This is a genomic window from Cryobacterium glaciale (assembly GCF_004402535.1).
GTDB classification, from domain to species: domain Bacteria; phylum Actinomycetota; class Actinomycetes; order Actinomycetales; family Microbacteriaceae; genus Cryobacterium; species Cryobacterium glaciale.
Window position 1 is genome coordinate 55,365 of the sequence record NZ_SOEY01000018.1, and the last position, 57,671, is coordinate 113,035.

Annotated in this window: 49 protein-coding genes, 1 pseudogene and 1 riboswitch (1 of these 51 only partly in view); of the genes and pseudogenes, 20 read left to right on the forward strand and 30 right to left on the reverse strand. The window is 66.6% G+C overall.

The features are described 5' to 3' along the window. Positions 1 to 110: 110 nt before the first annotated feature. Positions 111 to 944, reverse strand: a complete 834-nt coding sequence (locus E3O06_RS08410) for an aldo/keto reductase (RefSeq protein ID WP_134502700.1) — start codon at positions 942 to 944, stop codon at positions 111 to 113. 100 nt (positions 945 to 1,044) lie between these two features. On the opposite strand from E3O06_RS08410, the gene hrpA reads away from it, so the two are divergent. Next, positions 1,045 to 5,055, forward strand: a complete 4,011-nt coding sequence (gene hrpA, locus E3O06_RS17990; protein ID WP_241979996.1) for an ATP-dependent RNA helicase HrpA — start codon at positions 1,045 to 1,047, stop codon at positions 5,053 to 5,055. Between the two features lie 110 nt (positions 5,056 to 5,165). Here hrpA and E3O06_RS08425 read toward each other — a convergent pair whose 3' ends face one another. From E3O06_RS08425 to E3O06_RS08435, 3 genes are read right to left on the reverse strand one after another with little or no spacing between them, the layout of a single operon-like run. Further along, positions 5,166 to 5,933 (reverse strand): amino acid ABC transporter ATP-binding protein, encoded by a 768-nt coding sequence (locus tag E3O06_RS08425; protein ID WP_134502704.1) that lies wholly within the window; start codon positions 5,931 to 5,933, stop codon positions 5,166 to 5,168. Further along, complete coding sequence (locus E3O06_RS08430; protein ID WP_134502706.1) at positions 5,933 to 6,940, reverse strand: amino acid ABC transporter permease; 1,008 nt, start codon at positions 6,938 to 6,940, stop codon at positions 5,933 to 5,935. The genes E3O06_RS08425 and E3O06_RS08430 overlap by 1 nt, the downstream gene beginning before the upstream one ends. A 19-nt stretch (positions 6,941 to 6,959) precedes the next feature. After that, complete coding sequence (locus E3O06_RS08435; RefSeq protein WP_134502708.1) at positions 6,960 to 7,853, reverse strand: ABC transporter substrate-binding protein; 894 nt, start codon at positions 7,851 to 7,853, stop codon at positions 6,960 to 6,962. A gap of 162 nt (positions 7,854 to 8,015) precedes the next feature. On the opposite strand from E3O06_RS08435, the gene E3O06_RS08440 reads away from it, so the two are divergent. Further along, on the forward strand, positions 8,016 to 8,555 hold the full coding sequence (locus E3O06_RS08440) for a GNAT family N-acetyltransferase (RefSeq protein WP_241979998.1): 540 nt from the start codon (positions 8,016 to 8,018) through the stop codon (positions 8,553 to 8,555). A gap of 12 nt (positions 8,556 to 8,567) precedes the next feature. On the opposite strand, the gene E3O06_RS08445 is transcribed toward E3O06_RS08440, so the two are convergent. The 8 genes from E3O06_RS08445 to E3O06_RS08480 form a co-directional block, all read right to left on the reverse strand. Next, positions 8,568 to 10,022 (reverse strand): aromatic amino acid ammonia-lyase, encoded by a 1,455-nt coding sequence (locus E3O06_RS08445; protein ID WP_134502712.1) that lies wholly within the window; start codon positions 10,020 to 10,022, stop codon positions 8,568 to 8,570. Continuing rightward, the gene (locus E3O06_RS08450) at positions 10,022 to 11,323 is read right to left on the reverse strand and encodes an NtaA/DmoA family FMN-dependent monooxygenase (RefSeq protein WP_134502714.1); all 1,302 of its coding nucleotides are present in this window, start codon (positions 11,321 to 11,323) and stop codon (positions 10,022 to 10,024) included. Before E3O06_RS08450 ends, E3O06_RS08445 begins: the two co-directional genes overlap by 1 nt. Further along, on the reverse strand, positions 11,320 to 12,363 hold the full coding sequence (locus E3O06_RS08455) for a PLP-dependent cysteine synthase family protein (protein WP_134502716.1): 1,044 nt from the start codon (positions 12,361 to 12,363) through the stop codon (positions 11,320 to 11,322). The genes E3O06_RS08450 and E3O06_RS08455 overlap by 4 nt, the downstream gene beginning before the upstream one ends. Positions 12,364 to 12,478: 115 nt before the next feature. Continuing rightward, positions 12,479 to 13,480: an iron-siderophore ABC transporter substrate-binding protein gene (locus E3O06_RS08460; RefSeq protein WP_134502718.1), complete on the reverse strand. Its 1,002-nt coding sequence runs from the start codon at positions 13,478 to 13,480 to the stop codon at positions 12,479 to 12,481. A 44-nt stretch (positions 13,481 to 13,524) separates the two neighbouring features. After that, on the reverse strand, positions 13,525 to 14,328 hold the full coding sequence (locus E3O06_RS08465; protein ID WP_134502720.1) for an ABC transporter ATP-binding protein: 804 nt from the start codon (positions 14,326 to 14,328) through the stop codon (positions 13,525 to 13,527). Next, a complete protein-coding gene (locus E3O06_RS08470; RefSeq protein ID WP_134502722.1) occupies positions 14,328 to 15,383 on the reverse strand; it encodes a FecCD family ABC transporter permease in 1,056 nt (351 codons plus the stop codon). The genes E3O06_RS08465 and E3O06_RS08470 overlap by 1 nt, the downstream gene beginning before the upstream one ends. Then, positions 15,383 to 16,441 (reverse strand): FecCD family ABC transporter permease, encoded by a 1,059-nt coding sequence (locus E3O06_RS08475; RefSeq protein WP_134502724.1) that lies wholly within the window; start codon positions 16,439 to 16,441, stop codon positions 15,383 to 15,385. The genes E3O06_RS08470 and E3O06_RS08475 overlap by 1 nt, the downstream gene beginning before the upstream one ends. Then, positions 16,438 to 17,430, reverse strand: a complete 993-nt coding sequence (locus E3O06_RS08480) for a siderophore-interacting protein (RefSeq protein ID WP_134502726.1) — start codon at positions 17,428 to 17,430, stop codon at positions 16,438 to 16,440. The genes E3O06_RS08475 and E3O06_RS08480 overlap by 4 nt, the downstream gene beginning before the upstream one ends. Before the next feature lie 89 nt (positions 17,431 to 17,519). On the opposite strand from E3O06_RS08480, the gene E3O06_RS08485 reads away from it, so the two are divergent. After that, complete coding sequence (locus E3O06_RS08485) at positions 17,520 to 18,728, forward strand: MFS transporter (protein WP_134502727.1); 1,209 nt, start codon at positions 17,520 to 17,522, stop codon at positions 18,726 to 18,728. Between the two features lie 29 nt (positions 18,729 to 18,757). Further along, positions 18,758 to 19,573 (forward strand): aldo/keto reductase, encoded by an 816-nt coding sequence (locus tag E3O06_RS08490; RefSeq protein WP_134502729.1) that lies wholly within the window; start codon positions 18,758 to 18,760, stop codon positions 19,571 to 19,573. A gap of 79 nt (positions 19,574 to 19,652) precedes the next feature. On the opposite strand, the gene E3O06_RS08495 is transcribed toward E3O06_RS08490, so the two are convergent. From E3O06_RS08495 to E3O06_RS08545, 11 genes are all read right to left on the reverse strand, one after another. Next, positions 19,653 to 21,116: a putative Ig domain-containing protein gene (locus E3O06_RS08495; protein ID WP_134502731.1), complete on the reverse strand. Its 1,464-nt coding sequence runs from the start codon at positions 21,114 to 21,116 to the stop codon at positions 19,653 to 19,655. A 281-nt stretch (positions 21,117 to 21,397) separates the two neighbouring features. Then, complete coding sequence (locus E3O06_RS08500) at positions 21,398 to 22,384, reverse strand: aldo/keto reductase (protein WP_134502733.1); 987 nt, start codon at positions 22,382 to 22,384, stop codon at positions 21,398 to 21,400. Positions 22,385 to 22,417: 33 nt separating this feature from the next. Beyond that, positions 22,418 to 23,347, reverse strand: coding sequence for a carbohydrate kinase family protein (locus tag E3O06_RS08505; RefSeq protein ID WP_206751368.1), 930 nt, complete (start codon positions 23,345 to 23,347; stop codon positions 22,418 to 22,420). Between the two features lie 115 nt (positions 23,348 to 23,462). Next, complete coding sequence (locus E3O06_RS08510) at positions 23,463 to 24,767, reverse strand: thymidine phosphorylase (RefSeq protein WP_134502737.1); 1,305 nt, start codon at positions 24,765 to 24,767, stop codon at positions 23,463 to 23,465. 12 nt (positions 24,768 to 24,779) lie between these two features. After that, positions 24,780 to 25,193 (reverse strand): cytidine deaminase, encoded by a 414-nt coding sequence (locus E3O06_RS08515; protein ID WP_134502739.1) that lies wholly within the window; start codon positions 25,191 to 25,193, stop codon positions 24,780 to 24,782. Further along, positions 25,190 to 26,488, reverse strand: a complete 1,299-nt coding sequence (locus tag E3O06_RS08520) for an ABC transporter permease (protein ID WP_134502741.1) — start codon at positions 26,486 to 26,488, stop codon at positions 25,190 to 25,192. The genes E3O06_RS08515 and E3O06_RS08520 overlap by 4 nt, the downstream gene beginning before the upstream one ends. After that, a complete protein-coding gene (locus tag E3O06_RS08525) occupies positions 26,485 to 27,762 on the reverse strand; it encodes an ABC transporter permease (protein ID WP_241979999.1) in 1,278 nt (425 codons plus the stop codon). The genes E3O06_RS08520 and E3O06_RS08525 overlap by 4 nt, the downstream gene beginning before the upstream one ends. Beyond that, on the reverse strand, positions 27,759 to 29,279 hold the full coding sequence (locus E3O06_RS08530) for an ABC transporter ATP-binding protein (protein WP_134502743.1): 1,521 nt from the start codon (positions 29,277 to 29,279) through the stop codon (positions 27,759 to 27,761). The genes E3O06_RS08525 and E3O06_RS08530 overlap by 4 nt, the downstream gene beginning before the upstream one ends. Before the next feature lie 97 nt (positions 29,280 to 29,376). Then, positions 29,377 to 30,483: a BMP family lipoprotein gene (locus tag E3O06_RS08535; RefSeq protein ID WP_134502744.1), complete on the reverse strand. Its 1,107-nt coding sequence runs from the start codon at positions 30,481 to 30,483 to the stop codon at positions 29,377 to 29,379. Positions 30,484 to 30,625: 142 nt separating this feature from the next. Next, positions 30,626 to 31,687, reverse strand: a complete 1,062-nt coding sequence (locus E3O06_RS08540) for a BMP family lipoprotein (RefSeq protein WP_134502746.1) — start codon at positions 31,685 to 31,687, stop codon at positions 30,626 to 30,628. A gap of 59 nt (positions 31,688 to 31,746) precedes the next feature. Further along, a complete protein-coding gene (locus E3O06_RS08545) occupies positions 31,747 to 32,868 on the reverse strand; it encodes a mannose-1-phosphate guanylyltransferase (RefSeq protein WP_134502748.1) in 1,122 nt (373 codons plus the stop codon). 90 nt (positions 32,869 to 32,958) lie between these two features. On the opposite strand from E3O06_RS08545, the gene E3O06_RS08550 reads away from it, so the two are divergent. The 8 genes from E3O06_RS08550 (at position 32,959) to trpS (ending at position 40,722) form a co-directional block, all read left to right on the forward strand. Next, a complete protein-coding gene (locus E3O06_RS08550; protein ID WP_134502750.1) occupies positions 32,959 to 34,131 on the forward strand; it encodes a glycosyltransferase family 4 protein in 1,173 nt (390 codons plus the stop codon). Positions 34,132 to 34,241: 110 nt separating this feature from the next. After that, the gene (sdhC, locus tag E3O06_RS08555) at positions 34,242 to 34,655 is read left to right on the forward strand and encodes a succinate dehydrogenase, cytochrome b556 subunit (protein ID WP_134502752.1); all 414 of its coding nucleotides are present in this window, start codon (positions 34,242 to 34,244) and stop codon (positions 34,653 to 34,655) included. Between the two features lie 12 nt (positions 34,656 to 34,667). Then, positions 34,668 to 35,120, forward strand: coding sequence for a succinate dehydrogenase hydrophobic membrane anchor subunit (locus tag E3O06_RS08560; protein WP_134502754.1), 453 nt, complete (start codon positions 34,668 to 34,670; stop codon positions 35,118 to 35,120). Positions 35,121 to 35,138: 18 nt separating this feature from the next. Continuing rightward, positions 35,139 to 36,947 (forward strand): succinate dehydrogenase flavoprotein subunit, encoded by a 1,809-nt coding sequence (gene sdhA, locus E3O06_RS08565; protein ID WP_134502756.1) that lies wholly within the window; start codon positions 35,139 to 35,141, stop codon positions 36,945 to 36,947. Further along, the gene (locus tag E3O06_RS08570; protein ID WP_134502758.1) at positions 36,947 to 37,708 is read left to right on the forward strand and encodes a succinate dehydrogenase iron-sulfur subunit; all 762 of its coding nucleotides are present in this window, start codon (positions 36,947 to 36,949) and stop codon (positions 37,706 to 37,708) included. The genes sdhA and E3O06_RS08570 overlap by 1 nt, the downstream gene beginning before the upstream one ends. A gap of 71 nt (positions 37,709 to 37,779) precedes the next feature. Continuing rightward, entirely contained in the window at positions 37,780 to 38,850 is a 1,071-nt protein-coding gene (locus E3O06_RS08575; RefSeq protein WP_134502760.1) for a YihY/virulence factor BrkB family protein, read from the forward strand. A gap of 13 nt (positions 38,851 to 38,863) precedes the next feature. Continuing rightward, positions 38,864 to 39,721 carry an exodeoxyribonuclease III gene (locus E3O06_RS08580; RefSeq protein ID WP_134502762.1) on the forward strand — a complete coding sequence of 286 codons (858 nt, stop codon included), beginning with the start codon at positions 38,864 to 38,866 and terminating at the stop codon, positions 39,719 to 39,721. Continuing rightward, on the forward strand, positions 39,718 to 40,722 hold the full coding sequence (gene trpS / locus E3O06_RS08585) for a tryptophan--tRNA ligase (RefSeq protein ID WP_134502764.1): 1,005 nt from the start codon (positions 39,718 to 39,720) through the stop codon (positions 40,720 to 40,722). The genes E3O06_RS08580 and trpS overlap by 4 nt, the downstream gene beginning before the upstream one ends. Positions 40,723 to 40,888: 166 nt before the next feature. On the opposite strand, the gene glpK is transcribed toward trpS, so the two are convergent. From glpK to E3O06_RS08600, 3 genes are all read right to left on the reverse strand, one after another. Beyond that, a complete protein-coding gene (glpK, locus tag E3O06_RS08590) occupies positions 40,889 to 42,403 on the reverse strand; it encodes a glycerol kinase GlpK (RefSeq protein WP_134502766.1) in 1,515 nt (504 codons plus the stop codon). A gap of 70 nt (positions 42,404 to 42,473) precedes the next feature. Continuing rightward, on the reverse strand, positions 42,474 to 43,208 hold the full coding sequence (locus tag E3O06_RS08595; protein WP_134502768.1) for an MIP/aquaporin family protein: 735 nt from the start codon (positions 43,206 to 43,208) through the stop codon (positions 42,474 to 42,476). A 177-nt stretch (positions 43,209 to 43,385) separates the two neighbouring features. Continuing rightward, on the reverse strand, positions 43,386 to 45,128 hold the full coding sequence (locus tag E3O06_RS08600) for a glycerol-3-phosphate dehydrogenase/oxidase (RefSeq protein ID WP_134502770.1): 1,743 nt from the start codon (positions 45,126 to 45,128) through the stop codon (positions 43,386 to 43,388). A gap of 123 nt (positions 45,129 to 45,251) precedes the next feature. Here E3O06_RS08600 and E3O06_RS08605 point away from each other — a divergent pair, with 123 nt between their 5' ends. From E3O06_RS08605 to E3O06_RS08635, 7 genes are all read left to right on the forward strand, one after another. Continuing rightward, positions 45,252 to 46,226 carry a sugar-binding transcriptional regulator gene (locus tag E3O06_RS08605; RefSeq protein ID WP_338144832.1) on the forward strand — a complete coding sequence of 325 codons (975 nt, stop codon included), beginning with the start codon at positions 45,252 to 45,254 and terminating at the stop codon, positions 46,224 to 46,226. A gap of 59 nt (positions 46,227 to 46,285) precedes the next feature. Beyond that, a riboswitch (FMN riboswitch) is annotated at positions 46,286 to 46,428 on the forward strand. 88 nt (positions 46,429 to 46,516) lie between these two features. Then, positions 46,517 to 47,560 carry a bifunctional diaminohydroxyphosphoribosylaminopyrimidine deaminase/5-amino-6-(5-phosphoribosylamino)uracil reductase RibD gene (ribD, locus tag E3O06_RS08610; RefSeq protein WP_241980000.1) on the forward strand — a complete coding sequence of 348 codons (1,044 nt, stop codon included), beginning with the start codon at positions 46,517 to 46,519 and terminating at the stop codon, positions 47,558 to 47,560. Positions 47,561 to 47,568: 8 nt separating this feature from the next. Beyond that, positions 47,569 to 48,213, forward strand: coding sequence for a riboflavin synthase (locus E3O06_RS08615; protein ID WP_134502772.1), 645 nt, complete (start codon positions 47,569 to 47,571; stop codon positions 48,211 to 48,213). Beyond that, positions 48,210 to 49,469, forward strand: coding sequence for a GTP cyclohydrolase II (gene ribA / locus E3O06_RS08620; protein ID WP_134502774.1), 1,260 nt, complete (start codon positions 48,210 to 48,212; stop codon positions 49,467 to 49,469). The genes E3O06_RS08615 and ribA overlap by 4 nt, the downstream gene beginning before the upstream one ends. Then, positions 49,469 to 49,945: a 6,7-dimethyl-8-ribityllumazine synthase gene (gene ribH, locus E3O06_RS08625; RefSeq protein ID WP_134502776.1), complete on the forward strand. Its 477-nt coding sequence runs from the start codon at positions 49,469 to 49,471 to the stop codon at positions 49,943 to 49,945. Before ribA ends, ribH begins: the two co-directional genes overlap by 1 nt. A gap of 34 nt (positions 49,946 to 49,979) precedes the next feature. Beyond that, positions 49,980 to 50,336 carry a hypothetical protein gene (locus E3O06_RS08630; protein WP_134502778.1) on the forward strand — a complete coding sequence of 119 codons (357 nt, stop codon included), beginning with the start codon at positions 49,980 to 49,982 and terminating at the stop codon, positions 50,334 to 50,336. Positions 50,337 to 50,489: 153 nt separating this feature from the next. After that, the gene (locus E3O06_RS08635) at positions 50,490 to 51,842 is read left to right on the forward strand and encodes an MFS transporter (RefSeq protein WP_198415798.1); all 1,353 of its coding nucleotides are present in this window, start codon (positions 50,490 to 50,492) and stop codon (positions 51,840 to 51,842) included. 70 nt (positions 51,843 to 51,912) lie between these two features. Here the strand turns inward: E3O06_RS08635 and E3O06_RS08640 are convergent. From E3O06_RS08640 to E3O06_RS08650, 3 genes and pseudogenes are all read right to left on the reverse strand, one after another. Further along, positions 51,913 to 52,329, reverse strand: a pseudogene (locus E3O06_RS08640) (hypothetical protein); the annotation flags it as partial. Next, a complete protein-coding gene (locus E3O06_RS08645) occupies positions 52,326 to 52,649 on the reverse strand; it encodes an ABC transporter permease (RefSeq protein ID WP_134502780.1) in 324 nt (107 codons plus the stop codon). The pseudogene E3O06_RS08640 and the gene E3O06_RS08645, both read right to left, overlap by 4 nt. 106 nt (positions 52,650 to 52,755) lie before the next feature. Next, the gene (locus E3O06_RS08650; RefSeq protein WP_134502782.1) at positions 52,756 to 53,682 is read right to left on the reverse strand and encodes an ABC transporter ATP-binding protein; all 927 of its coding nucleotides are present in this window, start codon (positions 53,680 to 53,682) and stop codon (positions 52,756 to 52,758) included. Between the two features lie 87 nt (positions 53,683 to 53,769). Between E3O06_RS08650 and E3O06_RS08655 the strand changes: the two genes are divergently transcribed. Further along, positions 53,770 to 55,707, forward strand: coding sequence for an ABC transporter ATP-binding protein (locus tag E3O06_RS08655; RefSeq protein WP_134503014.1), 1,938 nt, complete (start codon positions 53,770 to 53,772; stop codon positions 55,705 to 55,707). 89 nt (positions 55,708 to 55,796) lie between these two features. Here E3O06_RS08655 and E3O06_RS08660 read toward each other — a convergent pair whose 3' ends face one another. Further along, positions 55,797 to 57,671, reverse strand: partial view of an alpha-mannosidase gene (locus E3O06_RS08660; protein ID WP_134502784.1) — the 3' portion only. 1,164 nt of this gene lie beyond the right edge of the window; 1,875 of the gene's 3,039 nt are visible here — the last part of the coding sequence; the start codon falls outside the window, past its right edge; the stop codon is at positions 55,797 to 55,799.

A 57,671-nucleotide genomic window follows, 5' to 3' on the forward strand; every position in this document is an offset into this window, starting at 1 on the left:
GGAGGCCAGCCGGTGCAGCTCCCAATGTACGCCGCTCGCAGTGCCCGCTGATCCAACAGTGGCCCCGCCGCTATCGGTCTGCGGGGCCACCCTCACACGGATGCTGCGCGCTAGTTCACCTCGTTGGGGTGCGCCGAGACGCGCCCGGCACGCTCGAGCGCGGAGATCATGGTGACCTCGGTACGGGTGAGTTCGAAGTCGAACACGTCGAAGTTCTCGGCCATGCGCTCCACCCGGTTCGATTTCGGGAACAGGATGTTGCCCACTTGCAGGTGCCAGCGGATGACGACCTGCGCGGGCGACTTGCCGTGCGCGTCGGCAGCATCCGCTATCACCTGCTCGTCGAAGAGGGGGTACTTGCCCTGGCCGAGGGGCCCCCAGGCCTCGATGTTGATTCCGTTCTCGCGGGCGAACGCGGTGACCTCGGGCTGCTGGTGCGCCGGGTGCAGCTCGATCTGGTTGACGGCGGGCACGATGCTCGTCTCGTGCAGTAGGCGGTCGAGGTGCGGCACCAGAAAGTTGGAGACGCCGATGGAGCGGGCGCGATTAGACTCCTGGATCTTTTCGAGGGCTCTCCAGCTCTCGACGAACTTGTCGTTGGCCGGGGCGGGCCAGTGGATCAGGTAGAGGTCGACGTAGTCGAGACCGAGCTTCTCGAGGCTCTCGTCGAAGGCGTCGAAGGCCGACTGGGTGCCCTGGCGGTCGTTCCAGAGCTTGGTCGTGATGAAGAGCTCGGAGCGGGTGATGTTCGAGGCGGCGAGCGCCTTGCCCACGCCCTCTTCGTTGCCGTAGATAGCTGCGGTGTCGATGTGGCGGTAGCCGACCGAGAGCGCGTCGGACACGATGCGGGTGGTTTCGTCGGGTTCGACCTTGAATACGCCGAAACCGAGCTGCGGAATCGTGTGGCCGTCGTTAAGGGTGATGGTAGGTACAGATTTCGTCATGCCCCAACCCTATTGGCCGCAGTTCTTCAGCCACCCCCCGAACACCCGATGTTCACTGTCCGCGAAAGCAGTGATATGTCCGACGTAATATTGAGACTTCATGGAAACGCTGAATATCACCTTCCCGCCCGAACTGCCGGTCAGCCAGCGTCGGGAGGACATCGCCCGCGCGATTCGCGACCACCAGGTCGTGATCGTCGCCGGGTCGACCGGGTCGGGCAAGACCACCCAGCTGCCCAAGATCTGCCTCGAACTCGGCCGCCAGAACATTGGCCACACCCAGCCGCGCCGGCTCGCCGCGCGCACCATCGCCGAACGCATCGCCGAGGAGCTCGGCCAGGAGGTCGGGCAGCTGGTCGGCTACCAGGTGCGGTTCACCGACAAGGTCGGCTCCGACACGCGTATTAAGTTGATGACCGACGGCATCCTGTTGAATGAGATCCACCGCGACCGGATGCTGCGCAAGTACGACACGATCATCATCGACGAGGCGCACGAGCGCAGCCTCAACATCGACTTTCTGCTCGGCTACCTGCGGCAGCTGCTGCCCAAGCGCCCCGATCTCAAGCTCATCATCACCTCGGCCACGATCGACCCCGCCAGTTTCGCGAAGCATTTCGCGGCCGCCGATGGCACTCCGGCGCCGGTCGTCGAGGTCTCCGGCCGTACTTTTCCGGTGGAGATCCGCTACCGTCCACTTGTCGCTGAGCCCGGAATCGCAGACGACGACACGACGGATGCCGCTCCCCCGGTCGACCGCGACTATATCGACGGCATCACCACCGCCCTTGACGAGCTCGAACGCGAGTCGAACGGCGACGTACTCGTCTTTCTCTCCGGTGAGACCGAGATTCGCGACGCCGCCGACGCCCTGCAGGGCAAGTACGCCTCCTCGGCCAGCCGCAATCCCACCGAGGTGCTGCCGCTCTACGGCCGGCTGTCATCGGCCGACCAGCACCGGGTGTTCCAGCCGTCGACCGTCGCCGGGGTCAAACGGCGCATCGTGCTCGCGACCAACGTGGCCGAGACCAGCCTGACGGTACCGGGCATCCGCTATGTCATCGACGCGGGAACCGCGCGCATCAGCCGGTACAGCGTGCGCTCCAAGGTGCAACGCCTGCCGATCGAAGCGATCTCGCAGGCTTCCGGCAACCAGCGCAGCGGCCGCAGCGGCCGCACCAGCGACGGTATTGCGATTCGGTTATATTCCGAAGAAGACTATCTGCGCCGCCCGGACTATACCGAGCCGGAAATTCTGCGCACCAACCTCGCCGCGGTCATTCTGCAGATGATCTCGCTCGGCCTCGGCGACATCGCGTCGTTCCCGTTTTTGACCCCGCCGGACAGCCGCAATATCAAGGACGGTCTCGACCTGCTCGCCGAACTTGGCGCCATCGAGGCTGTAGATAAAACGACCCCGCGCCTCACTCGAATCGGCCAGCAGCTCGCGCAGCTGCCGATCGACCCGCGCTTTGGCCGCATGGTGATCGAGTCGAAGACGCAGGGCACCAGCCGGGAGGTCATGGCGATCGTCGCCGGGCTGACCATTCAAGATCCGCGGGAACGCCCGCTCGAGCGACGCGCCCAGGCGGACCAGTTCCATGCCCGGTTCGCCGACCCGACGAGCGACTTCCTCAGCTTGCTGAACCTCTGGAACTACCTCGAGAAGCAGCAGTCCGAGCTGGGCTCGAGCGCCTTTCGTCGCCTATGCAAGAACGAATACCTCAACTATCTGCGGGTGCGCGAGTGGCAAGACGTGCTGCGGCAGTTGCGCCAGCTGGCCAAACCACTCGGACTGCCGCGAGGTGAGCCGAGCTCGAACCCCGACGGCGTGCACCGGTCGCTGCTGGCCGGCCTGCTCTCGCATATCGGGCTGAAGGACGTCGCCAAGAAGGACTACGTCGGCGCCCGCCAGCAGCGCTTCGTGCTGTTTCCCGGTTCGACCCTGGCCAAGAAGCAGCCGAACGCGGTGATGAGCGCCGAACTGGTCGAAACCAGCCGGCTGTTCGCCCGCATGAACGCCGTCGTCGACCCGGCGTGGGCCGAACCGCTCGCCGGCAACCTGTGCAAGCGCAGCTATTCCGAACCGCACTGGGAGATGAAGCAGGGCGCCGCCGTCGTGTACGAACGGGTGACGCTGTACGGCGTGCCGATCGTGGCCCGCCGCCGGGTGCAGTTCTCCCGGATCGACCCGGCGTATGCCAGGGAGCTGTTCATTCGCCACGCCCTCGTCGAGGGCGAGTGGGACCGCGCGTCGGGGCCGCAGTCTGTATCGGTCGAGAAGGAAGCGGATCGCGGCGGACGCGGGCCGTCGCGCAACGAACGCGTGAGCATCTCGAGCGACGGCGGCGACGCCAGCAGTGGGCGCGGTTCCGGCCGCGCCCCCGCCGTCGGCTCGAGCGCGAGCCGGGGCGGAAGACCGGGCCAGACCGGCGACCCGGGCATGTGGGCGTTCGAACGGGCCAATGCGCGGCTGCGGGAGGAACTCGCCGAGTTGGAGGAGCGCACCCGGCGCCGGGACATCCTCTTTGACGACGAAGCCGTCTTCGACTTCTACCAGCGCCGCATTCCGGCCGAGGTGTCGTCGACCAAGAGCTTCGAGGGCTGGTGGCGCACGGCCCGGTTTGACACCCCCGATCTGCTCACCATGACCGCCGACGCGCTCGTCGCCGAGGACTCCCCCGAGATCGACGAGGGGCTGTTTCCGCCGAGCTGGCAGCAGGGCGACCAGCGCCTGACGCTCGGTTACCGCTTCGAGCCCGGCGAGGAAGACGACGGCGTGACCGTGCGTATTCCGCTCGCCCTGCTGGCCCGTCTCTCGCCCCACGGTTTCGACTGGCAGGTGCCTGGCCTCCGTGCCGAGCTGGTGACCGCCATGATCAAGTCGCTGCCGAAGAGCATCCGCCGTAATGTCGTTCCCGCCGCGGACTGGGCCGCCCGCCTGCTCAGCGAGCTGCCAGCCGAGCCCGGCGTGGTGCAGACTTTGCCGACTGCCGTTCCAGAGGCGACGTTCGCCGAGACCCTCGCCGCCCTGATTCAGAAGCTCACCTATGTGCCGGTTTCCGCGCGCGACTTCGAGCTCGGTCGCGTGCCTTCGCACCTGCGCATGACCTTCGTCGTCACCGACGAGCGCGGACGCACCGTCGCCGCCGACAAGGACCTCGCCGACCTGCAACGTCGGCTCGGCACCCGGGTACGGGAGAGCGTCGCGAAGGCGACGAGTGCGGCAGCGCCCAGCAACGCGATCGAGCGTGGTGGCCTCGTGACCTGGGACCTCGGCGAACTCCCGCGCTTCCTGGACACGAAGCAGGGCGACAACACGATTCGCGGGTATCCGACGCTGGTCGATGATGGGGCATCCGTTTCTATTCGCATGATGAGTACCGAGCTGGAGCAGGCCCGCGCGCTGCCTCGCGGGGTGCGCCGGCTGCTGCTGCTTGCGACGCCGTCGCCGGCCGCGTACGTGCAGCAGCACCTGACCGCTGCCGAGAAGCTCAGCTTGGCGACGAGCCCGTACAAGACCACGCAGGCCCTGTTCGAGGATTGCCTCGCCGCCGCGGTCGACGACGTATTGTTTCGGGTGCGTCCCGACGGGCAGGTGTTCATGAAGGCGGAGTTCGATACCATTCGTGACCGGGTGTCGGGGGTCGTGATGGACTCCATGTTCGAAACGGTGGGGCTGGTGGCCCGCATTCTGACCGCTCACCGACTGGCCGATAAGGCGCTCAAGGCCGCGACCAGCATGGCGCTGCTGCCCGGAATCAGCGATGCCCGCCAGCAGCTGACGGCCCTGGTCTACCCGGGCTTCGTCAGCGAGACCGGCCTGGCCCAGCTGCGGCACCTGCCGCGCTACCTCGGCGGCATCAGCGTGCGCGTGCCGAAACTGGTCGACAACCCGAGCCGCGACCGAGTCTGGATGAACGAGACCCAGGCCGCGACCACCCGGTTCGAGAACGCCGGCGGCACCATGCCGCTCCAAGCGGATGCCGCGGCGCCGGTCCTCCGCGCCCGCTGGATGATCGAGGAGCTGCGCATCAGCCTGTTCGCGCAGGAGCTCAAGGCTGCGGAGTCGGTATCGTTGCAGCGGATCCAGAAGGTGCTCGCCGGGTAAAGGGGCTCCGTGGGGGTGTTTTCCCGCCCGGGCCCACCTTCGGGAACTGGGCCCATGATCTATCCTGGGCCCGGTTTCCGGGCCCGGGCCCGGAAAGTAGGGGGCGGGGGCTAGAGCACCTTGGAGAGGAACGCCTGGGTGCGGTGGTGCTGGGGGTTGGCGAGCACCTCGGTGGGCACGCCGCTCTCGACGACGACGCCGCCGTCCATGAAGACGAGCGAATCGGCGACCTCGCGAGCGAAACCCATCTCGTGGGTGACCACGATCATGGTCATTCCGTCGCGGGCCAGGCCCTGCATGACGTCGAGCACCTCACCGACGAGTTCGGGGTCGAGCGCGCTCGTGGGCTCGTCGAAGAGCATGAGCTTGGGCTCCATGGCGAGGGCACGGGCGATCGCAACACGCTGCTGCTGACCGCCGGACAGGTGCGCCGGATAGTAGTCGGCGCGATCGGCGAGGCCGACTCGGGCCAGCAAGGCACGGGCATTGGCCTCAACCCCGGCCCTCGACAGGCCTTTGACCCGGATGGGCGCTTCCATCACGTTCTGCAGCGCGGTCATGTGCGGGAACAGGTTGAACCGCTGGAACACCATGCCGATATCGCGGCGCTGCCGAGCCGCCTCTTTGGGGCGCATCTCGTAGAGCTTGTGGTTAGCCTCGCGGTAGCCGATGAGTTCACCGTCGACGCTGAGGCGTCCGGACGAGACCACCTCGAGGTGGTTGATGCAGCGCAGAAAGGTGGACTTGCCGGAGCCGCTGGGCCCGACCAGGCACATGACCTCGCCGCGCTTGACTTCGAGCGAGATGCTCTTGAGCACCTCATTGGAGCCGAAGCTCTTCGATACGCGGTCAGCGACCACCATGGGGATGTCGGGCATCAGCGGTCTCCCTTCGGTGAGTCAGCACGTGGGTCCGTCGGCGGCAGCACGACGGTGGGCTGGCCGCTGCCGACGACCGGGGTGACGCCGGTCATGGCGCCCGCGATCGACGCGGTGGCGTCATCGGCTTTCTTGTCTGGACGGCGGTCACCGATGCCGCGGGCGAACCGCTTCTCGAGAAAGTACTGGCCGACCATGAGAATAGAGGTGAAGAACAGGTACCAGATCGACGCGACGATGAGCATCGGCACGGTGTCAAAAGTCACGGCCGCGATATCGCGAGAGCGCGTGTAGAGCTCGAGCGTGAACGGAATGGCCGTCACGAGCGAGGTGGTCTTGAGCATCGAGATGACCTCGTTGCCGGCCGGCGGAATGATCACCCGCATCGACTGCGGCACGACCACGCGCACCATGGTCTGGAACCAGCTCATGCCGAGCGCGGTCGCGGCCTCTTCCTGACCGCTGTCGACCGACAATAGCCCGGCGCGAACGATCTCGGCCATGTACGCGGCCTCGTTGAGTGCGAGCCCGATGATCGCCAGCACGAACGCGCTCAGCGCCACCCGGGTCGGGAACGACACCAACGGTTCGGTGAACGGCAGCCCCATGTCGATGGACTGGTAGATCGTGCCGATCAGGCCCCAGAACACCAGCTGCACGTACACCGGGGTGCCGCGGAACACCCACAGGTACACCCAGGCAATGCTGTTCACGACCGGGTTGGGTGACAGCCGCATGATGGCGAGGGTCACTCCGAGGATGATCGCGATGATCATCGAGTACACCGTGAGCTGCAGGGTGACGAACGCCGCCTGGGAGATACGCTGGTCGAATAGATATTTTCCGACCGCCGGCCAGTCGTAGGCCGGGCGCATCGCCGCGTCGGCGATGAACAGGGCGACGATGAGCAGTAACACGACCGCGAAGGTGTTGCGCCACGGATGGCGCAGGCGAATCGCCTTGATTCCAGGCTCAGTCTTTTCGCCGTTCGCGGCCGTGTTCGTCATGATGCGGGTCGCTTATTCTCTAGCCGTTGGAGGCAGCGTTGATGGTGATGGTGTCGATGCCGCCGTCGGTGACTCCCCAGGCTTCGAGGATCTTGCCGTAGGAACCGTCATCGACCATGGACTGCAGGGCAGCCTGCACGGCTGCCGTCAGCTCAGAACCCTTGTCGACCGTGATGCCGTAGGGCGCCACGTCGAAGCTCTCGCCGGCCGCCTCCAGCTTGCCCTCAGCCTTGCTGATGGCATACAGGGTGACGGGCGAGTCGGCGCTGAGCGCGTCGGCCTTGCCGAGAACGACCGCGTTGGTCGCTTCGTCCTGTGAACCGTAGGTGAGAACTTCGATCTTCTCCAGGCCGGCGGCGGCGCAGGCCGCGTTCTTGGCGGGGAGTTCATCGGTGTCTTCGACCGTGTTGTCCTGCACGGCGACGGTCAGGCCGCAGGCGTTGTCGGGGTCGACGGTTGATCCGGTCGGCGCGGCCCAGAGAATTCCGGCGTTGTAGTAGTTGACGAAGTCGACCTGCTTCTCACGCTCGAGGTTGTCGGTGAACGAGGATTCGCCGATGTCGACGGTGCCGCCGGTGATGCTCGGAATGATGTTGTCGAACGATGCGATCTGGTACTTGGTCGTGAGGCCGAGCTTGGCGGCGATGCCGTTGGAGAGTTCGATGCCCCAGCCGATCGGTGCGCCCGACTCATCCTTGAACTCGTTCGGCGGGTACGCCGCATCGGTGCCGATCACGAGCACGCCGGCGCTCTTGATGTCCTCGGGGAGCAACGCGACCGCGGCGGCATCCGCTTCAATGGTGCTTGTCTCGCCGGAGGGCGTCGTGGCGGCCGGGGTGGAGTTGTCGACACAGCCGGTCAGCAGCAGAACGGCGGCGGCGGCGAATGCCGGAACAATGTAGCGTGCGCGCATGGCACTTCCTTCTTTATTTGGTCGAAAATGCGCGGATTCGCCGGTGAACCCACACGCGGGTAAGACCTAACGAGCCTAGTACAACCGTCGACGCCTGATTTCGAGCTCCGGGAGCACGAAGACGGTTTTGACGAGCGGATGCTGCGGATCTATCGTCGAGGGGTGCCCACCACCAGCCCGAACATTTTGTACACGTCGCCGACCGACCCGCTCGCCCTCCCGCTGGTGGCCGAGCTGTCGCGGGAGTACGACGAGCGGTACGGCCTGAACGACGGCATTCCGTCGTCGGCGGAGCTCAGCCGGTATCCGGCGAGGCGCTTTCAACCGATCGACGGCGGCGCCTTCCTGCTGCTCGTGGAGAACGGCCGGGCGGTCGCCGGCGGCGCGTTCATGCGGGCCGAAGACAACGACGCTTGTCCTGACACCGCGGTCGAGGTCAAACGGGTGTGGACGCATTCCGCCCATCGGCGGCGCGGCCTGGCCCGCCAGGTGATGGCCGAGCTGGAGGCCGAAGCCGGCCGCCGCGGCATCCGTTCCATAGTGCTGACCACGGGAGCACGCCAACCCGAAGCGGTCGCCCTGTACCGCTCGCTCGGCTACGAGCCGCAGTTCGACCTCGACGGCGACTGGGAAGCAGTCGGCTATCTGGAGTTTCGCAAAGCACTCGACGCGGTCGATGAGTCGGGCGAGACGCCGCTGTAAGTACGTCGCAATTTAGCTGGCAAGCAGTTGCACCGCCCCGGAAACGAGGTCGGCCGACGGCAGGCCCCGGCCCCAGAGGGCGTACAGCGCGGGCAGGAGCCCGGCCGCTGACCCGCCGAGCGTGCCCGCCGGATTCGTCGGCTCGAGCAACTGCGCGGCGTGCAGGGCTTCAATCGCCAGAATCTCGAGGGTGAGCGCGCGGCTGCGCTGCAGCAGCTGCAGGGCCAGCGGGGCGAAGGTGGCCTGGTCCTCGACGCCAGACAGCGCGGCACCGGCCATACTCGCCGGGGTGGCCAGCTGGCGAATCTCGGCCAGGTTCGCCGCGGCCGAATACCAGAGCAGCCCGGGAATCGAACTCGTGCCGGTCGCGCGATCGGGCCGGGCCAGCTCGGACAGCGCGCTGATGCGCCGCTCACTCGCCGACGCCAGGTGCGCGAGCGCCACCCGCAGCGCGTCGAATTGCAGGGCCAGGGCGAGCACCTGAAAATTACCGCCCGACACGATGCGACCGGTGTCGACGTCGACGAGCGGGTTGTCGGAGCGGGCGTTGAGTTCAGTCGTAAGCTCGGTGCCGGCCGCCGCGAGCTGGTCGCGCAGTGCGCCGTGGAGTTGCGGCACGGTGCGCAGGGACAGCGGATCCTGCACGGTGCTCGCCGTCTCGAATGCCGCGCTGCCAGCGAGGTGTGCCAGAACGGATGCTGCCGCCTGCGCCTGCCCGCGGCGCCCGGTCGCGCGCGCCACGGCCTCGTCGAAGGGACTGAGGTTGCCGCCGCCGCCGCGCATCGCGATCGCCTCGAGGGAGAGGGCGACGGCCAGGTCGGCGGCGAGCGCGAGACGGTCGAGCCTGGCCAGCTCGAGCGCGCCGACGCCGACGCTGTAGGCATTGCTGCTGAGACAGGCGAGGGCCTCGCCGGGAGCCAGATCGAACGGTTCGAGGCCGGCCGTTGTCAGCGCCTGGCGGCCGGGAACGACGGCGCCCCCGACGACCGCATGGCCGGTTCCGGTGAGCAGGGCGGCCACGGCCGCGAGGTGGGTGAGGTCGGCCGCGCCGACCGAGCCGCGCGCCGGCACGAGCGGCACGACCTGCGCGTTCAGCAGGGCGGCCCAGGCGTCGGCCAGGGCGGGGCGCACGCCGGATCCGCCGCGGGTGAACCCGGCCAGACGAACGAAGGCGAGGGCACGCACCTCGTCAGCCGGCAGGGCTGGACCGATACCGCCGCAGTGATTGGCGATGATGCGCCGCTGGAACGCGGCGAGGTCGCGCGGGTCGACGGTGGTGTCGCGTCCGGCACCGAGTTCGGTGTTAAGCCCGTAGACCGGGGCAGCTGCGGCGAGCGCGGCCGCGACGACGGCGTGGGAGCGGGCCAGAAGCTCGGCGGCCCCGCTGTCGATGGCGACCGAGGCTCCGGCGGCGACTGCCGCGACCTGCACGCGCGTGACCCGGTCGGTGCCGAGAACGACGGGCACTAGAAGTCCCGGAGGTTGGCGCGCAGGCCGCCTCGCCCAAGCTCGGTGCGCAGCAGGCCGCGGCGGCGAAGGGCCGGCACGAGCGGATCGAGGGTGCGGTGCACGTGCGCCGGATGTACCTGCCCGGTGAACAGAAAGCCGTCGCCGCCGACAGCATCCGCGAGCTCGGCGAGATGCTCGGCCACTTCGTCGCCGGTGCCGATGATCGCCAGGCCGTCCTTGTTCGCCCTGGCCTGCAGAATGTCGCGCAGCGTCGAACCGGACGGCGCCGACTTCACGAAATTGTCGAGGGTGCCCTGGTTGCTGTTGGTCGTCAGCTCGGGCAGCGGCTCGTCGAGGTCGAAGGCCTTGAAGTCGACCCCGGAGAGGTAGGAGACGCCCTGCAACGCTTCGTCGATCGCGGCCTGGGTGAGTTCGGCCCGGTGCGCGCGCACCGAGGCGGATTCTTCGGCATTCGCGGTGAGGATCGGGTTCACCACGAACAGCACGCGGATGTCGTCGGGATTACGACCGTGGGCGGCGGCGACGGCGCGCACCGACTCGCGGAAGTCTCGCATCCGCTCTGGGGTGGAGGCGAGGGCGAGCACGACGTCGGAATTCTTGCCGGCGAAGTCCTGACCGCGGCCGCTCGCGCCGGCCTGCACCATGACCGGCTCTTCGGTCGGCGGCACCGTGTTGAGCGGGCCGCGTACCTGGAAGAACCGACCGTGGTGGTTGATCGGGTGCACCTTGGTGTGGTCGGCGAAGACGCCGTTCACGGTGTCTTCGAGTACCGCACCCGGCTCCCAGCTGCGCCAGAGCTGACGCACCACGTCGACCCACTCGTCGGCGCGGTCGTAGCGCAGATCGTGTTCGACCTGCTGATCGAGCCCATAGTTCTGCGCGGCGAGGTCGCTGCCGCTCGTGACGACGTTGAAGCCGAGGCGCCCGCCGGCGAAGTGCTGCAGGGTCGCGAGCAGCCGGGCCGCGGTGAACGGGTCGTAGAAGCTCGCGCTGAGCGTGGGCACGATGCCGATTCTGCTCGTCGCGGCGAGGAGGTAGGGCACGAGCGGCAGCGGATCGTGCTTGGGAACGAAGCGGGCATTCTTCAGGTTGACCTCGGCGGTGCCGCCGTAGGTGTCGGGCACAGCCACCCCGTCTTCGATGATCAGCAGGTCAAGGCCGCTCGCCTCGAACAGGCGGGCGGCATCCTGGTAGACCGGCGGCTGTTTCCAGTCATAGCCGATGCCGTAGCTGGGGTCGTTCCAGCCCTGCACGCCGAAGCCCGCGCCGAGAAACCAACCGAAATGCTGCAGGGTCATGAGGGGTCCTTCGGAGTTGGGGCGCTGATGGTCGGGGTCAGCAGGCCCTGGCTCGCCAGCCAGGCCTGGTCGAAGGCCTTGGTGAGGTAGTTGGTGCCCGCGTCGGGCGAGATCACGACGATCACCGAACCCGGCGCGGCGGTGCGGGCGACCTGCAGCGCGACGGCGACCGCCAGGCCGGAGGACGGCCCGAGCAGCAGGGCCTCCTCCCTGGCCAGGGCGCGCACGGTGGCGTAGACGGTGTAGTTGTCGATCGTGATGACGTCGTCGAGCACCGAGCGATGAAAGTTGTGCGGCCACCAGTCCCGCGGCCAGCGTGAGCCGACGCCGTCGACGAGGATCTCGGCCTCCGCTCCCCCGTCGTAGGTCGACCCGGCGGGGTTGGCGCCGATCACGCGCACCCGGCCGTCGGAGGCCTCCTTGAGAAAACGGCCGGCGCCGCTCACGGTGCCTCCGGTGCCGATCGCGGCGACGAAGTGGGTCACCCGGTGGGCGCTCTGCCGCCAGATTTCGGGGCCGGTGCTCGCGTAGTGCGCGCCCGGATTGTCGTCGTTCTCGAACTGCTGCGACTGCCAGGCGCCGGGTATCTCGCTCGCGATGCGTTCGGAGACCGCGCGGGTGTTGCGCGGGCTGTCCGGCCGCGCGGTGCCGTCGGCTTCGACCAGGGTCGCGCCGTAAGCGGTGAGTAAGGCGAGTTTCTCGGCTGAGATCTGGTCGGTGTGCACGATGACGACCGGATGCCCGGTGAGTCGCCCGACCAGCGCGAGGCCGATTCCTGTGTTGCCAGAGGACGATTCCACGATCGTCGCGCCCGGCGCGAGCGCACCGCTGGCTTCGGCCTGCCGGATGATGTTGAACGCGACCCGATCCTTGGCCGAACCGCCGGGGTTTCGCCCCTCGAGCTTGACCAGCACCCGGGCGGGCAAGCCGGCGGCGAGCACGCTTAGGGCGACCAGCGGGGTGTTGCCGACCAGGTCGGCGACGCTCGCGAGCACGTCTTCGCGCAGCGGTTCGGCCGCGAGGTCACGGATTCTGGTCATCTCTCCATGGTAAATCTCCCGGTGCACCCTGACCCCATGAGACCGACTTTTACGGGTAGACAAAAACGGATGCCGCGCAGCCGGCTGGCTTACGCTGCATCCGTTCTGAGCTGGGCTACTTGACAGCGGCGGCGAGCAGGGCCACGTAGTCCGTCAGGCCCCAGCTCAGCGAGAGTCCGGTGGGCGGGGAGACCGAGCTGATGAAGGCCGCGCCGACCGGGGACGCGACCGTGCCGGACTGCACCTGCGGCATGGCCTGGGCGTAGCTCGCGGTAAGGAACGCGTCGGACTCCTCCTGGGTCGAACCGAAGTTCACCAGCAGGTCGCTGTCGAGCTGGTCGAGTTGCTCGTAGCTGAGCGTGTAGTAGAAGCTCGCCTCGTCGGTCGCGAGCTCGTCGACGGCGGGCGCGCTGACGAAGCCGAGGTCGAGGGTGAAGTCGACGCGGGGGTCTTCCTTCTTGTAGATGTAGAACGTCCCGGCGCTGTCGCTGGTGAGCGCGATGGTCTTGCCCGCGAATTCGGGGTGCGCGGCGGCCTGGTCGGCGATCTCGGCGTCGATCGACGCGAGCAGGGTGCTCGCTTCATCGGTCTTGCCGAGCGCGGTTCCGGTGATCTCGATGAGGTCGCGCCACGGGGTGGCCCAGGCGTCACCCGGGTAGGCGACGACCGGGGCGATCTCGCTGAGCAGGTCGTATTCCTGCTCGGTGATGCCGGAGTAGGCGGCGAGAATCACGTCGGGGGCGGCGGCGGCGATGTCTTCATAGGGCGGCTCCTGGGTGTCGGGCAGGATGACCGGCATCTCTTCGCCGTCGAGCGCCTCGTTGATCCACGGCAGCACGCCGTTCTCGTCGCCGGCGTAGCTTTGGAACGGCATCGCGACCGGAATCACGCCGAGCGCGATCGCGTCGTCGGCACTGCCCCAGCCCCAGGTCACCACGCGGGTCGGCTGCTCGTCGATCGTGGTCTCCCCGAAGGCGTGCTCGATGGTGACCGGAAAGCTGCCGGATGCCGCGGCGCCGGGATCGGTCGAGTCCTCGGCGGCGGCCGTGCAACCGCTCAGGCCGAGGCCGAGGATGCTCGCTGCGGCAGCGAGCGTGAGGGTAAGGCGTCGGGACACGAAGTTCTCCAGTTCGTTAAGGTCAATACTAAGGGTAGCCTACCCTAAATTAAAACCCGGCCGTGGAACCGGCCGATCGGCACGACCATGGGTGCGCCGCAGACTGGATCGGGAACGATTCGCGCCTCGAGGTCGAAGGCGTGCCGCACGATCTCGGCGGTGAGTGTCTCGGCAGGCGTGCCGTTGGCGACGATGCGCCCGGCGCACATGACGACCAGGTGGTCGGCGTAGCGGGCGGCGAGGTTGAGGTCGTGCAGCACCATCACGACGGTCGTGCCGCGCTCGCGGTTGCGCTCGAGCAGCAGGTCGAGCACCTCGATCTGGTGGGTCACATCGAGAAAGGTGGTCGGTTCGTCGAGCAGCAGTATCTCGGGGTCCTGGGCGAGGGCCATGGCGATCCAGACGCGCTGGCGCTGCCCGCCGGAGAGGTCTTCGAGGCGACGTGCGGCGAGTTCGTCGGTGTTGGTGGCGGCCATCGCGGCGGCGACGATCTCGTCGTCGGTGCTCGACCACTGCCGAAACCAGCCCTGGTGCGGGTAGCGGCCGCGGCCGACGAGGTCGGCCACGGTGATGCCCTCGGGGGCGACGGGCTGCTGCGGCAGCAACCCCACCACGGTCGCGACCTTCTTTCCGGGCAGCGCCGTGATGTTGCGGCCGTCGAGGGTGACCTGGCCGGCATCCGGTGTGATCAGCCGGGACAGCCCCTTGAGCAGGGTGGACTTTCCCGAGGCGTTGGCTCCGACGATGACGGTGATCGCGCCGGGCACGATGGCCAGGTCGAGGTTCTCGATGATGGGCGTCTGGTCGTAGCCGAGGGTGACGCCCTCGGCGCGCAGCAGGTGGGTCATCAGGCACCCTTTCCGGTTGTGTTGCTGGTGGCGAGCAGCCAGAGCAGGTAGGGGGCGCCGATGGCGCCCGTGATGATTCCGGCGGGCAATTCCAGCTGCCCGGGGAGCAGATGCTGGGCCGCGAAGTCGGCCACGGTCGTGATGAGAGCACCGACCAATGCTGTGGGAATGAGGGCGAGCCCGCCGGTACCGACCACGCGCCGGGCGATCGGCGCCGCGACGAAGGCCACGAAGGCGAGCGGGCCGACCGCCGCTGTCGCCGTCGCGGCGAGGGCGACGGCGATCACGAGCAGCACGAGCCGGGTACGTTCGGCACCGACGCCGAGGCTGCGCGCAAGTTCATCGCCGAGCTGCAGGGCGCGCAGCCGGCCGCTCAGCACGCGCATGACGGGCAGCAGCACGAGCAACACCACCGCCACGACCGAGATGTCCTGCCAGCGGGCACCGCTGACGCTGCCGACCAGCCAGAGCAGGGCGCCCTGGGCGTCGTTGAGGTCGGCGCGGGAGAGCAGATAGCCGAGCAGGCCCTGCACCATGAACGCGACCCCGACGCCGATCAGAACGAAACGGTAGCCGGCCACCCCGCCGCGCGAGGCCAGCAGGTAGATGACACAGGCGACGATGACGGCCCCGGCGAACGCGGCGAGAGAGGTGCCGACGCTTCCGAAGCCGAGGATGAGCATTCCGAAAACGGCGGCGGCGCTCGCTCCCCCGGTCACCCCGATGATGTCGGGGCTGGCGAGCGGGTTGCGCAGCACGGTCTGGAACAGCGCGCCGGAGAGAGCGAACGCCCCTCCGACGAGCACGGCGAGGGTCAGCCGCGGCAGCCGCAGCGAGAGCACGATGAAGTTCTCGCTCTGCGTGCCCTGGCCGGTGAGGGTGCGCAGCAGGTCCGGCACGCTCAGCGAGTACGCGCCGACGGTGAGGCTGAATGCGGCGACGGCCACGAGGGCGCCGACAAGCACGAGCACAATCCCCCGCTCGCGTCTGCTCCGCCGAGCGCGTGCCTGGGTGAGCGGGGCGGCATCCGCTGTTCTCTCGCTGAGCGTGGTCATCACAGGCCCGCCAGTTTCACGCGGCGCACGAGGGCGATGAGCACCGGCGCGCCGAGGAACGCGACGACGAGGCCGGCCTCGATTTCGCCGGGCTGCGCGATGACGCGGCCGAGGACGTCCGCCGCGACGAGCAGGGTCGGGCCGAACAACGCGGAGAAAACGATGATGAGGCGGTAGTCGGGGCCGGTGATCCAGCGGGCCACGTGCGGCACGGCGAGGCCGACGAAGACGATCGGGCCGGCCATGGCCGTCGCCGAGCCGCAGAGCAGGACGATCGCCACGGCGCAGACGATGCGGGCGAGTATGAGGTTCTGGCCGAGACCACGGGCGAGGTCGTCACCGAGGGCGAGGGTGTTGAGCATGCGAGCGGCCACGACGCTAAGGATCGCGCCGACCAGGATGAACGGGGCGAGCGGCAGGGCGGCGTCGAGGCCGCGAGCCACGAGCGAGCCGGCCGCCCAGAACCGATAGCGGTCGAAGGCCTCGGTGTCGGCGAGCAGCACGATCGTGATGAGCGAGGTGAACGCCGCCGTGAGCGCGGTTCCGGCGAGGGCGAGCTTGACCGGCGTCGCACCCTCCCGGCCGAGCGAACCGATCAGGTAGACGATCGTCGCGGCCACGGCAGCGCCCGCGAAGGCGAACCAGACATAGCCGAGCGAGGAGGTGACGCCGAACCAGGCGATGCCGGCGACGACGAACAGCGAAGCGCCGGCGTTGACCCCGAGCAGGCCGGGGTCGGCGAGCGGGTTGCGGGTGACGCCCTGCATGAGGGCGCCGGCCAGGCCGAGGGCGACCCCGGCCAGGAGGCCGACGACGGTGCGCGGCACCCGCAGGTCGAGGATGACGACGCGGTCAGTCAGCGCAGTGTCGGTCACGGTTTCATCGGGGTTGACCAGGGCATCGACCACGGTGCCGAGGCCGATCTCCCTGGTGCCGACCAGCAGCGAGGCGGCAATACTGAGGCCGAGCAGCACGAAGGCCAGAGCGAAGCCGATGACGACGCGACGCCGACGGGTGCGAGAGGGCGCGGACGCGGGTCGTTCGCCGATCAGGGTCATTGAGCTTCGGACCGGCCCAGCCGCCAGTAACCCATGAAGGCCACTCGCGACCGGTCGATGCCGGTCTCGCTCACCAGAAAACGTCGCAGCAGTTTGATCATGCAGGATTCGCCGGCGAGCCAGGCGTAGAACCCCGTTCCGGCCTGGTCGCCCGGCGATTCCCAGAGCAGGTCGCAGTCCACGTCGACCTCCGCGAGCGGCTGCGGGGTGGCGGCGACCGCCGTATCAACCAGGGGGCGATTGCGGGCGACCCATTCGCGCACGGCATGATCGAGCCGTTGCCCGTGCGGCGCCAGGTCGCGGGCCAGCCACGTGATCTCGGAGCCAGCAGGGAGAAGGAGGGGCAGGGCATCCGCTTGGGTGGGCACCTCGATGAAGGCGCGGGCGCGGCGGCCGGCGGGCAGGCTCTCGAGGATGCTGCAGATGGCGGGGGCGGCGGTTTCGTCGCCGGCCAGCAGCAGTTCGGCCGCCTGGGCGGGGTGCCAGTCGAGGCCGATGGCGCGGTCGGGGCTGCGCTCGTCGGGGCCGACGATGAGAACATCGCTGCCGATCCGTGCGGCCTGCAGCCAGCGCGCAGCGGGACCGAGCTGGCCATGGCCGTGGCTGTTGGGGATTCCGTGGGTGACGAAGTCCACGTCGATCTCACGTTGTTCGGGCCGCACCGCGCGAATCGTGTAGGTGCGAAAGGGGTTGCGTTCGGCATCGGGCAGCGCCCGCCAGCGGGCGTACCAGCTGCCGTCGGCGATGGTGCGCTCGTCGGCGGCGCCGATGTCGGCCAGGCCCAGTCCGGGCAGCGGCAGCACGATCTTGACGCGCTGGTCGAGCCCGGCGGTACCAAAGGTGTCAAACTGTGTGCCGAAGAAGGTCACCCGGGTGAAGTGATCGCTGAGAGAACGAATGCCCACCACCGTCGCGCGATACGGACGGTACGCCGGGCGGTCAGCGACCGCGGTGGCGTCGAGGCCGGTCTCGATTGGTAAGGTAAGCATTACCTTAGTATGGCATGCCTTGCCTCAGTACGGGCGAATGGGCTCAGGTTGGACGGCCCGCACCCGCCCGACCCTAGACTGAAATCATTGTGAAAAGTTACTGGACCCTGCTGCGCACGCCCGGCGTATCCCGCCTGATCGGCGCGCAGCTGACGGCGAGATTTCCCTTCGGAATGCTTTCGCTCGCCTTTCTCATTCACATCGAGCAGATCTTTGATTCCTACGGCGCGGCCGGGCTGGTGCTCGGTGCCATGAGTATCGGCCAGGCCATCGCCGGTCCGCTCACCAGCCGGCTGATGGGACGGCTCGGAATGCGCCCGGTGATCATCGCGACCATGTTCATCTGCGCCGTGTCGATCATCGTGATGGCGCTGGTTCCGCTGTCGGTCGTGAGTCTCATGCTCATCGGATTCGTCGCCGGCCTGTCCACCCCGCCGATCCAGCCGGCCGTGCGCACCATCTATCCCAAGATCGTGAACTCGCGCCAGCTGACCCCGTTGTTCTCGCTCGACGCGTCGGCGCAGGAGATCATCTGGGTGCTCGGCCCGGTGATCGCGACCTTTGTGGCGCTGCAGGTGTCGACGACCGCGGGCATCCTGCTCGCCGCGTTCTTTCTGGTCGCCGGCGGAATCTGGTTCGTCTCGCTGCCCGAAGTCGGCCGGGTGCGCATCCCGCGCAGTCGCCGCAAGCTCGGCGTCGTGCTCAAGAAGCCCGAAGTGTTGCTCAGCACCATCGTCGGCTTCACACTCGTCGCCGCCTGCGCCGCCGTCGAGGCCGGAGTGGTCGCGGTGTTCGGCCACGGCAGCGCCGACGCCGGCTGGGTGCTCGGCATCTTCGCTATCGGTTCGCTCATCGGCGGGCTCGCACTCGGCCATGCCCCGATCGGCCCGTGGGCCCTGGCCGCCCGCATGCTCATCGTCACGATCGGGCTCGCCCTGGCGAGTCTGTGGCTCACCTTCTGGTGGCTGTCGCTGGCGCTGCTCCTGGCCGGGGTTGGCATTGCGCCCGCTTTCGCCGTGCTGTTCGGCATCGTCTCGGCGAGCGTGAAGTTCAGCGACACCGCCGAGGCCTACGGCTGGGTCGGCACCGGCCAGCTGATCGGCGCCGCGATGGGCTCCGCCATTGCCGGCTTCTCGATCGACCGCTCCGGTCCGGTCTCGGCCATCTACGTCGCGGCGGGCTTTGCCGCCCTCGGCTGCATCATCCCAGCGCTCGGCCGCCGCTGGCACCCCGACCTGCGCGGCCGTGACATCAGCCCCATCCCCGACACCGAGCCGATCCAAATTCAGGTTTCGTAGGCCAAATCCAGGTCTCGTAGCATGGTGTGATGACTTCCCTCACGCTCAACGACGGCCACCTGATTCCCCAGCTCGGTCTCGGGGTCTACAAAATAGCGGATGCCCTCGCCGCCGACACCGTGCAGGTCGCGCTGGACGCCGGGTACCGTCACGTCGACACCGCCGCGCTCTATGAGAACGAGGTCGGCGTCGGTCAGGGACTCGCCCGCTCGAGTGTGCCGCGCGAGGACGTGTTCGTGACGACCAAGGTGTGGAATGACCGCCACGGCTATGACGAAACGTTGAAAGCATTCGACGAGAGCCTGGCCAAACTCGGCCTCGACTACGTCGACCTGTATTTGATCCACTGGCCGGCGCCGCAGCAGAACCGCTACGTGGAGACCTGGCAGGCCCTCGAAGCGCTCCGAGCCACCGGCCGTGCCCGCTCGATCGGCGTCTCCAACTTTCACCCGTACCACCTGGACCGGCTGCTGAATGAGACCGATATCGTGCCAGTGCTCAATCAGGTGGAGTTGCACCCGTGGCTGCCGCAAGCAGGCGTGCGTGCGTATGACGCGGCCCACGGCATCCGTACCGAAGCGTGGTCACCCCTGGCCCGCGGGCGCGCGATCGCCAACCCGACGCTCGATGCGATCGGCGGCCGCCACGGCAAATCAGCCGCGCAGATCGTGATCGCCTGGCACCTCGCGCTCGGCAACATCGTCATTCCCAAGTCGGTCACCCCGGCGCGCATTCGCGCCAATATCGACGTGTTCGACATTGTGCTCGACGACGACGACCTCGCGGCTATCGCCGCGCTCGAAACCGGCGAGCGCACCGGCAAAGACCCGGACGACCTCGACTGAGCGGCCGCGGGTCGAGCCCGGTCCCGCAGGAGGTGCTGCCCGCACGCAGAGAGCGTGCCGGACATACCGGACTTCGACGCTATGCGGGCAGGACCCTGATCGTGAACGTCCTACGTGCAGTCGCGCCGGTATTGTCCTTGACCTCTACGGTAAAGGTGAACGTCCCGGCCCTCGTCGGTGTGCCGGTGACTCTGGCCTCCGGCCTGTTCTCCAGGGTGTTTCCAATGAAGCGTGTTCCGTCCGGAACATTTCCGGAGGCAAGTTTGAACTTGAACGTCGAGGGGCCGGGGGGATCGCTGCAGACGATATAACCCAAATACGCCTGTCCCACCGTGGCATCAGGCATCTGTGCCGGAGTGAGAAAGGCGAGTTGCTCGGAGGCTGCCACCGAGGCTGAAGCGCTGACGGACGAGGCGGACGTATTCCCGGCCGCGTCGAAAGCGGCCACCGTGTAGGTGTAGCTGCCAACGGCGAGGCCGGAGTCGATGAAACTCGCCGAATCCGTCGTAGCCAGGAAGGTGCCGTTACGGTTGACCCGGTAACCGGCCACTCCGGTGTCGTCCGTACTGACTCCCCAGCTCAGGCTGACCGTAGATCCGACAACGGTAGTCACCAGATTCGTCGGAATCGAGGGAGCGGTGGTATCCGTGACAGGCGGTTCTGGCACCGTCACCGATGCGCTGTTGCTGGCCGCAGAAACATTGCCCGCACCGTCCACCGCAGCCACCGAATAGGTGTATGTTCCCGGGCTGCGGTTGCTGTCGTTGTAGACGCTGTTAAGTACGGTGGTGATCACGACGCCGTTGCGGGTAACCCGGTACCCGGTAACGCCCACATTGTCCGTGCTGGCGGTCCAGCCAAGATCCGCGGTGGTGCCGGAAAGTGTCGCCGTCAAGTTGGCGGGCACACTGGGAGCGGTGGCGTCGGTCGTCGGTGCAGAGACGGTCACTGAAGCACTATTGCTCGCACCCGAGGCATTCCCGGCAGCGTCGAAAGCGGCCACAGTGTAGATGTAGGTACCTGCCGTCAGGCCTGAATCGGAAAAGGATGTACCGGTGACAGCGCCCGCAAGTAGGGTTCCGCTTCGGGTAACGCGATAGCCGGTCACGCCGATATTGTCGCTGCTGGCTGTCCAAGCGAGATTGGCCGTAGCGCCGGAGAGCGCTGCGGTGAGGTTGGTAGGTGTGCCTGGCGCGCTCGTGTCCACCGTCGGCGGCTGCGTCACGGCGCACCCGGACAGAGTCCTCGTGGTCACTGCCGTAGAACCGTCCCGCAAGTCCACCGTGCAGTCTGCGGGCGCTGCATACGGGTCACGCTCGATGCGGAACTTACCCGCGCTGTCGCTGCGGCCCATCACTACGTTATCCACACTGATGTCGCGGGAAGCAAGGGCGGTCCCCTCGATCCGCAGAGCTGAACCACCGACCTCCGCCCGAGAAACGGATACGGCAGCTTGCGCCGGCGGTGCGATGATCACGGCGGGCAGCACGGCAGCCGCCAGAATAGCCGCGAAAATCACTAGTTTTCTCTTTGGCATAATCATGTCCTCATTTTGAGGTTGCGATGTTGCGATGGAGGATACCGTTCCTGGTCTTTTTAGCGACGGCATCCCTGATGCACGAGACCATGCGTACCGCAGCCGGTATCGACCCTGGAGACACGCAGTGAACAAAACCCGTACGAGGAAACGTACTCCGTTCATAGTGAATTGCAAGGTCTGGTCATCACGGATGGTGGCGGCATCTCGGCGGCTGTCGACAGGAGCAAGACCCGGACGAACCGGATCGATCGGCCGATCCGAGCTTCGACCGGGGCCCGTCAGACTTACCAGCGCGGGTGAATCTGCTCCCGCAGGAGCCGGTCATAGATGTCCTGAACGCCCTCGTTGAAGGCGAGGTCGAGCGGTTCGGCTACGCCGGCGGTCGCGTTTCCCTGCGCCTGGGCGACCGAGCGGGCTCCCGGAATGACGGCGCTTACCCCGTCGATCTGGGCTACCCAGGCCAGGGCGGCCTGGGCTGGCGTGAGGCCGACCGGGGCCAGGGCCGCAAACTCCGTGGCGGCCTGCAGGCCCACCTCGAAGTCGACGCCGGAGAAGGTCTCCCCGACGTCGAAGTGGCTGCCGTCCCGGTTGAAGTTGCGGTGGTCGCTCTCGGCGAAGACCGTGTCGGCGGTGTATTTGCCGGTCAGCAGCCCGCTGGCCAGCGGAACCCGGGCGATGATGCCCACCCCGGCGGCGCGTGCGGCCGGCAGTACCTCGTCGAGCGGCTTGAGGCGAAAAGCGTTCAGGATGATCTGCACCGTGGCGATTCCCGGGTGGCTGATCGCGGCGAGGGCCTGGTCGCAGGTCTCGACGCTCACCCCGTAATTGGCGATGACGCCCTCGTCGACGAGGATGTCGAGCGCGTCGTAGACCTCGCCGGAGTCGAACACCACGCTCGGCGGGCAGTGCAGCTGCACCAGGTCGAGGGTGTCCATGCCGAGGTTGGCCCTGGACCGATCGGTCCACTCGCGAAAGTTGGCGAGAACGAAGTTCTCCGGCACCTGTTGCGCGCGACGACCCATCTTCGTGGCGACCGTGATCTCCGCGCCCGGGGCATCATTCGCGAGAAAATTCCCGATCAGCCGCTCGCTGCGGCCGTCACCATAGACATCCGCTGTGTCAAAAAAGGTGATGCCGGCATCAGCGGATGCAGCCAGCACGCCGGTCGCGTCAGCGTCAGAAACAGCGCCCCAATCGGCGCCCAACTGCCATGTGCCCAGGCCGATCACGGAAACAGTGCGGCCGGTTCGTCCGAGGGTGCGCTTGTGCATATCCCCAGCTTAGGCATCGCAGGGTCGAAAGTCTCAGGTCGGGCGACCCCCGACGATGGTGACGGCGCGCGCCGCGAGGCGTGCACCGGCATTCGCCGCCGCCGCGATCGACGCGCCCTCGAGCCACGCTGTGACGAAGCCAGCGCCGAAGGCGTCCCCGGCCCCCGTCGTGTCCGCCCGCTCGACGCGCGCAACAGGAATCATAACCGGAGGTTGGCCGGCGACAGCCACGACTGAGCCCTTGGCACCCATGGTCACGGCCACGACCCCAAAGCTTTTGGCCAGTCGCGTCGCAACGTCGAACGGATCGTCAAGTCCCGTGAGGGCGCGCCCCTCGGGGAGGTTGGGTAACAGAACGGATGCCCCCGCCACCGCCCGCAGAAAATTCGCGACTCCGAAATCCGCCAGGACGCGCGCCGACCCCGGGTCGACGACAACGGGAACGCAGCGCTCGCGGCACCTTCTCATGAGGTGTTGAAAGGAGTCGATGGTGCCCTCCGGGTCGTGCTGTCCCGAGAAAACGGTGTACCCGGTGAAGTACAGCGCGGCAGCACCGTCGAGAAGGGAGTCTGGAACGTCATGCGGAGTCAGGACCCGGTTCGCACCGCGTTCGGTCAGCACGGTACGGGAGTCGTTGTCATCGACAATGACAATGATGGTGCCCGTTGGCCGGGTCGCGTCAGGGGTGAGGTGCGCTCGCACACCGAACTCAGCGAGGAAGCCCGCATGGTAGTCACGGTCGATGGCACCGACCCTGCCGATGAAGTCGACCGCGACACCGGCGCTTCCGAACCAGGCCGACACGTTGGCCGCTGCGCCACCCGGAAGCTGCCGAATCGACGACGGAGTGTTGGTATCGCCCTCAGGCGTCCGGTGCGGTCGCACCATGATGTCGTCGATGACGTCGCCGAACACAACAACGCGTGGGGCGAACTGCGCGGAGTCCACCGCAGGGTGCGTCAACGCGGCACCCGTTCGAGCAGCGCCTGAAAAACCTCATCTTGCGACATCATTCCCCCTCGAATGTTGCTGATCGGCCCGACGGGCCGTCTACCCCCCAGAAAACCACACCCTGAGCCTAGCGACATCCGACCCGCTCCGCGATCAAAGGTCCACCATTCAGCACGGGCTCCCCCTGGTCGCCGATGCGCCAGGCGCCCGCAACGGCCTCGAGCGCGCGCGCGAACCGCTCGGGCTCGTCGGCGCTCAGGGTGAACAGCGGCTGACCCTGCACGACGGTGTCGCCGGGCTTGGCGTGCAGGTCGATGCCGGCGGCATGCTGCACCGGATCCTGTTTGCGCGCCCGGCCAGCGCCGAGCCGCCAGGCGCCGACGCCGAACGGCAGCGCCTGCTGTTCGACCAGCACGCCGCTGCGCTCGGCGAGCACCACGTGGGTTTCGCGCGCGACCGGCAGCGCGGCATCCGGGTCGCCGCCCTGCGCCCGAATCACTGCACGCCACTTGTCCATGGCCCGGCCGTCGGTGAGCGCGGCGCTAACGTCGACGCCGGTGATGCCGGCGAGGGCGAGCATCTCCTCGGCCAGCGCCACGGTGAGCTCGACCACGTCGGATGGACCGCCGCCGGCGAGTACCTCGACCGACTCGCGCACCTCGTTGGCATTGCCGATGGCAAAGCCCAGCGGCACGTTCATGTTGGTCAGCAAAGCGGATGTCGCCACCCCGGCATCCTCGCCCAGCTCCACCATCGTGCGGGCCAGTTCCCGCGACCGCTCGATGTCCTTCAGGAAGGCTCCGGAGCCGAACTTCACGTCGAGCACGAGCGCGCTCGTGCCCTCGGCGATCTTCTTCGACATGATCGACGACGCGATCAGCGGGATCGCCTCGACCGTGCCGGTGATGTCGCGCAGGGCGTAGAGTTTGCCGTCGGCCGGGGCCAGGCCACTGCCGGCCGCGCAGACCACACCGCCGATCTCCTGCAGCTGCTTGAGCATCTCGGCGTTGGTCAGGTTGGCGCGCCAGCCCGGAATCGACTCGAGCTTGTCGAGGGTGCCACCGGTGTGGCCGAGGCCGCGGCCGGAGAGCTGCGGCACCGCCGCGCCGAACACAGCGACGAGGGGCATGAGCGGGAGGGTGATCTTGTCGCCGACGCCACCGGTGGAATGCTTGTCGGTGGTCGGCTTGCCGAGCCCAGCAAAGCTCATGCGTTCGCCGCTGGCCAGCATCGCCATCGTCAGGGAGCGAATCTCGCTGCGGGTCATGCCGTTCAGAAAGATCGCCATGGTCATGGCGGCCATCTGCTCGTCGCCGACATACCCACGCGTGTAGGCGTCGATCAGCCAGTTGATTTGCGGCTCACTGAGCTCGCCGCGGTCGCGCTTGGTGTGGATCAGGTCGACGGCGTCAAACGCTTCGATGGTGGTCACGGTCGACACTCCCTAGCTGGTGGCGCGGTACTCGGCGAGCTGGCGCGGCCCGAACGCATCCGGCAGCACCTCGTCGATGGTTTTGACACCCGACACGGTTTCGAGCAGCATGCCCGGCGCGGAGTGTTCGTAGAGCAGCTGCCGGCACCGGCCGCACGGCATGAGGATGCCGCCATTCCCGTCGACACAGGTGAACGCAACGAGCCGGCCACCGCCGCTGCGGTGCAACGCGGAGACCAGGCCGCACTCGGCGCAGAGGGTGAGGCCGTAGGAGGCATTCTCCACGTTGCATCCGCTGACCACCCGCCCGTCATCGACGAGGGCCGCGACGCCGACGGGAAACTTGGAGTACGGCACGTAGGCCGTCTTCATGGCGGCGAGGGCCTGCGCGCGCAGGGCGGCCCAGTCGACAGCGAAACCGCTCATTTGATGTACGGCTTTCCGTCGGCGGCGGGTGCCCGCGAGCGGCCGACGAACCCGGCAACGGCGAAGATCGTCACGACGTAGGGCAGCATGAGCATGAATTCGCTCGGTACCGGCGAGCCGATGATGCCCAGCACGTTCTGGAGGTTGGTCGCGAAGCCGAACAGCAGGGCCGCGAGGGTGGCCTTGATCGGATGCCACTGGCCGAAGATCACCGCGGCGAGGGCGATGAAGCCCATGCCGTTGGTCATCTCCTTGTTGAACGCGCCAACGGCACCGAGGGTGAAGTACGCCCCGCCGAATCCGGAGATGACGCCGCCGAGGGTGACGGCGACGAATCGGGTGCGGTTGACGTTGATTCCGACCGTGTCGGCGGCTTGCGGATGCTCACCGACGGCCCGAACGCGCAGGCCCCACTTGGTACGAAACAGGCCGAAAAACACCAGGGCAACGGCGACGTACATGACGTAGACGATGATGGTCTGGCGAAACAGCACCGGACCGATGATCGGGATTTCGCTGAGCAGCGGAATGTTCAGCCGCGGAAAGACGTCCGGTGAGTTGAGGTTGGCGCTCGGAGCGAGCACCTGCGAGTAGAGAAAGCTCGTCAAGCCGATCACGAGCACGTTCAGCACGACACCAACGATGACCTGATCGACGAGGTACTTGAGCGCGAAGGCGGCCAGCACCATCGACACGAGCGCCCCGGCCACCATGGCCGCGAGCAGGCCGAGGTAGGGGTTGCCCGTGGCTGAGGCCACGACCGCGGAGCTGAAGGCTCCGGCCAGGAGCTGCGCCTCGATCGCCACGTTCACGACGCCGGCCCGCTCAGACAGCACACCGCCGAGGGCGCCGAAGATGAGCGGGGCACTCAGGGTGACCGTGCCGATCAACAGTCCGGGTACCGGAATGGTCGAGCCGGACGCAGCCCAGGCCAGAAAGCCGACCAGAAACAGCAGGGCGAACACAATGGTCAGCAGGATCGGGATCTTGCGGTGGCGATAGACCAGCCAGGCAGACGCCGCAGCCAGGAGAACGAGCACGATGGCGACGAACACGCCCGTCACGAAGGTCGGCAGGGCAACCTCGGGCAGCTGGATCAGGTCGCGCCCTTCCGATAGACGGAAGGTGCTGAGCTCACCGCGCTGGCCACGTCCGAGCCCGACGAACAGGAGCAGCGACAGCACCGCGAAGCCGCCGAACGTGATCGGGATCTTCCAGCTGCGAACCTGCGCCGTCGGCTTGACGATCGGGGCCGACGATGGCAGCGGAGCGGAATTTTGCGTGATCGTGCTCATTTCGCCACCACCTCGTTGGTCTTGCGAATTCTGGGTTTCTTGGTGGTGCCGGGTGTCGGCAGGTGGAACATGGCCCGCACCAGCGGCGGCGCCGCGATGAACAGCACGATGAGTGCCTGAACGACCACGACGATGTCGATCGGCACACCTTCGGCGGCCTGCATGGCGAAGCCACCGGCTTTGAAGGCACCGAAGAGGACGCCGGCTGCGAAGATGCCCCACGGCTTCGACCGCCCGAGCAGGGCGACGGTGATGGCGTCGAAGCCGATGCCGGCATCGATGCCGGAACTGAACCCGGTGGTGAGGGTACCCAGCACCTGGTTGACGCCGGCCAGACCGACGAGAGCACCCGAGATAGCCATGGCATACAGGTACACGTTTTTCACGTTGATACCGGCCACCCGGGCCGCGTTCGGGTTCTGCCCGACGGCGCGAAACTGAAAGCCGAGATTAGAGCGGCTGAGCAGCCACCAGACGAAAATCGTGGCCGCGATGACCGTGAGAAAACCGGCGTGCAGGTTGTACCGCGGGCCGAACAGGTCGGGGAACACCGCCGTGGGCAGCATAGGCGGTGTCTTCGGGTTGTTGCTGCCCGGCGCCTGCAGGGCGCCGGGCGTGCGCAGCAGAAACTGAATGAGGTAGAGCGCTACGAAGTTGAGCATGATCGTGACGATCACCTCGTGGGCTCCGGTGCGGGCCTTGAGCAGCCCGACGACTCCGCCCCAGATGGCACCGCCGAGCAGCCCGGCCAGTACGGCCACAATCAAGTGGATGCCGGCCGGCAGTTCGACCGCGAAGGCAACGTAGCCAGCGGCCCCGGCGGCGATGAGCATCTGCCCGCGGCCTCCGATGTTGAACATGCCAACTCGGAAGGCGAGTCCGACCCCGAGGCCGGCCGCGATCAGCGGCGTCGCGAAGGTGAGGGTTTCGGTCAGCGGACGAATAGCGGTGAGAAAATTGTTGGCGCGAAAGTTGTAGATCGCACCCTGGAAGAGTGCCGAATAGGCGCCCGAGACGGCGTCCCAGACAGCCCGGAGCAGGTCCGTCGGCCGAGAAAAGAAATACCCGGCCGTCTCCTGCACGCCTTCGTTCGTGAACGCGATCAGAATGGCGCCGACCACGAGCGCGACCAAGACGGCCAGAAGCGAAATCATGGCGCTGCCGCCGGTGATGTCGCGCAGGGTCTGGTTCCAGCGCTCCGACCCGTCCTTCGTGGCTGGACCGGAAGCCGGACGTGCCGGGGCCGGTGCTGCCGGTGGCGTGGCGTCGCTCACAGTGCGGCCTCCGCTGCCGGGGCGTGTTCGCCGGCCATCATCAGGCCGAGCGTGGCCCGGGGGGTGTTGCCGGGAACGATGCCCACGATTTCTCCTCGATACATCACCGCGATGCGGTCGGCGAGCGCGACGACCTCGTCGAGCTCGGTGGAAACGACAATGACCGGAATGCCGGAGTCCCGGGTTTCAATGATGCGGGTGTGCACGAACTCGATCGAGCCGACGTCGAGCCCGCGGGTCGGCTGCGCTGCCACGAACAGGCGCAGGTCACGGCTGAGTTCGCGAGCCAGGACCACCTTCTGCTGGTTGCCACCGGAGAGTCGGCCGGCTTCCATCTCGCTGCCCTGCGAGCGAATATCGAACTCGGTGATCTTCTCCGCGGCGAATTTGGCCCGGAAGGCCAGCTGCAGGTTGCCGGCCTTCACGAACGGTGCCCCAGAGCTGCGGTCGAGCATGAGGTTCTCGGCGATGTTGAAGTCGGCGATGAGGCCGTCTTCGGTGCGGTCCTCTGGCACGAATCCGACTCCGGAGTCGAGAATGTGCCGCACGCTGTAGCCGCGCAGCGGTTTGCCGTCGAGCTCGATCGACCCGGTGACGTGCTGCTGCAGGCCGAGCAACGCTTCGGTGAGTTCGGTCTGGCCGTTGCCCTGCACACCGGCGATGGCCAGCACCTCGCCGGCCTGCACGTCGAAGCTGACGTTGTTGACGACGATCTGGTTGCGCACATCGATCACCGAGAGGTTTTTCACCGACAGTGCGGTACCACGCAACTCGGGGGCGTTCTTGTGCACCGTCAGTTCAACGGCGCGGCCGACCATGAGCGAGGCCAACTCCGCGTTCGTCGCGGTCGGTGACGCTTCGCCGACGACGGTTCCCAAACGGATGACGGTGATGCGGTCCGCAACGGCGCGCACCTCCCGCAGTTTGTGCGTGATGAAAACGATCGAGGTACCGGAAGCCGCGAGCTGACGCATGATCGTCATGAGCTCGTCGGTCTCCTGCGGAGTGAGCACGGCGGTGGGTTCGTCGAACACCAGCACCTTCGCATCCTGCGACAGCGCCTTGATGATCTCCACCCGCTGCTGCACACCAACCGGCAGGTCTTCGATGAGGGCGTCGGGGTCGATATCGAAACCGAACCGGTCGGAGATCTCCCGCACTTTGGCGCGGGCAGCACTGAGATCGAGACGGCCGCCGAAAGTGGTCTGTTCGTGGCCGAGCACGACATTCTCCGCAACGGTGAACACGGGAACGAGCATGAAGTGCTGGTGCACCATGCCGATGCCCGCGTTCATGGCGTCGCCCGGACCAGCGAACTTCTGCACCCTGTCGTCGAGCAGGATTTCGCCCTCTTCGGCGACGTACAGGCCGTACAACACGTTCATCAGGGTTGACTTGCCAGCGCCGTTCTCTCCCAGGAGGGCGTGAATCTCACCAGACTCGACGGTGAGGGAGATGTTGTTGTTGGCGACCAGCGCACCGAAGCGCTTGGTAATTCCGCGAAGTTCGAGCTTCATTGATCCTGAATTCCTGAGTCGAGCACGACGGGGGAAAAGTGTGGGGAAATGAAATGGGGAGGCCGACAATCCGGCCTCCCCAGGTCACTACAGCGTATTACTGCTTCGGTGATGAAGGCGATTCGACCGTGATCGAACCGTCGATGATGCCGGCCTTGATGGCGTCGAGTTCGTCGCCCAGGGTCGAGGGGACCTTGGATTCGAAGTCGTGGAACGACGCAATGCCCACGCCGTCGTTGTCGAGAGTGCCGACATACGGGGTGGCGTCAAAGGAGTCTTCACCAGCGCCGGAAACGACGTCGGACACGCTGACCTTGATGCCCTTGAGGATGCTCGTGAGGAACAGGCTCTTGTTGGTCGCGTCGGTCTCGTAGAGGTCAGCGTCAACGCCCACCATGGCGATGTCCTTGCCCGAGCTCTTGATCGCTTCGATCGCGCTCAGGAAAATCGGTCCGCCCACGGGCAGTAGCACGTCAGCGTTCTGGTCGATGAGCCCTTGCGCGTTGGCGAGCGATTCGACGCCGGCGGCGAAACCACCCGTGAACGACCCGGTCTGCGAGGCGACATCCCAGCCCAGCGACTTGACATCGGTGCCGTTCTGCTCGTTGTAATACGCGACGCCGTCAGCGAAGCCGTCCATGAAGATGGTGACGGTCGGGAATTGCATTCCGCCGTAGGTGCCGACGACGCCGGTCTTGCTGTAGCCGGCAGCCGCGTAGCCGGCCAGGAAGGCGGCCGGGGCGGTGTCGAAGATGATCGGCTTGATGTTCGGGGCGTCGACCGCGCCATCGAAGTCGAGGTCGGCATCGTTGTCGATGATGGCGAAGTTCACTTCGGGGTTCGCCAGTGCCGATTCGACTGTCGCGGCCGCAAGGTTGAACCCGACGGTCACGATGAGGCTGCAGCCCTGGTCGACGAGGTTCTGCACATTGGACTGGTAGTCGGTTTCGGAAGTTGATTCCACCGTGATCGGATCGACGCCAAGGGCCTCTGACGCCTCGGTGAGCCCCTCGAAGCCGAGCTGATTGAAGGACTTGTCGTCGAATCCACCAGCATCCGAGACCATGCAGGGCAGGAAGTCGCTCGCGGCGGCGGAGTTGGTGTCATCGGTCGTGGCGGGCGCCTGGGCACAGGCCGCGAGCATCGCCACGGTACCGAACATTGCAAGACCGGCAAGTACGGTCTTACGGGTCGAAATTGTCAAGAGGACCTCCAGGGTGCTGCCCAGCGAGATCGCGAGGGCGTGGTGCGATCCACGTTACCGAATGTGCGGCTGCGCAGATGAGCAATGTGGGTGCGCGACCGAGTCGTTACCAAGCCGCGACATTGCGGAAACAATTCTCCCCTTACTGGGGCGAACTGGGGCCGTCCACGGCAATGATCCCCGCTATAATCGCGGCTCGAATCTGGTCGAGTTCATCCACGAGTTCGGCCGAGACGAGCGCAGCCCGATCGTGGAAGTCGGCGATCTCCACACCGCCGTTCTTCAGGGTCCCCACGAACGCCGTGTTGTCGAAGGTGCCGTCAAGGTCGGCGCCGATGGTCTCGACGACCGCGGCCGACGTGTTCTTCAGCACGCTCGTGAGCACGACCGACTGGAACTGGGCCGGCAGGGTAACGAAACCGTCATTGTCGACCCAGATGATGGATACACCGGGCGTCTCGATCGCGGCAGCAGCAGCGCCCTGCCCGACCTGGCCGGCCACCGGCAGGATGATGTCGGCGCCCTGGTCGATGAACGACTGGGCGAGGGCCTTGCCCTTGTTGACGTCTTCGAAGTCGCCGGTGAAACTGCCGTCCTGGGTGTCCTTGTTCCAGCCGAGCACCTCGACGGTCGTGTCGTGCTTGTCGTTGTACATGGCGACTCCGTCGACGAAGCCATCCATGAACAGGGTCACGGGCGGCTGATTGCCGCCGCCGAAGGTGGCCACCCGGCCGGTCTTGCTCACGCCCGCGGCCAGGTAGCCGGCCAGAAAAGATGCCTGGGCTGTATCGAAGACGATCGGTTTCACGTTCGGCGCGTCGACGACCTCGTCGACGATCGCGAAGTGCACATCGGGGTTGGCGGTCGCCTCGGCGAGGGTGGCGTCGGCGAGTTCGAAGCCGACGGTGAGCACGAACTGGCATCCGGTCGCGACGGCCTGGCTCACGTTGGGGGCCAGATCGGTCTCCGACGTCGACACGATCGCGTCGGTGTCGATGTTGTACGTCGTCGCCGCCTCCTGCAGGCCCTCCCAGCTGGACTGGTTGAAGGAGCGATCGTCGAGCCCACCCGAGTTCGTGACCATGCGGGCGCAGTAGTCTGGTGCCGTCGCATCCGGTGTGGCGGTGGGTGTCGGCGCCTGCGCGCAGCCGGCCAGCAGCACAGCGGATGCCGCGAGGGCGGAAACAGCAATCAAGCGACGCATAGACACTCCCTTAAGCGTGAACTGGAATTCTAGCCAGTGCTCGCTGAACACCGCGAGCCTCACAGCACGTCGCTCGAACCCGAGAGCTTGAGCGCGTCGACGACCGCCTTGACCTTTTGAGCGTTCGCGCTCGTAGTGACCAGCAGTGCGTCGGGGGTGTCGATCACGACGATGTCTTCGACGCCGATCAGCGCGATCATGCGGCCGGTGTGGCTGACCACGATGCCGCTCGACGAGTCCGCGAGCACCCGGGCGCCCTCGCCGAGGATGGCGAGGTTGGATTTGCGCCCGCCGGAGTGCAGTTTCGCGATCGAGGCGAAGTCGCCCACGTCGTCCCAGTCGAACTGGCCGGGGATCACGACGAGTTTGCCCGCCGCAGCGGCCGGTTCGGCGACCGAGTAGTCGATGGCGATCTTCTTCAGACGCGGCCAGACCTGATCGACCACGGCGCCGCGGGCCGGGGTGTCCCACGCCTCGGCGAGCTTCATCAGCCCGGCGTGCAGTTCGGGCTCGGCAGCCGCGATCTCGGCCAGCAAGAGGTCGGCGCGCGCGATGAAGATGCCCGCGTTCCACAGGTAGTTCCCGTCAGCGAGGTATTCCTCGGCGACGTCGGGGCTCGGCTTCTCGACGAAGGAGTCGACCGCCAGGGCGGTCGGGGCCCCGTCGACGGCGAGGGACGCAGCGCTCTTGATGTAACCGAAGCCGATGGCGGCCTCGGTCGGCTGGATGCCGATCGTGACGATGTAGCCGGCATCCGCTGCGGCGACCGCCTCGGTGACCGCCGAACGAAACTGGGCGTCGCCCTTGATGACCTGGTCGGCCGGGAACGATCCGATGATCACACCGGGTTCCCGCCGCTGCAGAATGGCGGCGGCAAGGCCGATTGCGGCCGTGGAATCCCGCGGTTCGCTCTCGAGCACGACGTTCGGATCGATGAGTTCGGGGAGCTGCTGCTCGACCGCGGCGCGGTGGGCACGCCCGGTGACGACCATGATGCGCTGTTCGCCCGACAGCGGCACGAGGCGATCCCAGGTGTCGCGCAGCAGGGTGTGGCCGGAGCCGGTGAGGTCGTGCAGAAATTTGGGGGCATCCGCTCGCGACAGCGGCCACAGCCGGGAGCCGATGCCGCCGGCGGGAATCACGCTATACAGGCGGTCGATGGGCTCACTGGGCGTAATCATTCGCCCAGACTATCGGGCGGCCCCGCTGTCGGACACGATTGTTCATGCGCCCGTCACCCGGCGGCAATGGTCACTGCTTAGCCTCAAACCATGCGGATCGCAGTCATCAGCGAAAGTTTTCTCCCCACCATCAGCGGGGTGACCACGAGCGTCTGCAAGGTGCTCGAGCACCTGGCCGCCGCCGGACACGAGGCCATGGTCATCGCCCCGTCCGGCGCCCCGGCGGAGTATGCCGGATTTCCGGTGCACACCGTCTCCGCCGTCAACTACCGCGAATTTCCGGTTGGAATGCCGAGCCCCCAGGTACAGAAGCTGCTCGCCGACTTTCGCCCCGACGTGCTGCACGCCGCGTCGCCGTTCCTTCTCGGCGCCCAGGGGATCAGCGCAGCCAACCGCCTCGATATCCCCTCGGTCGCCATCTTTCAAACGGATGTCGCCGGCTACGCTCACCGAAACCACCTCGGCCCCGCCACTGCGCTGGCTTGGCGATTCGTGAAGTGGGTGCACGAGGGAGCCACCCGCACCCTGGTTCCGTCGTCGTCGTCGATGGCCGCCCTGCTCCGGCTCGGCGTGCCCCGGCTCGCCCTGTGGACCCGCGGCGTCGACCTCACCGGATTCCACCCGAACGTGAAGAACGACCCGGCGGTCCAGGCACTCCGGGAACGAATCGCGCCGACGCCCTCCGACGGCGCAACGCGCGACGTCATCATCGGGTACGTCGGTCGCATGGCTCCGGAAAAGCAGGTGGAGCGGCTGCGTGCGCTGCGCGGGGTGCCGGGCATCCGTTTGGCGTTGGTCGGCGACGGGCCGAGCGTACCTTCTATACGACGCGCCCTGGCCGGTATGCCGGTCACCTGGCTCGGCCGACTCTCGGGCGCAGAGCTCGCCGCCGCCTACGCGAGTTTCGACGTGTTCGTGCACGCCGGCACCGAGGAGACGTTCGGGCAGACCGTCCAGGAAGCGCACGCCGCCGGGCTGCCCGTGGTGGCGCCATATGCGGGCGGGCCGATCGACCTCGTGGCGCACGGCGAGAACGGCTACCTGTTTCGGCCGGACGACAACGGTGACCTGCGGCACTGGGTGGGGCAGCTCGTGCGTGACCCGATGCTGCGGGCGCGGATGGGTGAAGCCGGGCGTCGCGCGGTGCTGGGGCGCTCCTGGCCGACGGTCTGCGCCGAGCTGGTTGACTACTACGAGCAGGCCATCGACGAGCGTCTCGCGGTGCGCGCCGACAGGCACGTGCCTCCCTCGATGCAACGTTAGGTAATCCTAACCGACACGAGTGGTCGGAGCACTTGTAGACTACAGAAATGTGCTCACAGCGCATTCTCGGTCTCACTAAAGAGCCATAATTCAGCCAGGGAGGGTTGTTCATGCCACAGACGGCAGGAACCCTAGATTCTCAGCAGAAGACGACGTCACGTCGCCCCGCCGGCACCCTCTATCGGGGTAACACGGGCATGTGGTCGTGGGTGTTGCACCGCATCACCGGCGTCGCGATTTTCTTCTTTCTGCTCGTTCACATTCTCGACACGGCCCTGGTGCGCCTCAGCCCCGAGGCCTACAACGCGGTCATCTCGCAGTACCAGACGCCGATCATGGGGCTCGGTGAGGTCGCACTCGTCGGCGCCATCGTGTTCCACGCCTTCAACGGACTGCGCATCATCCTGATCGACTTCTGGAACGCCAAGTACCAGCGGGTGCTGTTCTACGTGGTCATCGGCCTGTGGGTCGTCACCATGCTCGGCTTCGTGCCGCGCCACCTCATCAACGTGTTCAGCCACTAGGGGGCGACAGACATGACTTCAACAATCGAAGCTCCCCGCAGCCCGTACACTCGCTCGGCGAAAAAGCGCGGTCTCAACTGGGAAAAATGGGGCTGGATCTACATGCGCGTCTCCGGCGTCGTGCTGATCGTGCTGATTTTCGGCCACCTGTTCGTCAACCTCATGGTCGGTGAGGGAGTCAGCGCCCTGAACTTCGCGTTCGTCGCCGGCAAGCTCGCGAGCCCGTTCTGGCAGACCTGGGACGTACTCATGCTCTGGCTCGCGCTCATTCACGGCGGCAACGGCATGCGCACCCTGGTCAACGACTACGCCACGTCGCGGATCAGCCGCGGCATCCTGAAGGGCGCGATCCTGCTCAGCGTCGTCGCGCTGATCGTTCTCGGCACCCTCGTGGTCTACACGTTCGATGCCTGCCCGGCCGGTTCGCCCGCCGACCTTCTCCCCGCTCTCTGCTCGACCCTATAGGAGCTGCACAAACTCATCATGACGACACCTGCACCCGCACCCACCTCCACCCTCGTGGACGGCGTTCACTACCACCAGTTCGACATCGTGATCGTGGGAGCGGGTGGAGCTGGCATGCGTGCCGCCATCGAAGCCGGCCCCCACGCCAACACTGCCGTCATCTCCAAGCTCTACCCGACGCGTTCGCACACCGGTGCGGCGCAGGGCGGGATGGCTGCGGCCCTCGCCAACGTCGAGGAAGACAACTGGGAGTGGCACACCTTCGACACGATCAAGGGTGGCGACTACCTGGTCGACCAGGACGCGGCCGAGATTTTGGCGAAGGAAGCCATCGACGCGGTCATCGACCTCGAGAACATGGGCCTGCCGTTCAACCGCACGCCTGAGGGCAAGATCGACCAGCGTCGTTTCGGCGGCCACACCCGCGATCACGGTAAGAGCCCGGTGCGTCGCGCCTGCTACGCCGCCGACCGCACCGGCCACATGATTCTGCAGACGCTGTATCAGAACTGCGTCAAGCGCGGCATCAACTTCTTCAACGAGTACTACGTACTCGACCTCGTCATGACCAATGTCGACGGCGTCGATCAGCCGTCCGCCGTGGTCGCCCTCGATCTGTCGAGCGGTGAACTGCACGTGTTCCAGGGCAAGGCGTTCATCTTCGCCACCGGTGGTTTCGGCAAGATCTACAAGACCACCTCGAACGCCCACACCCTCACCGGTGATGGCGTCGGCATCGTCTGGCGCAAGGGACTGCCGCTCGAGGACATGGAGTTCTTCCAGTTCCACCCGACCGGTCTGGCCGGGCTCGGCATCCTCTTGACCGAGGGTGCTCGCGGCGAGGGAGCAATCCTGCGTAACGCGAGTGGTGAGCGCTTCATGGAACGCTACGCGCCGACCATCAAGGACCTCGCCCCGCGCGACATCGTCTCCCGGTGCATGCTCAAGGAGGTCGCGGAGGGTCGCGGCGCCGGCCCGGACAAGGACTACCTGTACCTGGACTGCACCCACCTCGGCAAGGAACTGCTCGAGACCAAGCTGCCCGACATCACCGAGTTCGCCCGCACCTACCTCGGCGTCGACCCGGTCACCGAGCCGGTGCCGGTCATGCCGACCGCGCACTACGCGATGGGCGGCATCCCCACCAACGTGAAGGCCGAAGTCTGGCGCAACAACGAGGAGGTTGTTCCCGGCCTCTACGCCGCCGGCGAATGCGCCTGCGTCTCGGTACACGGCTCCAACCGTCTCGGCACCAACTCGCTGCTCGATATCAACGTGTTCGGCAAGCGCGCCGGCAACAACGCGGTCGAGTACGTCAAGACGGCCTCGTTCACCCCCCTGCCGGAAGACCCGGCCAAGGAGGTGCGCGAACTTCTCGAGGGCATCCGCTCGTCGACCGGAACCGAACGCATCTCGGTGCTGCGCAAGATTCTGCAGGAGGAAATGGACAAGAAGGCTCAGGTGTTCCGCACCGACGAGTCCCTCGCCTCCGTCACCGAGACCATTCACCTGCTGCGCGAGCGCTACAAGAACATCGGCGTGCAGGACAAGGGGCGTCGCTTCAACACCGACCTGCTCGAGGCCGTTGAACTGGGCTTCCTGCTCGACCTCGCCGAGGTCGTCGTCTACTCCGCCCGCAACCGCAAGGAAAGCCGCGGCGGACACCAGCGCGAAGACTACCTCGTGCGCGACGACGAGAACTACCTCAAGCACACCATGGCGTACCTCAAGGGTGACGCAATGAGCGCGGATGCCGCCGACCACATCAAGCTCGACTGGAAACCGGTTGTCATCACCCGCTACCAGCCGATGGAGAGGAAGTACTAGTGAGTACCGCCACGATCGATAACAAGCCCGTCGTTCCCGAAGAGATCAAATCCTTCACGGTCACGCTCATTGTTCGTCGCTTCAACCCGGAGGTCGACGACGAGCCGCACTGGCAGGACTTCGACGTGCAGCTCTACCCGACCGACCGCGTGCTCGACGCACTGCACAAGATCAAGTGGGAGCAGGACGGTTCGCTGACCTTCCGTCGTTCCTGCGCGCACGGCATCTGCGGCTCGGATGCCATGCGCATCAACGGCCGCAACCGCCTGGCCTGCAAGACGCTCATGAAGGACCTCGACGTCACGAAGCCCATCTATGTGGAAGCCATCAAGGGCCTGCCGCTCGAGAAGGACCTCATCGTCGACATGGAGCCGTTCTTCGACTCGTTCAAAGAGGTACAGCCCTTCCTCGTCGCCAAGAGCACGCCGGTCGACGGCAAGGAACGCCAGCAGACCGTTGCCCAGCGTGCCCGCTTCGACGACACGACGAAATGTATCCTCTGCGCCGCCTGCACGTCGAGCTGCCCGGTGTTCTGGACCGACGGCCAGTACTTCGGTCCGGCCGCGATCGTCAACGCGCACCGGTTCATCTTCGACTCCCGCGATGAGAATGCAGCCGTGCGCCTCGACATCCTCAACGACCAGGAGGGCGTGTGGCGTTGCCGCACGACCTTCAACTGCACGGATGCCTGCCCCCGCGGCATTCAGGTGACCCAGGCCATCGCCGAGGTCAAGCAGGCCATCATGCGTGGCAAAGCGTAACTGATTGACTGCACGACAGACACCCCCGTCGATTCGACGGGGGTGTTCGTGCATCCGGTTAAGCTGACACAGTGAAAGAGCTTGTGGAGCGGATCCTCGCGTGGCGCCCCGTGCGGGTGGTGACCCACTTCAACAACGTGGGCGGCAGCATCCTCGCCGGGGGCATGTCGTACCAGGCGATCTTCGCCATCTTCGCGGCTGTCTGGGTGGGGTTCTCCATCGCCGGCCTGTTCCTCACCGCGAACCAGGGACTGCTGAACGCCCTGTACGCGATCATCAACCAGTCCATTCCGGGCCTGATCGGCACCGACGGCATCATCGACCCCGACCTGCTCGCCACCGCGGGGATCTTCACCTGGACCGGCGCCATAGCCCTGGCCGGGCTGCTGCTGACCGCCCTCGGCTGGCTGTCCACCACCGCCCAGGCCGTGCGCACCGTGTTCGACATGCCGCCACAGACCACGTTCTTCATCTGGGTCAAGCTGCGTGAGCTCGGCCTCGGGCTGGTTTTCGGGCTTGCCCTGGTTGTGTCGGCCCTCGTCTCCCTCGCCAGCACCGCACTGCTGGGGGCTCTGTTCGGCCTGTTCCAGATTCCCCAGGACTCGTTCTTCTACGAGGCGTCGGCCCGCGGCATCGGCCTCGTGGTGGTGCTCATCATCGACACGGTCACCCTCGCCGGACTGTTCCGGGTGCTGTCACGCGTTCGCATCCCGGTGCGGCGCCTGTTCGCCGGGGCGCTGCTCGGCGGTGTCGCCCTCGGCGTGCTGAAGATTCTCGGCGGCGCGCTGCTCGGCGGCGCCAGTCGCAACCCGCTGCTCGCGACCTTCGCCGTCATCATCGGCCTGCTCATCTGGTTCAACCTCGTGAGCACCGTGACCCTGATCGCCGCCTCCTGGATCGCCGTCGGAATGACCGATGCGGGCATTCCGCCACAATCGCTCAGCGCCGACGATGCGGCCGAGAACCAGGAGAAGCGGATGCAGGACGCCCTGCGGCTGACCGCCCAGGCCGAGCTCACGGCGGCGCGGGCCGACCTCGACGCGTCGCCCTGGTATGCCCGCTGGGCTGCCCGACGGCGGCTGAGGGCGGCCGAGGCGCGGGTGGCGGAGTATGCCAACGCCGATGAGGCCCACGCCCGCTAACTAGACTTGACCCATGTCTTCTGCCAAACCCCTTCGCATTGCCAGCATCAACACGAACGGGGTACGAGCGGCGTACCGCAAAGGGATGGGCGACTGGCTGGACGCTCGCGACGTCGACATCCTCGCCATCCAGGAGGTGCGCGCCTCCACCGAGGACCTCGAGGGTCTGCTCGGACCGGTCTGGAACATTCTGCACGACGCCGCCACCGCAAAGGGTCGGGCCGGAGTCGCCCTCGCGAGCCGTTCCCGGGCGTCCATTCACCGCGTCGCCCTCGGGGCTGAGGAATTCGACAGCGCGGGCCGCTGGCTCGAAGCCGACTACGAGGTCGACGGCCAGATCATTACCGTCGTGAGTACCTATGTGCACTCCGGCGAGACCGATACTCCCAAGCAGGTGGAGAAGTACAAGTTTCTCGATGCCATGATAGCCCGGCTGCCCGAGCTGAGCATGCACAGCCCGCTCGCCCTCGTGCTCGGCGACCTGAACGTCGGGCACCGCACGCTCGACATCAAGAACTGGCGCGGCAACAAGAAACACGCGGGGTTCCTGCCGGAGGAGCGTGAGTATTTCGACCGTATCCTCGGGGCGGAAGGCGACGAGCGATACAACGCGGGTGCCGGACTCGGGTGGGTGGATGTCGGGCGTAAGTGGGCCGGAGAGGTCGAGGGACCGTACACGTGGTGGTCCCAGCGCGGGAAGGCTTTCGACACCGACACCGGATGGCGGCTGGACTACCATCTGGCCAGCCCGCAGCTGGCGGCATCCGTTGTTTCCTACGTCGTCGACCGGGCCGCGGCGTACGACCAGCGCTGGAGCGACCACTCCCCCGTCGTCGTCGATTATGACCTTTCGAAAGAAGCACACTCATGACCAAACCCCGCCTGTATTCGGGCATGCAGCCCTCCGCGGAGTCCCTGCAGATCGGCAATTACATCGGCGCGCTGCTCAATTGGAAGTCGCTGCAGCAGACGCACGACGCGTTCTTCTCCATCGTCGACCTTCACGCGATCACCGTGGCTCAGGAGCCGGCGAAGCTGCGCGAGAACACCCGCGGCACGGCGGCGCAATACATGGCGGCAGGAATCGACCCGTCGGCGTCGACGCTGTACGTGCAGTCGCACGTCGCCGCGCACGCCCAGCTGGCCTGGGTGCTCAACACCATCACCGGGTTCGGTGAGGCGAGCCGGATGACCCAGTTCAAGGACAAGTCGGCCCGGCACGGCGCCGACGCGACGACGGTGGGGCTTTTCGCCTACCCGACGCTTATGGCCGCCGATATCCTGCTGTACCAGACGGCCGTGGTGCCGGTCGGGGAAGACCAGCGCCAGCACGTGGAACTCACCCGCGACCTCGCGGTGCGCTTCAACTCGCGGTTCGGCGACACCTTCACGATTCCCGAGGTGGCGATCGTGAAGGAGACCGCGAAGATCTACGACCTGCAGAACCCCACGTCGAAGATGAGCAAATCGGCCGAGTCGCACGCCGGAGTGATCTGGCTGCTCGATGAGCCCGGGGTCACCAAGAAGAAGATCATGCGCGCCGTGACGGATGCCGATGGCGGCGTGGTCTTCGACCGCGAGAACAAGCCCGGTGTGGCCAACCTGCTCACGATCTACTCCGTGCTGGCTTCGCGCACGATCGAGTCCCTCGAGAACGAGTACGCCGGGCGCGGGTACGGCGACCTGAAGAAGGGTCTGGTCGAGGTGGTCCTCGGCACCTTCGACCCCATTCGTGAGCGCGTCGCCGAGCTGCTCGGCGACCCCGCCGAGCTCGACCGGGTGCTTGCGCAGAACGCCGCGCGAGCTTCTGACGTCGCGAATGAGACGCTCGCCACCGTCTACGACCGGGTCGGCTTCCTGCCGCTGCGTTAATCTCTGCGGATCGTCCTACCCGGTCTCGATCGCTCCTCCGTCGCGCCTCGACCAACGAATCCCGCTGATCGAGGTACGAGCGATCGAGATCCCGTGAGACGGTCCTGGGGGCACAGCCGAAAACCCGGCCACGCGGAGCGCGGGCCGGGCCACGGGGCCGAGCTGGTTAGCGCACGTCTTCGTCTACCCAGTCGAGGGTCTTCGTGACGGCCTTCTTCCAGTTGCGCAGCAGGCGGGCGGCCTCTTCCGGGTCCATGGCGGGCTCCCAGCGAGCATCTTCCTGCCAGTTGGAGCGCAGGTCGCCCTGGCCGCTCCAGAAGCCGACCGCGAGGCCGGCCGCATACGCTGCACCGAGGGCGGTGGTCTCGGCAACCACCGGGCGCACGACGGGCACGCCGATGATGTCGGCCTGGAACTGCATGAGCAGGTCGTTCGCCGTGGCTCCTCCATCGACCTTGAGCTCCGTCAGCGGCACGCCGGAGTCGGCGTTGACCGCGTCGAGCACCTCGCGGGTCTGATAGGCGATGGCCTCGAGCGCTGCGCGGGCGATGTGGCCCTTGTTGACGTAGCGGGTGAGGCCGACGAGGGCGCCGCGGGCGTCGGAGCGCCAGTACGGCGCGAACAGGCCGGAGAAGGCCGGCACGAAGTAGGCCCCACCGTTGTCCTTCACCGTTTTGGCCAGGTCTTCGATCTCGGAGGCGTTCCTGATGATGCCGAGCTGGTCCCGCATCCACTGCACGAGCGAACCGGTGACCGCGATCGATCCCTCGAGCGCGTAGTGCACGGGGGCGTCTCCGAGCTTGTAGCCCACGGTGGTGAGCAGTCCGTTCTTCGAGTGGATGATCTCGGTACCGGTGTTGAAGATCAGAAAGTTTCCAGTACCGTAGGTGTTCTTCGCCTCACCCTGGTCGAACGCGGCCTGGCCGAACGTCGCGGCCTGCTGGTCGCCCAGGATGCCGGCGATCGGCACCTCGCGCAGCAGGCTGTGTCCACTCGCGATGCCGTAGACCTCGGAGGATGACTTGATCTCGGGCAGCATCGACTTCGGCACGTCGAAGACGGCCAGGATCTCGTCGTCCCACTGCAGGGTCTCGAGGTCCATGAACATGGTGCGGCTCGCGTTGGTGACGTCGGTCGCGTGCACGCCGCCCTCTGTTCCACCGGTCAGGTTCCACAGCACCCAGGAATCGGTGGTGCCGAACAGGAGGTCGCCGGCATCCGCTTTCTCGCGTGCGCCCTCGACGTTCTCGAGGATCCAGACGATCTTGGTGCCGGAGAAGTAGGTGGCCAACGGCAGGCCGACCTTCTCTTTGAAGCGTTCGACGCCGCCGTCAGCTGCGAGGCGGTCGACGATGACCTGGGTGCGGGTGTCCTGCCAGACGATGGCGTTGTAGACAGGAACGCCGGTGTTCTTGTCCCAAACGACCGCGGTTTCGCGCTGGTTGGTGATGCCGACGGCTTCGATGTCGTGGCGGGTGATGTTGGCCTTGGACAGCGCCTGGCCGATGGCCTCACGGGTGTTGTCCCAGATTTCTTTCGGGTCGTGCTCGACCCAGCCGGCCTGCGGCAGAATCTGTTCGTGCTCGAGCTGACCGGTCGAAATGATCGACCCGGCCTTGTCGAAGATGATCGCGCGGGAGCTCGTGGTTCCCTGGTCGATGGCGAGAACGTACTTGGCCATATGTAACTCCTTTGTTGTTCCAGGTGGGTATTAAGTATAAAAACGGATGCTGCAGCCTGCGTCGGCAGGCTCAGCCCAGAATGGGCAGGAGCACGCCCGAGGATGCGCCGGCGAGGACGCCGCCGATGATGGGGCCGAGGACCGGCACCCAGGAATAGGACCAGTCGCTCGATCCCTTGCCCTTGATCGGCAGCAGGAAGTGCGCGATGCGCGGCCCGAGGTCACGCGCGGGGTTGATCGCGTAGCCGGTCGGTCCACCGAGTGAGGCGCCGATGGCGATCACGAGCAGGGCCACCGGCAGCGCGCCGAGTGCCGAGAGGCCGCCAGCGTCACCGTTGCGGCCGAAGCCGATGACGACGAAAACGAGCACGAAGGTGCCGATGATCTCGGTGACGAGGTTCCAGCCGTAGGAGCGGATGGCCGGCCCGGTCGAGAACACGCCGAGTTTGTTGGCGGCTTCCGGCTCCTGGTCGAAGTGCTGCTTGTAGGCCAGCCACACGACCACGGCACCGAGAACGGCACCGACCATTTGAGCGCCGATGTAGGCGAGCGTGGATGCGACGTTGACCGGCACCCCGGAACCGAACGTGTCGGCTCCGCTCGCGACGAGGCCGAGGGTGACGGCCGGGTTGAGGTGGGCACCCGAGTTGTAGGCGGCGATCACACCGGCGTAGACCGCGAGGCCCCAGCCGATGGTGACCATGAGAAAGCCGCCGCCGAAGCCCTTGTTTTTGGCGAGCGCGACGTTGGCGACCACGCCGCAACCGAGTAAGACGAGGATGGCCGTTCCCACGACCTCAGACATAAAGACGACACCGAGATTGTCCACATTGACCTTTCAGATGGGTGTTGCTGTTCACCGACCGACCTTGTTGTCGAGAGCGGCGATCGTGCTGGCGCTCCTAAAAACGTATCGGCGCCCGGGCTGGCACCGGCCGGTTTCCACTGCACGTTCGTGCAGATTGTCGGCCGGTGCTCTGGGCTACGCGACCAGGATCGACGCCGCACCGACCGGCGCGAGGTCGACCCCGTGCACGTCGATCAGGATGCCGCGGGCCAGCGCGATCTCCTCGGCCTGGCGCTCGGAATCCCAGCCGAGAACGGGGGCGACGACGAGTGCGAGCTCCTCGATCAGCGGGGTGGTGACGGCGCCAACGAAGGCCATGCTGGTCCGGCGCAGGAGCAGGTCGATCAGGCGCACGACGCTCTCGGTCCCGACCAAAAATTCGATCTCGCGCCGGGTGTACGCGGCGTTGTGCCGGAGCGGGGCATCCGCTTCACCGGACGGGTCGGTCAGAAAGTCGATGACCTCGCTCGCACGCGTGCCATAGCGGGACAGCAGGGCTGCCGCTTGCGCGGAACCGACCTCATCGCCATGCGCGGTGACCCAGACCAGATGGGCCGCTTCCGTGGCCGGAAAATCGCGGCCGCCGCCGATGGCGAGGCCCTCGGTCGAGACGGTGCGCGGCAGGCCGAGCAACTTCAGGATGTCGGTGCTCAGGTTTTCGGCGAGGGCGCGGAAGGTGGTCCACTTGCCGCCGACCAGGCTGAGCAGGGTGCCGTCGGCGGCTCCGCTGCGGGGCAGCGGACGCGACTCGATGCGGTAGTCGCGGGAGACAAAACCGGGGGCTTCCTCGTCGTGGCGAGGCAGCGGGCGCACGCCGGCGAAGCGGAACACGATGTGTGACCGGTCGACCGGGACGGTTGGGAAAACGTGCGCGACCAGGTCGAAGAAGTAATCGATCTCGTCTTCGGTGCACCGAATAGGCTTGGTCATGTCGTGCTCGAGGTCCGTGGTGCCGACCAGGACGCGGCCCTTGAGCGGGTAGATCAGTACGATGCGGCCGTCTTCGTGCTCGAAGAAGATCTCCCGGCCCCCGGTCGCCGCGAGCAGCTCCGGGTTGTCGAGCACGACATGGGAGCCCTTGGTGCCGCCCATGAAGGTGCTCGGCTGCCCGAGCGCCGTGTTGGTCAGGTCGGTCCACGGCCCGCTCGTATTGACGACGACATCCGCGTCAAAGGTGAATTCTTCGCCGGTGATCGTGTTGCGCAGGAGCACACCGTTCTCATCCATGCCTGCGGCTTCAACGTAATTGGCGGCGCGGGCGTGCGGGCCGGCGTCGAGGCCGTCGCGCAGCACGTCGAGGGCGAGGCGTTCCGGGTCGTGCATGGCGGCGTCGTAGTAGGTGGCTGTGTACTTGAGGCCGGGATTGAGCAGCGGCAGGGCAGCGAGCGCCTTGGTGCGGCCCTTGAATTCGTGGCGCGGCACCGAACCGCCGCCCCGGGAGAATGCGTCGTAGATCATCATGCCGATTTTGATGAGCATGGCACCGCGCTCGACGTGCTTGGCGCCCTGCTTGTGGGTGAGGAAGCGCAGCGGGGCAGCCATCACGCCGGAGAAGGTGGAGAAGATGGGAATGGTCGTCTGTAGCGGCTTGACGTAGTGCGGCGCGATCTTGAGCAGGCCGTTGCGCTCCTCGACGGATTCCTTGACCAGGCGAAACTCGCCGTTCTCGAGGTAACGCACGCCGCCGTGGATCATGTGCGAGCTGGCCGAAGAGGCGCCGGAGACGAAGTCGTTCTTCTCGACGATGACCACGTCGACGCCCTGCAAGGCCAGGTCGCGGAAGGTGGCGATGCCATTGATACCGGCGCCGATGATGAGCACCTGGGCGCGGGGGCGGTCGGAGATCGCGGTCGAAGTCTGTGAGTTTAAGAACGACATTGTTGTCACCTCTGTCTCGGGGCCGGCCCGTTAATTTGCGCGGGGCGAGCCGTGTGAATAGATTCAGTCTGACAGTCCGACACAATTTCTCAATCGGATTGACCATACGTGCAAGGAGCCGCCGTGACCTACGCTACCGATCCCGTGCAGTCCGATCGCAGCCGCGACGCACTCACCGCGGCGCACCTGTACTACATGCAGGACCTCACGATGGATGCCATCGCCCAGGAGCTGCATACCTCCCGTTCTTCGGTCTCTCGCCTGCTCAGCCATGCCCGCGAGACCGGCCTGGTGGACATTCAGATCAAGTCTCCACTGGATGCCCCGAGTCACCTCGAGCAGCAGGTCGAGGCCCGATTTCGGATCGAAGCGCACGTGGTTCCAGTTCCGGACAGCGCGAGCGACGTCGATCGGCTCGAGCGGGTGGCCCTCTCGGTTGCACGAATTCTCGGTCAGTATTTCGACTCGAACATGACCATGGGCATCGCCTGGGGTTCCACCATGAACGCCATCAGCCGGCACATCACCCCAAAACAGACCCATAACTCGCAGGTCGTGCAGCTCAACGGCGCCGGGAACATGCGCACGACCGGTCTCGGCTACGCGAGTGAGATTCTCGGCCGCTTCGGCTCGGCCTTCGGCGCACACGTGCAGCAGTTTCCGGTGCCCGCCTTCTTTGACGATCCGGCGACCAAGCAGGCGCTGTGGCGGGAACGCAGCATCAGCCGCCTGATCGACATGCAGGCCACCATGGACATTGCCCTGTTCGGCCTGGGTTCCCCCTTCTCCGGCGTCATCAGCCGCGTCTACGCCGGCGGCTACCTCGAACAGGCCGAATTCGATGCGCTCAGCGCGGCGGGCGTGGTCGGGGATGTGGCGACCGTGTTCTACCGTGCCGACGGCTCAACCGACGGCATCACCCTGAACGAACGCTCGACCGGCCCGGACTTCACCGTGCTGCGTCGCACCCCGCGCCGCATCTGCGTCGTGGCCGGCCGTTCCAAACTCGCGAGCCTGCGCGGAGCCCTGGCCGCGCAACTCATCACCGACCTGTTCGTGGACGAAAGCACGGCCCGCGCCCTGGTCGAGACTCCCTGATCAGATATTGAACGGAATACGTCGAAGCGCAGGCTGTTGCACTATAACTAGAAGTACTACACGTGCTCCGGGGTCGGTGTAAATCCGAACCGGCGGTTAAAGTCCGCGACCCGCTCGTTTCTTGAGATCTTTCACGGGGCGAGCGGTTGAACTGGTGAAATTCCAGCACCGACGGTTAAAGTCCGGACGGGAGGCGCACGAGTTGGTTGGCCCCTACGGTCAACCGACGGGTTTGTTCACGGTCGTGCACACCCATACCCCCGGAGCTCGTCCGACAGGATGAGGGCGGGATGAACAGGAACGCGACGGTCGGCCTTGACGGCCCGATTGTGCGCAGCGTCATGCAACGTGCCCTCGAACTCGCCACCCACGGCCCGGCCACTGGCGTCAACCCGCAGGTCGGCTGCGTCATCCTGAACGCCACGGGCGACACCCTCGCCGAAGGCTGGCACCGCGGCGCCGGCAGCCGGCACGCCGAGGTCGACGCCCTGTCGCAGCTCGCCCCGGGTGCCGCTCACGGCAGCACGGCCGTCGTCACGCTCGAACCCTGCAACCACGTCGGCCGCACCGGCCCGTGCTCCCTGGCCCTGATCGAGGCGGGTGTCGCCCGCGTCGTGTACTCCGTGACCGACCCCGGCGAGCAATCCTGCGGCGGCGCGAAGCAGCTGCGCGCTGCCGGCATCGAGGTGCAGGACGGCCTGCTCACCGAGGAAGGTGAGGCTCTTCTGGGCGATTGGCTCGTCGCCGCGCGCCTTGGCCGCCCGTTCGTCACGCTCAAATGGGCGTCGAGCCTTGACGGACGCGCGGCCGCCGCCGATGGGTCCAGCCGCTGGATCACCGGGCCGGACGCCCGCCTCGACGTGCACCGGCGCCGCGCGGCCTGCGACACGATTCTGGTCGGCACCGGTACCGTGCTCACCGACGACCCGGCACTGACCGCGCGCGACGCCGACGGCGGGCTGCTCGCCCGCCAGCCGGTGCCCGTGGTGGTCGGCCGGCGTGAGGTACCGACATCCGCTGCCCTGCTGAACCACCCGCAACAGCCACTGTTTTTCGACGGCCTCGACCTGCCGGGACTGCTGGCGAACCTGCACCAACGGGGCCTGCGCAGCGTGTTCATCGAGGGCGGACCGACCGTGGCAAGCGCCTTCGTCGCGGCCGGGCTGGTCGACGAATACCTCATCTACCTCGCACCGACACTGATCGGCGGCCCCGGGCTGGCGCTCGGCGACATCGGTGTGGCCTCCATCGGCGAGCAGCGCCGCCTCAGTGTCCAGTCCCTCGACCGCCTCGGCGACGATATTCGCGTCGTCGCCCGGCCCCTCACCACCTAAGGAACCTGATGTTCACCGGAATCATCGAGGAGCTCGGCCAGATCGAGCGCATCGAGACCACAGCGGATGCCGCCCGCCTCACCATCCGCGGTCCGCTCGTCGTCGCCGGAGCGCTGCACGGCGACTCCATCGCCGTCTCCGGTGTCTGTCTCACCGTCGTCGAGCGCACCCCCGACACCTTCACCGCCGACGTGATGGCGCAGACCCTCGCCATGTCGACGCTGTCCGGGGCCCGCGTCGGCTCTCCGGTCAACCTGGAACGCGCCGCCCTCGTCGGCGGACGCCTCGGCGGCCACATCGTGCAGGGCCACATCGACGGCACCAGCACCGTGGTTGCCGTCACTCCCGGCGAGGCCTGGCGGGTGCTGCGCTTCAGCCTGAGCCCGCAGCTCGCGCCGCTCGTCGTGGGCAAGGGGTCGATCGCCATCGACGGCGTCTCCCTCACCGTGAGCGACATCAGCCCGGCCGCCGAGGCGAGCCAGTGGTTCGAGGTGTCGCTCATTCCCGAAACCCTTGCCGCCACCACCCTCGGCGAACGCTTGCGCGGCGACCTGGTCAACATCGAGACCGACATTCTCGCCAGACACGTCGAGCGGATGCTGTCCCTTCGCGCGACCCACAATTCCCACCCCGAAACAAGGAGCGCATCATGAGCCTCGCCGATATTCCCTCCGCACTCGACGCCCTGCGCCTCGGCCGACCGGTCATCGTCGCTGACGACGAGGGCCGCGAAAACGAGGGCGACGTCATCATCTCCGCCCAGCTCGCCACGCAGGAGTGGATCGCCTGGACCGTGCGCTACTCTTCCGGGTTCATCTGCGCCCCGATGACCAACGAGATCGCCGACCAGCTCGACCTGCCCGTGATGGTGCTGAACAACGAAGACCCGCTCGGCACCAACTACACGGTGAGCGTCGACGCCGCCGACCGGCTGTCGACCGGCATCAGCGCCGCGGACCGCGCCCACACCCTGCGGGTGCTGGCCGATCCCCAGTCGGCCCCGGCGAGCCTGCACCGCCCCGGCCACATCCTGCCACTGCGGGCGCGTGACGGCGGCGTGCGGGAGCGCGGCGGCCACACCGAAGCCGGCGTCGACCTGATGAAACTCGCCGGGCTGGTTCCGGTCGCGGCGATTGCCGAGATCGTCGCCGAGGACGGCGAGATGATGCGCCTGCCCGGCCTGCTCGAGCTCGGTGAGCGCGAGGGACTGCTCGTCATCACAATCAAAGACCTGATCAGCTACCTCAACGAGTTTCATCCCAACGAAGCCCTGCCGACGATCGCCCCGCTCATCGAGGCGCCGCGGGTCGACTTCGAGGTCGAGACCACGGTGCCCACCTCGCACGGCGCTTTCCGGGTGCGTGCCTATCGAGACCGCTCCACCGGCGCCGACCACGTGGCCTTCGTCGCCGGCAACCCGGTTGACGGCGCCATCGTTCGGGTGCACTCCGAGTGCCTCACCGGCGAAGCCTTCGGCTCGCTCAAGTGTGAGTGCGGACCGCAGCTGGACGCCTCTCTCGACATCATCCAGGAGGAAAACGGCGTGGTCGTCTACCTGCGCGGTCAGGAGGGGCGCGGCATCGGCCTCATCAACAAGCTCCGCGCCTACGAGCTGCAGGAGGACGGCCTCGACACCCTCGACGCGAACGTCGCGCTGGGTCTGCCCGTCGACAGCCGTGATTACGGCGCGGCCACCAGCATCCTGCACGACCTGGGGTTGAACTCGGTGCGGCTGCTCACCAACAACCCCGAGAAGGTGCGTCAGCTCGAGCTGCACGGCGTGGCCGTGACCGAGCGGGTGCCACTCGTCGTCGGCATCGGCGAGTTCAACGAGGAGTACCTCGCGACCAAGCGTGACCGCATGGGCCACCACATCACGAACACCGAAATCATGAACGGAATCGCCTGATGGCTGGAACAGGACCCACACTCACCGTTGACGGACAGGGCCTCCGCGTCGTCATCGTGGCCGGGCAGTGGCACGATGTCATCACCGATGGCCTCATCGCCGGCGCCACCCGGGTACTCGAAGCGAGCAAGGCCGAGTTCTCCCTCATTCGCGTACCCGGCAGCTTCGAACTGCCCGTCGCCTGCAAGGTCGCGCTCGAGAACGGGGCCGACGCGGTCGTCGCCCTCGGCGTGATCATTCGCGGCGGCACCCCCCACTTCGAGTTCGTCTCGAATGCAGCAACGGATGGCCTCACTCGCGTCGCCCTCGACACCGGCAAGCCCGTAGGGTTCGGCGTGCTGACCCTCGACGACGAGCAGCAGGGCCTCGACCGGGCCGGACTGCCCGGGTCGAAGGAGGACAAAGGTGAAGAGGCGGCATCCGCTGCCCTCGCGACCGCGCTGCTGCTTCGGCAACTGCGCAGGCACGTCGGGTAGCTTGTGGCGCATCGTCGTCGCCTAGGCTGAACGCATGGACCTTCTACGCAACATTCTGCTCATTCTGCACTTCGTCGGCTTAGCCTCGCTGCTCGGCGGCTTTCTCGTGCAGATCAAGCCGATCATTGCCGGCAAGGGCACGATCGTCCCCGCCATGTTCCACGGTGCGTTGACCCAGCTGGTCAGCGGCCTGCTGCTCGTCGGCGTCATTCAGATGGGCTCGCTCGGCCACATCGACAACGCCAAGATCGGCGTCAAGCTGCTCGTGCTCATCGTGATCACCGTGCTCGTGATCGTGAATCGCAAGAAGCCGAGCGTGTCGTCGCTCGTGCTCTGGGCCATCGGCGCCCTGACCTTCGCGAACGTCGTCATCGCGGTGCTCTGGAAATAGCTGGTGTAGCAGGCGAAACCTGCGGGGGTAAGGTATTTTGTGACCTCTACACGCGGCCACGCCACTATTCGTGCGTACACGCTGCTGCGGGAAGTCTGATCGACTTGCGGGTTTCGTCGGCGCTCAGCCCTACAACCGGAGTGTTCCACCCTCATGTCAGCAACCACCGCGTCAGTTTCGACGCCGACAACACCGCTCAATCCGAAAAGCCGCGTCATCATGGCGAGCCTCATCGGCACGACCATTGAGTTCTACGACTTCTACGTCTACGCGACCGCCGCGGTACTGGTCTTTCCGCACCTGTTCTTTCCCACCGGCAACGAAACCACCGCGCTGCTCGCCTCTTTCGCCGTCTTCGGCGCCGCCATGGTCGCCCGACCGATCGGCGCGCTGTTCTTCGGCCACTTCGGTGACCGCAAGGGCCGCAAGGCCACCCTGGTCGGCGCGCTCCTCACGATGGGAATCGCGACCTTTTTGATCGGTCTCCTGCCGACCTACGCCATGATCGGCTGGTGGGCACCATTGATGCTCGTCATCCTGCGCCTCGCCCAGGGCTTCGCCCTCGGCGGCGAGTGGAGCGGCGCGGCCCTCGTCGCGACCGAGAACGCACCGGTCGGCAAACGCGCCTGGTACGGCACCTTCCCGCAGGTCGGCGCCCCGCTCGGCTTCATCATTGCCAACGGTCTGTTCCTCGGTCTCGCCCTGGCCCTGCCGTCGACCGACCCGACCCGTCCGTCCGAGGCATTCCTCGAGTGGGCCTGGCGAATCCCGTTCCTGTTCTCGGCCGTGATGGTCATCGTTGGACTCTGGGTGCGTCTGCGCCTGGTCGAAAGCGAGGTCTTCACCAAGGTCGTCAAGGCCGACCGCGTCGAAAAACTGCCGCTCGCAGCGGTGTTCAAGTCCAACTGGCGTGAACTCATCCTCGGCACGTTCATCATGCTCGCGACCTACGTGCTGTTCTACCTGATGACCACGTTCACGCTCAGCTACGGTCGCGCCGCAACGGATGCCCCGCTGCCGGGACTCGGATTCACCTACAACAACTTCATTCTCATGATGATTGCCGGCGTGGTGTTCTTCGGAATCTTTACTCTCGCCTCTGGCCCGTGGGCCGACAAGCACGGACGTCGCAAGACGCTCATCATCGTGACCCTGTTCATCATCGTGTTCGGCTTTCTCTTCGTGCCGCTGCTCGGCGCCGGATTCCCCGGCGTGATGCTGTTCCTCATCGTCGGCTTCTCGCTCATGGGTATGACTTTCGGCCCGATGGGCGCTCTGCTGCCCGAGCTGTTCCCGACCAGCGTGCGCTACACCGGCTCAGCGTTCGCCTACAATGTCAGCTCGATCCTGGGCGCTGCCGTGGCCCCGTTCATTGCCGTCTGGCTCTGGACGGTCGGCGGGGGCAGCCCGTTCTGGGTCGGCATCTACCTCTCGATCATGGGCGCCATCACCCTGGTCGCGCTGGCTTTGAGCCGCGAAACGAAAGATCTCGACCTGCACCGGTAGGGACGTGCTCCCGAGAGCGGGAAAATTGTTGCTTCAGTCTCTCGAAGCCACAATTTCCCGCTCTCGTGCGTTAATCGAGGAAGAGTGCACGGAGGCGTCTGGTGGTCAGCACCAGGCCGAAAGCAATCATCACCAGGTAGTACAGCACGTGCCAGAGCAGCCCGGCATCCACCTGCCCCGTGGTCAGGGCGCGCACGAGCTCAACGCCGTGCCAGAGCGGCAGCGCCTGCATCACGAGCAGGAATCCGGTCGCGTAGAGCAGCCCGCGTGCCAGGGCGAGCGAGATCTCGGCGAGCGCCACGTCGAGCGGGCCGAGCGAGGTGGCCAGCATGCCCTCGTAGAGCTTGGCGAACTGCATCTTGAAGAACACGTTCCAGGTCGAGCCGTAGATCGCGCCGTTCATCGCGGCGACCGCGAGCAGGGCCGGGGCGATGAACGCGGCGTACGGCACATTCCGGCCGTCGTCAGTCTGCACCTGGCCGATCAGGTCCCGAGGCCGAGCCGCAGCCAGATCGGCTCCGACATGCCATAGGCGAAGACGCGGGACAACTCGGTGCCGTGCCAGAGCGGCGAGATCCAGCCGATCCACTGCAGATACGGCGGCAGCACATCGAGGGGAAAAAACGTGCCGGAGAACAGGGTCATCGGCAGGATCCCGAAGCGCTGCACCATGGCAAGTTGGCCGGTGTCGTCGTTGAGGGTGGTCGTATAGGCCATCACGAACGCGCCGAAAGAAAGGCCGGTGAGCAACGCGATCGGCACCGCGACGAATCCGAGCGCGCCCGGTACCGCACCGAAGACCAGCATGAAGACGCAGTAGACCAGGAGCCGTAGCGACGGGTACGCGCAGCCTGCGCTACCGCCGCAGCCAGCACCGCCTCCGCCTCAGGGCGGATGCTGTCGCTCGCGCCGCTCACTCGATCAGGTTTCTGCCGGTGAGCCGCAGAAACACGTCTTCGAGGCTGGAGCGGCGCACGAGGCTGGTGAGCGGGCGGAGGCCGACCGCGGTCATCCGCTCTAATTCTTTCTCACCGCTGTCGCTGTAGACCAGGATCCGGTCGGGCAGCACCTCGACCCGTTCGCCGAAGCCTTCAATTCGACCGGCGACCTCGGCATTCTGGGTGGAGCCGAAACGCACCTCGAGCACTTCGCGGGAGGAGTAACGCCGAATGAGGTCGGCCGGGGAACCCTCGGCCATGATGCGGCCCTGGTCGACGACGATGAGGCGGTCGCCGAGCTGTTCGGCTTCGTCCATATAGTGGGTGGTGACCAGCAGGATCGTGCCCTGCTCCTTCAGCCGAAACAGGCGGTCCCACAGAATGTGGCGCGCCTGCGGGTCGAGGCCGGTCGTGGGCTCGTCGAGCAGCAGCAGGCGCGGGTCGTTGATGAGGGCCCTGGCGATGGTGAGACGCCGTTTCATGCCGCCGGAGAGGTCATCGACCTTGGCCGTGGCCTTGTCGGCAAGCTGGGCGAACTCGAGCAGTTCGTCGGCGCGACGAGCCACCCGGGCGCGCGGCAGCCCGAAGTAGCGACCGTAGACCAGCAGGTTCTCGCGCACCTTCAATTCCAGGTCGAGATTGTTCTCCTGCGGCACGACACCGAGCTGCGAACGAATCTCGGGACCGTACGCGTTAGGGTCGAGACCGAGCACGCGCAGGTCGCCGCTCGTGCGCGTGGAAACCGCGCCGATCATGCGCATCGTCGTGGACTTTCCGGCGCCGTTGGGCCCGAGCAGCCCGAAGGACTCCCCCGAGGCCACCTCGAAACTGATGCCGTCGACGGCAACGAAATCCTGGTAGCGCTTGACGAGGTTCTCGGTGACGATGACAGGGCCTGGCACAGTGCCCCACTGTAGACCGCAGGCCCGACATTGGGGATTGTTCGCAGCGATGGCGGTTAAGATCTACGAGTGACTACCGCTACCCGTATGCCTGAAACTCCCGCTTCATCTGCTTCGCCGACCGCTGTGAAACCTCCCCGCGGCCGACGTGGCCGACCAGCTCCCACCGGGCCACGCGCGAAATTCAGCCAGCTACTGCCCTACCTGTTCGAGCACAAGAAGGTGCTCAGCGTCGTCATCGTTTTGAGCGTGCTCGGCGCCGCCGCGAGTCTCGCCCAGCCGCTGCTCGTGAGCCAGGTCATCACGATCGTGCAGGCCGGCGATCCGCTCGGCTCCCTCGTCGGTGTGCTCATCGCCCTCGTGGTGATTTCGGGGCTGATCAGCGGTTACCAGCACTACCTGCTGCAGCGCACCGGCGAGGGCGTCGTGCTCTCGAGCCGACGCAAGCTCGTCGGACGTCTGCTGCGCCTGCCGATCAGCGAGTTCGACGCGCGTCGCACCGGAGACCTCGTCTCGCGTGTCGGCAGCGACACCACCCTGCTGCGCGCGGTGCTCACCCAGGGCCTGGTCGAAGCGATCGGCGGATCGCTGACCTTCATCGGCGCGCTCGTGGCGATGCTCATCATCGACCCGGTGCTGCTCGGCCTGACCGTGCTCGTCATCGCCGTGTCGGTGGTCACCGTCACGCTGCTGTCTAGGCGTATTCGCACCGCCAGCACCGCCGCCCAGGTCAAGGTCGGTGACCTCGCCGCGAGCGTCGAACGTGCCATCAGCGCCATTCGCACCGTGCGGGCTTCCAATGCGACCGAACGCGAAGTCGCTGTCATCGAGGAGGACGCCCGTGGCGCCTGGCGCATGGGCATCAAGGTCGCCAAGATCAGCGCCCTCGTCGTGCCGATCGCCGGCATCGCCATGCAGGTGTCGTTTCTCGTGGTGCTTGGCGTCGGCGGATTTCGGGTTGCGAGCGACGCCATCACGATCGCCGATCTGGTGGCGTTCATTCTGTTCCTGTTCATGATGATCATGCCGCTCGGCCAGTTCTTCGGCGCGATCACCTCGGTCAACTCGGCGCTCGGTGCGCTCGGCCGCATCCAGGAGATCATCGATCTGCCCGCCGAGGACCAGTTCGACCGCCAGATCGCCCCACTCGCGATGACCGTCGGCGCCGCCAACGAGAAGGTCCGCCCCGAAGCCGCCGCGATCAGCTTCGAGAACGTACACTTCGGCTACGCGGCGGCGGCGGTCGACGCCGAGGCAGGCGCCGCAGCAACGGATGCCGCCACCACGGTTGCCGACAGCCCGGTTGCCGACAGCGCCGCCGACTCGCCCGCCACCACGGAGCAGCGCCCGGTGCTCAGGGGAGTCTCCTTCAGCGCCCCGCGCGGGCTGCGCACCGCACTCGTCGGGCCGAGCGGCGCCGGCAAGAGCACGATCCTCGCCCTGATCGAGCGGTTCTACGACGTCTCCGATGGCACGGTGCGGCTGGGCGGGCTGGACATCCGTTCGCTGGATCGCACCGCGTTGCGCTCCCAGATCGGCTATGTCGAGCAGGACGCCCCGGTACTCGCCGGGTCGCTGCGCGACAACCTGAAGCTGGCGACGCCCGATGCCACCGACGACGAGTGCGTCGCCGTGCTGCACGCGGTCAACCTCGGCGAAGTGCTCGACCGCGATCCCGCCGGGCTGGGAGCCGCGGTCGGCGAGTCGGGTGTGAAACTCTCCGGTGGCGAACGCCAGCGGCTCGCGATTGCGCGGGCGCTGCTCGCGGCGCCGCCTATTCTGCTGCTCGACGAATCGACGTCGAGTCTCGACGGCAAGAACGAGCAGATGATGCGGGAGGCCATCGACGCCGTCGCGGCCGACCGCACCCTCATCGTCATCGCGCACCGCCTGTCGACCGTGGTCGACAGCGACCAGATCGTGGTGCTCGACCACGGGCAGGTCGTCGGCGTGGGCACCCACTCCGAGCTCGTCGTCTCTACCCCCCTCTACCGCGACCTGGCGAAGCACCAGCTGCTGGTCTAACCCGCCGCGCCGGTACGCAACGCCGGTAGATCTGCGACACGCCGCGTCGATTGACGTGCGATGACGGCGTTTCGCAATTCTTACCGGCGTTACGTGCGCCGATAGCGCAGCGTCAGCAGCTGGAACGGGCGCAACTCCAGCGTCACGGCGGCGTCATCGGTCGCGATCACGGCAACCGGGGCGACGCGGCGTTCGAGCAGGTCGGTCTCGTAGGCCGGGGCCGCCTCGAACGAGCGGATGACCCGCGCCAGCGCTCGGGTTCCGTGTGCCTCGTAGACCCGTAGGATTACGTCGCCGCTGTCGTCTTCGGCGAGCTTGACGGCCTCGATCACCAGGGCCGGATTGTCGACCGTGAAGAGCGGCTCGATGTGCGCGGCACCCACACCGGCCACCGTGCGCAGGGGAAGGTTCAGTCGGTAGCCTTCATATACCGCATCGGGAATACTTGCTCCGACGCGCAGGGTGACGCGCAGGCTATGGCCGCCCTGGTCTGCGTTCGGGTCGGGGTAGACCGGCGCCCGCAGCAGTGACAAGGCGATGGTGGTGCCGACGCAGGGTGCTCCTGAGGCAGCAAATACGGTGCGGCTGATCGCGTGGCCGTAGGTGGAATCGTTGGCGACGGCCACGCCGAAACCGGGCTCACCGACGTGGACCCAGCGGTGTGCGACGGTTTCCGAACGGGCGGCGTCCCACGACGTGTTCGCATGCGTTGCACGGAATATATGCCCGAACTGAATCTCGGAGGCGGCCCGGCCTGCCGTGACGTCGAGGGCAAAGTTCAGGCGCAACAGCTTCTGGCGTTCGTGCCAGTCGATGTCGAACGCGAGGTCGATGGCACTCGACTCACCGGCCAGGATGACGTCTTCGATCACCGACGATGACCCGAACCGGCGGGTGATGCGCACCCCGACCTGGCCGACCGAAAGCCCGTCGATCTTCTCCACCGACTCGGCATCGGTGAGCGCCTCGAACAGGCGCGCGTGCGGGGTGTCGAGGTCCCAGGCATCCCACTGGGTGGGGGTGTCTCGGTGCAGGGTGAGTAGGTTGGCCCGCACGCCGCGCGGCACGACCTCGCGTGCGGCGTGGCGGTCGTAGACCGAGCTGAACAAGCCGTCGGTAGCGATCGTCACCCGCACGTGCCGGTTCGACAGCAGCCAGCCGGCGGGGGTGCGGGCGATCGTTGCCCCGGCGAGCGGCTCTGCACTGGGCGGAAGGCCGCCGAGCGCCGGCACACCGTCGAGGCTGTACGGCCCGGCGTTCAGCACGACCGCGCCGGCACCCGGTCCGCACAGCGCCCGAACGACGGCCTCGATCACCCCCGCCAGCACCCCAGCGACCCGCGCATACTCGCGCTCCGCCTGCTGATGCACCCAAGCGATCGATGACCCCGGAAGAATGTCATGAAACTGGTGCAGCAACACCGTCTGCCACGCGTTCTCGAGGGCCGCACGTGGATATTCCATCCCCAGCCGCACGAGAGCCGTGGTCGCCCACAGCTCCGCCTCCCGCAGGAGGTGTTCGCTGCGCCGGTTGCCCTGCTTGGTGCGCGCCTGCGAGGTGAGGGTGCCGCGGTGGAATTCGAGGTATAGCTCGCCCGCCCATACCGGCGGCGCCGCATATTCCGCCTCGGCGACCTCGAAGAACCACCGCGGGCTCGACAGCTCTACCATCGGTGAGCCCTCGAGTGATGCCGTGCGGTGCGCGGCGGCGATCATCTCCTCGGTCGGCCCACCGCCTCCGTCGCCCCAGCCGAACGGCACGAGCGAGGTGTTCGCGGCGCCCTTCTCCGCGAACAGTCGCTCGGCGCGGGCCAGTTCGCGCCCGGAAAGTTGCGCGTTGTAGTCGGCGACCGGCGGAAAGTGCGTGAAGATGCGGCTGCCGTCGATGCCCTCCCAGAGAAAGCTGTGATGCGGGAACACGTTGGTGTCGTTCCAGGACAGTTTCTGGGTGAGAAACCAGCGGCT

Coding starts and splice junctions, on each gene's coding strand:
- hrpA (WP_241979996.1), top strand. CDS start 1,045: ATGGAAACGCTGAATATCACCTTCCCGCCCGAACTGCCGGTCAGCCAG.
- trpS (WP_134502764.1), top strand. CDS start 39,718: ATGACCAAACCCCGCCTGTATTCGGGCATGCAGCCCTCCGCGGAGTCC.
- E3O06_RS08560 (WP_134502754.1), top strand. CDS start 34,668: ATGACTTCAACAATCGAAGCTCCCCGCAGCCCGTACACTCGCTCGGCG.
- E3O06_RS08470 (WP_134502722.1), bottom strand. CDS start 15,383: ATGACCACGCTCAGCGAGAGAACAGCGGATGCCGCCCCGCTCACCCAG.
- E3O06_RS08630 (WP_134502778.1), top strand. CDS start 49,980: ATGGACCTTCTACGCAACATTCTGCTCATTCTGCACTTCGTCGGCTTA.
- E3O06_RS08615 (WP_134502772.1), top strand. CDS start 47,569: ATGTTCACCGGAATCATCGAGGAGCTCGGCCAGATCGAGCGCATCGAG.
- E3O06_RS08595 (WP_134502768.1), bottom strand. CDS start 43,208: ATGTCTGAGGTCGTGGGAACGGCCATCCTCGTCTTACTCGGTTGCGGC.
- E3O06_RS08455 (WP_134502716.1), bottom strand. CDS start 12,363: ATGACCAGAATCCGTGACCTCGCGGCCGAACCGCTGCGCGAAGACGTG.
- E3O06_RS08475 (WP_134502724.1), bottom strand. CDS start 16,441: ATGACCCTGATCGGCGAACGACCCGCGTCCGCGCCCTCTCGCACCCGT.
- E3O06_RS08520 (WP_134502741.1), bottom strand. CDS start 26,488: ATGAGCACGATCACGCAAAATTCCGCTCCGCTGCCATCGTCGGCCCCG.
- E3O06_RS08425 (WP_134502704.1), bottom strand. CDS start 5,933: ATGCCCGACATCCCCATGGTGGTCGCTGACCGCGTATCGAAGAGCTTC.
- sdhA (WP_134502756.1), top strand. CDS start 35,139: ATGACGACACCTGCACCCGCACCCACCTCCACCCTCGTGGACGGCGTT.
- E3O06_RS08490 (WP_134502729.1), top strand. CDS start 18,758: ATGACTTCCCTCACGCTCAACGACGGCCACCTGATTCCCCAGCTCGGT.
- ribD (WP_241980000.1), top strand. CDS start 46,517: ATGAACAGGAACGCGACGGTCGGCCTTGACGGCCCGATTGTGCGCAGC.
- E3O06_RS08635 (WP_198415798.1), top strand. CDS start 50,490: ATGTCAGCAACCACCGCGTCAGTTTCGACGCCGACAACACCGCTCAAT.
- E3O06_RS08645 (WP_134502780.1), bottom strand. CDS start 52,649: ATGCTGGTCTTCGGTGCGGTACCGGGCGCGCTCGGATTCGTCGCGGTG.
- E3O06_RS08580 (WP_134502762.1), top strand. CDS start 38,864: ATGTCTTCTGCCAAACCCCTTCGCATTGCCAGCATCAACACGAACGGG.
- E3O06_RS08600 (WP_134502770.1), bottom strand. CDS start 45,128: ATGTCGTTCTTAAACTCACAGACTTCGACCGCGATCTCCGACCGCCCC.
- E3O06_RS08545 (WP_134502748.1), bottom strand. CDS start 32,868: ATGATTACGCCCAGTGAGCCCATCGACCGCCTGTATAGCGTGATTCCC.
- E3O06_RS08530 (WP_134502743.1), bottom strand. CDS start 29,279: ATGAAGCTCGAACTTCGCGGAATTACCAAGCGCTTCGGTGCGCTGGTC.
- E3O06_RS08540 (WP_134502746.1), bottom strand. CDS start 31,687: ATGCGTCGCTTGATTGCTGTTTCCGCCCTCGCGGCATCCGCTGTGCTG.
- E3O06_RS08500 (WP_134502733.1), bottom strand. CDS start 22,384: ATGCACAAGCGCACCCTCGGACGAACCGGCCGCACTGTTTCCGTGATC.
- E3O06_RS08450 (WP_134502714.1), bottom strand. CDS start 11,323: ATGACCCTGCAGCATTTCGGTTGGTTTCTCGGCGCGGGCTTCGGCGTG.
- sdhC (WP_134502752.1), top strand. CDS start 34,242: ATGCCACAGACGGCAGGAACCCTAGATTCTCAGCAGAAGACGACGTCA.
- E3O06_RS08410 (WP_134502700.1), bottom strand. CDS start 944: ATGACGAAATCTGTACCTACCATCACCCTTAACGACGGCCACACGATT.
- ribH (WP_134502776.1), top strand. CDS start 49,469: ATGGCTGGAACAGGACCCACACTCACCGTTGACGGACAGGGCCTCCGC.
- E3O06_RS08495 (WP_134502731.1), bottom strand. CDS start 21,116: ATGATTATGCCAAAGAGAAAACTAGTGATTTTCGCGGCTATTCTGGCG.
- ribA (WP_134502774.1), top strand. CDS start 48,210: ATGAGCCTCGCCGATATTCCCTCCGCACTCGACGCCCTGCGCCTCGGC.
- E3O06_RS08430 (WP_134502706.1), bottom strand. CDS start 6,940: ATGACGAACACGGCCGCGAACGGCGAAAAGACTGAGCCTGGAATCAAG.
- E3O06_RS08515 (WP_134502739.1), bottom strand. CDS start 25,193: ATGAGCGGTTTCGCTGTCGACTGGGCCGCCCTGCGCGCGCAGGCCCTC.
- E3O06_RS08480 (WP_134502726.1), bottom strand. CDS start 17,430: ATGCTTACCTTACCAATCGAGACCGGCCTCGACGCCACCGCGGTCGCT.
- E3O06_RS08465 (WP_134502720.1), bottom strand. CDS start 14,328: ATGACCCACCTGCTGCGCGCCGAGGGCGTCACCCTCGGCTACGACCAG.
- E3O06_RS08550 (WP_134502750.1), top strand. CDS start 32,959: ATGCGGATCGCAGTCATCAGCGAAAGTTTTCTCCCCACCATCAGCGGG.
- E3O06_RS08655 (WP_134503014.1), top strand. CDS start 53,770: ATGCCTGAAACTCCCGCTTCATCTGCTTCGCCGACCGCTGTGAAACCT.
- glpK (WP_134502766.1), bottom strand. CDS start 42,403: ATGGCCAAGTACGTTCTCGCCATCGACCAGGGAACCACGAGCTCCCGC.
- E3O06_RS08435 (WP_134502708.1), bottom strand. CDS start 7,853: ATGCGCGCACGCTACATTGTTCCGGCATTCGCCGCCGCCGCCGTTCTG.